General features: G+C 55.4%; 55 protein-coding genes and 5 pseudogenes (1 of these 60 only partly in view). 41 read left to right on the top strand and 19 right to left on the bottom strand.

The window, feature by feature from the left end; genetic code table 11:
* From CC94_RS21020 to CC94_RS0100260, 4 genes and pseudogenes are all read left to right on the top strand, one after another.
* Positions 1-380: pseudogene (locus tag CC94_RS21020) on the top strand (ABC transporter ATP-binding protein) (it extends 1,419 nt beyond the left edge of the window).
* Between the two features lie 33 nt (positions 381-413).
* Positions 414-1,679, top strand: a complete 1,266-nt coding sequence (locus CC94_RS0100270) for an alginate export family protein (protein WP_031429431.1) — start codon at positions 414-416, stop codon at positions 1,677-1,679.
* A gap of 131 nt (positions 1,680-1,810) precedes the next feature.
* Positions 1,811-2,626 carry a bifunctional DNA-formamidopyrimidine glycosylase/DNA-(apurinic or apyrimidinic site) lyase gene (mutM, locus tag CC94_RS0100265; RefSeq protein WP_031429429.1) on the top strand — a complete coding sequence of 272 codons (816 nt, stop codon included), beginning with the start codon at positions 1,811-1,813 and terminating at the stop codon, positions 2,624-2,626.
* Between the two features lie 195 nt (positions 2,627-2,821).
* A complete protein-coding gene (locus tag CC94_RS0100260; RefSeq protein WP_031429428.1) occupies positions 2,822-3,832 on the top strand; it encodes a L,D-transpeptidase family protein in 1,011 nt (336 codons plus the stop codon).
* Positions 3,833-3,872: 40 nt separating this feature from the next.
* On the opposite strand, the gene CC94_RS0100255 is transcribed toward CC94_RS0100260, so the two are convergent.
* The 4 genes from CC94_RS0100255 to CC94_RS0100240 form a co-directional block, all read right to left on the bottom strand.
* On the bottom strand, positions 3,873-4,889 hold the full coding sequence (locus CC94_RS0100255) for an NAD(P)H-dependent glycerol-3-phosphate dehydrogenase (protein WP_031429426.1): 1,017 nt from the start codon (positions 4,887-4,889) through the stop codon (positions 3,873-3,875).
* A 3-nt stretch (positions 4,890-4,892) separates the two neighbouring features.
* Entirely contained in the window at positions 4,893-5,363 is a 471-nt protein-coding gene (gene secB / locus CC94_RS0100250; protein WP_005372997.1) for a protein-export chaperone SecB, read from the bottom strand.
* Between the two features lie 161 nt (positions 5,364-5,524).
* On the bottom strand, positions 5,525-5,974 hold the full coding sequence (locus tag CC94_RS0100245; protein WP_031429425.1) for a rhodanese-like domain-containing protein: 450 nt from the start codon (positions 5,972-5,974) through the stop codon (positions 5,525-5,527).
* 45 nt (positions 5,975-6,019) lie between these two features.
* Positions 6,020-6,334: an ArsR/SmtB family transcription factor gene (locus tag CC94_RS0100240; RefSeq protein ID WP_005372995.1), complete on the bottom strand. Its 315-nt coding sequence runs from the start codon at positions 6,332-6,334 to the stop codon at positions 6,020-6,022.
* Positions 6,335-6,616: 282 nt separating this feature from the next.
* On the opposite strand from CC94_RS0100240, the gene CC94_RS0100235 reads away from it, so the two are divergent.
* From CC94_RS0100235 to CC94_RS0100225, 3 genes are all read left to right on the top strand, one after another.
* Positions 6,617-7,090 (top strand): hypothetical protein, encoded by a 474-nt coding sequence (locus tag CC94_RS0100235; protein ID WP_157203335.1) that lies wholly within the window; start codon positions 6,617-6,619, stop codon positions 7,088-7,090.
* Positions 7,091-7,097: 7 nt separating this feature from the next.
* Complete coding sequence (locus CC94_RS0100230) at positions 7,098-8,294, top strand: murein hydrolase activator EnvC family protein (protein ID WP_031429422.1); 1,197 nt, start codon at positions 7,098-7,100, stop codon at positions 8,292-8,294.
* A gap of 70 nt (positions 8,295-8,364) precedes the next feature.
* Complete coding sequence (locus CC94_RS0100225; RefSeq protein WP_031429421.1) at positions 8,365-9,696, top strand: S41 family peptidase; 1,332 nt, start codon at positions 8,365-8,367, stop codon at positions 9,694-9,696.
* Positions 9,697-9,860: 164 nt separating this feature from the next.
* Here CC94_RS0100225 and CC94_RS0100220 read toward each other — a convergent pair whose 3' ends face one another.
* On the bottom strand, positions 9,861-10,313 hold the full coding sequence (locus CC94_RS0100220; protein ID WP_031429419.1) for a DUF934 domain-containing protein: 453 nt from the start codon (positions 10,311-10,313) through the stop codon (positions 9,861-9,863).
* Entirely contained in the window at positions 10,300-11,952 is a 1,653-nt protein-coding gene (locus CC94_RS0100215; RefSeq protein WP_031429418.1) for a nitrite/sulfite reductase, read from the bottom strand. Before CC94_RS0100215 ends, CC94_RS0100220 begins: the two co-directional genes overlap by 14 nt.
* Positions 11,953-12,164: 212 nt before the next feature.
* On the opposite strand from CC94_RS0100215, the gene nhaD reads away from it, so the two are divergent.
* From nhaD to rsfS, 18 genes are all read left to right on the top strand, one after another.
* Positions 12,165-13,472 (top strand): sodium:proton antiporter NhaD, encoded by a 1,308-nt coding sequence (nhaD, locus tag CC94_RS0100210; RefSeq protein ID WP_157203512.1) that lies wholly within the window; start codon positions 12,165-12,167, stop codon positions 13,470-13,472.
* Positions 13,473-13,531: 59 nt separating this feature from the next.
* The gene (locus CC94_RS0100205) at positions 13,532-14,884 is read left to right on the top strand and encodes an AmpG family muropeptide MFS transporter (RefSeq protein WP_031429416.1); all 1,353 of its coding nucleotides are present in this window, start codon (positions 13,532-13,534) and stop codon (positions 14,882-14,884) included.
* 91 nt (positions 14,885-14,975) lie between these two features.
* Entirely contained in the window at positions 14,976-15,176 is a 201-nt protein-coding gene (gene rpmE / locus CC94_RS22690; RefSeq protein WP_005372988.1) for a 50S ribosomal protein L31, read from the top strand.
* A gap of 947 nt (positions 15,177-16,123) precedes the next feature.
* Positions 16,124-17,185: a pilus assembly protein PilM gene (locus tag CC94_RS0100200; RefSeq protein ID WP_005372987.1), complete on the top strand. Its 1,062-nt coding sequence runs from the start codon at positions 16,124-16,126 to the stop codon at positions 17,183-17,185.
* Positions 17,185-17,748: a PilN domain-containing protein gene (locus tag CC94_RS0100195; RefSeq protein ID WP_031429415.1), complete on the top strand. Its 564-nt coding sequence runs from the start codon at positions 17,185-17,187 to the stop codon at positions 17,746-17,748. Before CC94_RS0100200 ends, CC94_RS0100195 begins: the two co-directional genes overlap by 1 nt.
* Positions 17,745-18,377, top strand: a complete 633-nt coding sequence (locus tag CC94_RS0100190; protein ID WP_005372985.1) for a type IV pilus inner membrane component PilO — start codon at positions 17,745-17,747, stop codon at positions 18,375-18,377. Before CC94_RS0100195 ends, CC94_RS0100190 begins: the two co-directional genes overlap by 4 nt.
* Before the next feature lie 41 nt (positions 18,378-18,418).
* Positions 18,419-18,934: a pilus assembly protein PilP gene (locus CC94_RS0100185; protein WP_031429413.1), complete on the top strand. Its 516-nt coding sequence runs from the start codon at positions 18,419-18,421 to the stop codon at positions 18,932-18,934.
* A gap of 17 nt (positions 18,935-18,951) precedes the next feature.
* A complete protein-coding gene (locus CC94_RS21015; RefSeq protein ID WP_245619680.1) occupies positions 18,952-20,766 on the top strand; it encodes a type IV pilus secretin PilQ in 1,815 nt (604 codons plus the stop codon).
* Complete coding sequence (locus tag CC94_RS24440; RefSeq protein ID WP_245619679.1) at positions 20,760-21,272, top strand: type IV pilus secretin PilQ; 513 nt, start codon at positions 20,760-20,762, stop codon at positions 21,270-21,272. The genes CC94_RS21015 and CC94_RS24440 overlap by 7 nt, the downstream gene beginning before the upstream one ends.
* A gap of 175 nt (positions 21,273-21,447) precedes the next feature.
* Complete coding sequence (gene aroK / locus CC94_RS0100175) at positions 21,448-21,978, top strand: shikimate kinase AroK (RefSeq protein ID WP_005372983.1); 531 nt, start codon at positions 21,448-21,450, stop codon at positions 21,976-21,978.
* Positions 21,975-23,057 carry a 3-dehydroquinate synthase gene (gene aroB, locus CC94_RS0100170; RefSeq protein WP_005372982.1) on the top strand — a complete coding sequence of 361 codons (1,083 nt, stop codon included), beginning with the start codon at positions 21,975-21,977 and terminating at the stop codon, positions 23,055-23,057. The genes aroK and aroB overlap by 4 nt, the downstream gene beginning before the upstream one ends.
* Positions 23,044-24,492 carry an SPOR domain-containing protein gene (locus CC94_RS0100165; RefSeq protein ID WP_005372975.1) on the top strand — a complete coding sequence of 483 codons (1,449 nt, stop codon included), beginning with the start codon at positions 23,044-23,046 and terminating at the stop codon, positions 24,490-24,492. Before aroB ends, CC94_RS0100165 begins: the two co-directional genes overlap by 14 nt.
* On the top strand, positions 24,489-25,556 hold the full coding sequence (gene hemE / locus CC94_RS0100160) for a uroporphyrinogen decarboxylase (protein WP_005372974.1): 1,068 nt from the start codon (positions 24,489-24,491) through the stop codon (positions 25,554-25,556). Before CC94_RS0100165 ends, hemE begins: the two co-directional genes overlap by 4 nt.
* Positions 25,557-25,586: 30 nt before the next feature.
* The gene (locus tag CC94_RS0100155) at positions 25,587-26,042 is read left to right on the top strand and encodes a DUF411 domain-containing protein (protein ID WP_005372969.1); all 456 of its coding nucleotides are present in this window, start codon (positions 25,587-25,589) and stop codon (positions 26,040-26,042) included.
* Between the two features lie 2 nt (positions 26,043-26,044).
* Positions 26,045-27,040 carry a glucokinase gene (glk, locus tag CC94_RS0100150; RefSeq protein ID WP_005372967.1) on the top strand — a complete coding sequence of 332 codons (996 nt, stop codon included), beginning with the start codon at positions 26,045-26,047 and terminating at the stop codon, positions 27,038-27,040.
* A 109-nt stretch (positions 27,041-27,149) separates the two neighbouring features.
* Positions 27,150-28,388 carry a glutamate-5-semialdehyde dehydrogenase gene (locus CC94_RS0100145; RefSeq protein WP_157203511.1) on the top strand — a complete coding sequence of 413 codons (1,239 nt, stop codon included), beginning with the start codon at positions 27,150-27,152 and terminating at the stop codon, positions 28,386-28,388.
* Entirely contained in the window at positions 28,389-29,012 is a 624-nt protein-coding gene (gene nadD, locus CC94_RS0100140; protein WP_005372964.1) for a nicotinate-nucleotide adenylyltransferase, read from the top strand.
* A 29-nt stretch (positions 29,013-29,041) separates the two neighbouring features.
* Complete coding sequence (gene rsfS, locus CC94_RS0100135) at positions 29,042-29,392, top strand: ribosome silencing factor (protein WP_005372962.1); 351 nt, start codon at positions 29,042-29,044, stop codon at positions 29,390-29,392.
* A 50-nt stretch (positions 29,393-29,442) separates the two neighbouring features.
* Here the strand turns inward: rsfS and CC94_RS0100130 are convergent, their stop codons facing one another.
* Both CC94_RS0100130 and CC94_RS0100125 read right to left on the bottom strand, forming a co-directional pair.
* Positions 29,443-29,952 (bottom strand): exosortase system-associated protein, TIGR04073 family, encoded by a 510-nt coding sequence (locus CC94_RS0100130; RefSeq protein WP_245619678.1) that lies wholly within the window; start codon positions 29,950-29,952, stop codon positions 29,443-29,445.
* A gap of 144 nt (positions 29,953-30,096) precedes the next feature.
* On the bottom strand, positions 30,097-32,379 hold the full coding sequence (locus CC94_RS0100125; RefSeq protein WP_005372958.1) for a Tex family protein: 2,283 nt from the start codon (positions 32,377-32,379) through the stop codon (positions 30,097-30,099).
* A gap of 333 nt (positions 32,380-32,712) precedes the next feature.
* On the opposite strand from CC94_RS0100125, the gene CC94_RS0100120 reads away from it, so the two are divergent.
* From CC94_RS0100120 to CC94_RS24430, 3 genes are all read left to right on the top strand, one after another.
* On the top strand, positions 32,713-35,796 hold the full coding sequence (locus CC94_RS0100120; RefSeq protein WP_005372956.1) for a transglycosylase domain-containing protein: 3,084 nt from the start codon (positions 32,713-32,715) through the stop codon (positions 35,794-35,796).
* A 65-nt stretch (positions 35,797-35,861) separates the two neighbouring features.
* Entirely contained in the window at positions 35,862-36,221 is a 360-nt protein-coding gene (locus CC94_RS24435; protein ID WP_245619677.1) for an alpha/beta fold hydrolase, read from the top strand.
* Positions 36,218-36,661, top strand: a complete 444-nt coding sequence (locus CC94_RS24430) for an alpha/beta hydrolase (RefSeq protein WP_245549364.1) — start codon at positions 36,218-36,220, stop codon at positions 36,659-36,661. Before CC94_RS24435 ends, CC94_RS24430 begins: the two co-directional genes overlap by 4 nt.
* Here CC94_RS24430 and CC94_RS0100110 read toward each other — a convergent pair.
* Both CC94_RS0100110 and CC94_RS0100105 read right to left on the bottom strand, forming a co-directional pair.
* Positions 36,655-37,713, bottom strand: coding sequence for an NAD(P)-dependent alcohol dehydrogenase (locus CC94_RS0100110; RefSeq protein ID WP_005372952.1), 1,059 nt, complete (start codon positions 37,711-37,713; stop codon positions 36,655-36,657). The two genes, CC94_RS24430 and CC94_RS0100110, sit on opposite strands and share 7 nt — an antisense overlap.
* A gap of 262 nt (positions 37,714-37,975) precedes the next feature.
* Positions 37,976-38,389, bottom strand: coding sequence for a Dabb family protein (locus CC94_RS0100105; RefSeq protein ID WP_005372951.1), 414 nt, complete (start codon positions 38,387-38,389; stop codon positions 37,976-37,978).
* 150 nt (positions 38,390-38,539) lie between these two features.
* On the opposite strand from CC94_RS0100105, the gene CC94_RS0100100 reads away from it, so the two are divergent.
* The 3 genes from CC94_RS0100100 to CC94_RS23470 all read left to right on the top strand — a co-directional run bounded on the left by CC94_RS0100100 (position 38,540) and on the right by CC94_RS23470 (position 40,838).
* Positions 38,540-40,003 carry a bifunctional ADP-dependent NAD(P)H-hydrate dehydratase/NAD(P)H-hydrate epimerase gene (locus CC94_RS0100100; protein WP_005372943.1) on the top strand — a complete coding sequence of 488 codons (1,464 nt, stop codon included), beginning with the start codon at positions 38,540-38,542 and terminating at the stop codon, positions 40,001-40,003.
* Positions 40,003-40,449, top strand: a complete 447-nt coding sequence (gene tsaE / locus CC94_RS0100095) for a tRNA (adenosine(37)-N6)-threonylcarbamoyltransferase complex ATPase subunit type 1 TsaE (RefSeq protein ID WP_005372942.1) — start codon at positions 40,003-40,005, stop codon at positions 40,447-40,449. The genes CC94_RS0100100 and tsaE overlap by 1 nt, the downstream gene beginning before the upstream one ends.
* Before the next feature lie 101 nt (positions 40,450-40,550).
* On the top strand, positions 40,551-40,838 hold the full coding sequence (locus tag CC94_RS23470; RefSeq protein ID WP_157203334.1) for a DUF6316 family protein: 288 nt from the start codon (positions 40,551-40,553) through the stop codon (positions 40,836-40,838).
* A gap of 106 nt (positions 40,839-40,944) precedes the next feature.
* Here the strand turns inward: CC94_RS23470 and CC94_RS23465 are convergent, their stop codons facing one another.
* The 3 genes from CC94_RS23465 to CC94_RS25365 all read right to left on the bottom strand — a co-directional run bounded on the left by CC94_RS23465 (position 40,945) and on the right by CC94_RS25365 (position 41,652).
* Positions 40,945-41,145: an EAL domain-containing protein gene (locus tag CC94_RS23465; protein WP_031429406.1), complete on the bottom strand. Its 201-nt coding sequence runs from the start codon at positions 41,143-41,145 to the stop codon at positions 40,945-40,947.
* 39 nt (positions 41,146-41,184) lie between these two features.
* A complete protein-coding gene (locus CC94_RS23460) occupies positions 41,185-41,391 on the bottom strand; it encodes a hypothetical protein (protein WP_031429403.1) in 207 nt (68 codons plus the stop codon).
* Positions 41,392-41,472: 81 nt separating this feature from the next.
* Positions 41,473-41,652: a PAS domain-containing protein gene (locus tag CC94_RS25365; protein WP_084675269.1), complete on the bottom strand. Its 180-nt coding sequence runs from the start codon at positions 41,650-41,652 to the stop codon at positions 41,473-41,475.
* Between the two features lie 1,172 nt (positions 41,653-42,824).
* Between CC94_RS25365 and CC94_RS0100080 the strand changes: the two genes are divergently transcribed.
* Together CC94_RS0100080 and CC94_RS23455 are read left to right on the top strand one after the other, a co-directional pair.
* Positions 42,825-44,402 carry a GGDEF domain-containing protein gene (locus CC94_RS0100080; RefSeq protein ID WP_005372940.1) on the top strand — a complete coding sequence of 526 codons (1,578 nt, stop codon included), beginning with the start codon at positions 42,825-42,827 and terminating at the stop codon, positions 44,400-44,402.
* 302 nt (positions 44,403-44,704) lie between these two features.
* Positions 44,705-44,863 (top strand): hypothetical protein, encoded by a 159-nt coding sequence (locus CC94_RS23455; protein ID WP_157203332.1) that lies wholly within the window; start codon positions 44,705-44,707, stop codon positions 44,861-44,863.
* A gap of 9 nt (positions 44,864-44,872) precedes the next feature.
* Here CC94_RS23455 and CC94_RS0100070 read toward each other — a convergent pair whose 3' ends face one another.
* The gene (locus tag CC94_RS0100070; protein WP_157203331.1) at positions 44,873-45,058 is read right to left on the bottom strand and encodes a hypothetical protein; all 186 of its coding nucleotides are present in this window, start codon (positions 45,056-45,058) and stop codon (positions 44,873-44,875) included.
* A gap of 35 nt (positions 45,059-45,093) precedes the next feature.
* Between CC94_RS0100070 and CC94_RS0100065 the strand changes: the two genes are divergently transcribed.
* From CC94_RS0100065 to truD, 4 genes are all read left to right on the top strand, one after another.
* Positions 45,094-45,324 (top strand): hypothetical protein, encoded by a 231-nt coding sequence (locus tag CC94_RS0100065; protein ID WP_031429399.1) that lies wholly within the window; start codon positions 45,094-45,096, stop codon positions 45,322-45,324.
* A 491-nt stretch (positions 45,325-45,815) separates the two neighbouring features.
* Complete coding sequence (locus CC94_RS0100060) at positions 45,816-46,448, top strand: response regulator (protein WP_005372938.1); 633 nt, start codon at positions 45,816-45,818, stop codon at positions 46,446-46,448.
* A gap of 96 nt (positions 46,449-46,544) precedes the next feature.
* Complete coding sequence (locus CC94_RS0100055; protein ID WP_005372937.1) at positions 46,545-48,854, top strand: TonB-dependent receptor; 2,310 nt, start codon at positions 46,545-46,547, stop codon at positions 48,852-48,854.
* Positions 48,855-49,015: 161 nt separating this feature from the next.
* Positions 49,016-50,041 (top strand): tRNA pseudouridine(13) synthase TruD, encoded by a 1,026-nt coding sequence (gene truD / locus CC94_RS0100050; RefSeq protein ID WP_005372936.1) that lies wholly within the window; start codon positions 49,016-49,018, stop codon positions 50,039-50,041.
* A 206-nt stretch (positions 50,042-50,247) separates the two neighbouring features.
* On the opposite strand, the gene CC94_RS0100045 is transcribed toward truD, so the two are convergent.
* Positions 50,248-50,817 carry a Smr/MutS family protein gene (locus tag CC94_RS0100045; RefSeq protein WP_005372935.1) on the bottom strand — a complete coding sequence of 190 codons (570 nt, stop codon included), beginning with the start codon at positions 50,815-50,817 and terminating at the stop codon, positions 50,248-50,250.
* A 76-nt stretch (positions 50,818-50,893) separates the two neighbouring features.
* Here CC94_RS0100045 and surE point away from each other — a divergent pair, with 76 nt between their 5' ends.
* Both surE and CC94_RS0100035 read left to right on the top strand, forming a co-directional pair.
* Entirely contained in the window at positions 50,894-51,652 is a 759-nt protein-coding gene (surE, locus tag CC94_RS0100040) for a 5'/3'-nucleotidase SurE (protein WP_005372934.1), read from the top strand.
* Positions 51,649-52,308, top strand: coding sequence for a protein-L-isoaspartate(D-aspartate) O-methyltransferase (locus CC94_RS0100035; RefSeq protein WP_005372930.1), 660 nt, complete (start codon positions 51,649-51,651; stop codon positions 52,306-52,308). The genes surE and CC94_RS0100035 overlap by 4 nt, the downstream gene beginning before the upstream one ends.
* Positions 52,309-52,346: 38 nt before the next feature.
* Here the strand turns inward: CC94_RS0100035 and CC94_RS0100030 are convergent, their stop codons facing one another.
* The 4 genes and pseudogenes from CC94_RS0100030 to CC94_RS0100015 form a co-directional block, all read right to left on the bottom strand.
* Entirely contained in the window at positions 52,347-52,679 is a 333-nt protein-coding gene (locus CC94_RS0100030) for a YnfA family protein (protein WP_005372929.1), read from the bottom strand.
* Positions 52,680-52,720: 41 nt separating this feature from the next.
* Positions 52,721-53,083: pseudogene (locus CC94_RS0100025) on the bottom strand (transporter associated domain-containing protein); the annotation flags it as partial.
* A gap of 158 nt (positions 53,084-53,241) precedes the next feature.
* Positions 53,242-54,198 (bottom strand): IS5 family transposase, encoded by a 957-nt coding sequence (locus CC94_RS0100020; protein ID WP_031429660.1) that lies wholly within the window; start codon positions 54,196-54,198, stop codon positions 53,242-53,244.
* Positions 54,199-54,267: 69 nt separating this feature from the next.
* Positions 54,268-55,158, bottom strand: a pseudogene (locus CC94_RS0100015) (HlyC/CorC family transporter); the annotation flags it as partial.
* 186 nt (positions 55,159-55,344) lie between these two features.
* On the opposite strand from CC94_RS0100015, the pseudogene adk reads away from it, so the two are divergent.
* Positions 55,345-55,980: pseudogene (gene adk / locus CC94_RS21005) on the top strand (adenylate kinase).
* Between the two features lie 56 nt (positions 55,981-56,036).
* Positions 56,037-56,343: pseudogene (locus tag CC94_RS21000) on the top strand (aconitase family protein); the annotation flags it as partial.

Raw genomic sequence — 56,343 nt, 5'->3', positions numbered from 1 at the left:
CCGCCGACATGTCGAACGGCATGCGCCAGCGGGTCGGCATCGCACGGGCGTTTGCGCTGTCGCCCAAATTGCTGCTGCTGGACGAGCCTTTCGGGATGCTGGACTCTTTAACGCGCTGGGAATTGCAGGAAGTATTGATGGAGGTGTGGGAGCGGACGCAGGTGACCGCGATCATCGTGACGCACGATGTCGATGAGGCGATCTTGCTGGCCGACCGGGTCGTGATGATGACCAACGGTCCGCACGCCAGAATCGGCAAAATTCAGGATATCGATCTGCCGAGGCCGCGCAGCCGCAAGGCGCTTCTGGCGCATCCCGATTATTACCGCTACCGGGAAAGCCTGCTGACCTTCCTCGCCGAATGCGACCATACCCACTAACGCCACGCCAATCACAGAATTTAAGGAATCGCCATGACACATTACACTTCTAAAGTTACTTTCCTGTCGCTGTCCTTATTGAGCAGTGCGGCAGTGGCCGACGTGACTCAGGAAATCGAGGATGCGCTGAACTTTTACCATTACGGCAACAAGGGCGCGATCAAAGCCGATATCAATTACCGGTGGGAGAATGTCGACCAGGACAAGGGCACGGCCAAAACCGCGAATGCAAATACCGCCAGATTCCGGTTGGGCGCCCAATCGCCGAAGTTTTACGGCTTTCAGGGCTATGCCGAATTCGAGGGGCTCTGGGCGATGCAGGAGGACTACAACAGCACCCGGAACAAAAACACAACCTATTCTACGATTGCCGATCCCGAGAAAACCGAGCTGAACCAGTTATGGATCAGTTATTCGGGCATTCCGGACACGATCATCAAAGGCGGGCGGCAGCGCATCAAACTGGACGACGACCGCTATATCGGCAACGTCGGCTGGCGGCAACTCGAAACCACCTACGATGCGATCCTGCTGACGCACGCCAACCAGCAGATTTTCGGGCTGACCATCAATGCCGGTTATATCGGCAACGTGCAGACGTTTACTTCGACGACGGAAAATATCGAAGCGCCGATCTTGAACATCAACTACAAGGTCGGCGATTACGGCAATCTGGTGGCCTACGGTTACTGGCTGGACTATCAGGATGTGAATCCGGGGCCGGCGGCGGGCAGAAACCTGTTTCTGGAAAAATCCAATCAAACCTACGGCATCCGTTTCAACGGTTCGTCGCCGAAACTCTTCGATACGATCAATCTGCTTTATACGGCCGAATGGGCCGACCAGAAGGATTACGGCCACGGCACGACCAAGTACGAAGCCGACCGTTTCAATTTCATGGGCGGCGTCAAGGCTTTCAACGTCAGCGTGATGGGGGCCTGGGAGCAGTTGAACGGCTATGGGGTCAACAAAACCTTCGATACCCCGCTCGGCACGAACCATGCCTTCCAAGGCTGGGCCGATCTATTTCTGACCACACCGGCGAACGGGATCCGCGATCTGTTCGGCACGGTGATGGTCGAATTTCCGCGCTACCAAACCACCGTAACCGGTGTGTATCACGATTTCAGCGACGATACCGGGCAAATGGCTTACGGCAAAGAATGGGATTTCCAGGTCGTCAAGAAATTCGGCAAGCATTATTCGGTGCTGGCCAAATACGCCAACTTTAACGCGGATACCGGTTTTGCGGCGACCGATACGCAAAAAATCTGGTTTCAAGCGAACGTCAGTTTCTAAAACTTAAAAATCGGCGGCATCCGGCCGGCCCTTCCGCGGAAGGGTCGGCCGCCGAAAGGGCAGGCATCGATTTTATGTTACACTGGGCCGTTTCAGTAACATGTAATCCAACCGATTCTTCCGAAGAACCGATGCCCGAACTCCCCGAAGTCGAAACCACCCGCCGCGGCATTGCGCCAGCTATTCAAGGCCGTTTTATCCGGCAAGTCATCGTGCGGCAGCCGAGGCTGCGCTGGCCCGTGCCCGAGTCGCTCTCCGAAACGGTAACGGGGCAAATCATCCAATCGGTTGAACGGCGCGCCAAATATCTTCTCCTGCGCACGGAGCGGGGGACGTTGATCATGCATCTCGGCATGTCGGGCAGTTTGAGGATTCTGACGGAGGGACAGCCTTACGGCAAGCACGATCATGTCGATCTGATTTTTAGCGACCGGACGCTGCTCCGGTTCAACGACCCCCGCCGTTTCGGCGCCGTATTGTGGACCGCCGGGCCGGTTGCCGATCATCCGTTGTTGAAAGACTTGGGCCCCGAGCCGTTGACGGGCGATTTCGACGGAGCGCACCTCCATGCGTTGGCGCAAAACCGCAAGATTCCCGTCAAGTCCTTCATTATGGACAGCCATATCGTGGTCGGCGTCGGCAATATTTACGCGAACGAAGCGCTGTTCAGGGCCGGCATTCTGCCGACCCGGCACGCGGGCAAGATTTCGCTCGCGCGCTACCGGTGTCTTGCCGAGTGCATAACTCTCGTGTTAGAAAATGCGATCCGGCAAGGCGGTACGACCCTGCGCGATTTTGTGAATGAGGCCGGCAGGCCCGGTTATTTCAAGCAGCAGCTTCAGGTTTACGGCCGCGCGGGTCTGCCTTGTCCGCTGTGCGGCGAGTCTTTGACCGAAATTCGCGTGTCGGGACGCTCGACCGTTTTCTGCAAACAGTGCCAGCGATAGTTTGAACCGTACGGCTCCGGCTGTCTGACAGTTTTCATCGATGTGATACAATACCATCGAATTGTGAACCTTCTCTCGGGATTTCCCTGCTAAAATCTGATAGCCTAGGATATCCTGAACTATTTATTTTTCTGTAAGCTCTCATTTTTTAAGTCATAAAATCTGCGAATTTTTTACTATCCCCGAATCAAAGTGATGAAAATCCGAACGCTTGATATTGTATTGCCTCTCTGCTTGCTGACGGCCGGTCCGGCGTTCGCAACCACTTATGACCTACCGCCCAATGGCGATTCGGTCGTCATGGAGTACGCCCAGCCGACCGCCTTTACCAAGGCGGAAGAAGACGAAACGCTATTGGACGTGGCGCGGCAGTATCGACTGGGGCAAACGGAAATCGTGCGCCTGAACCAGAAAGTCGATCGCTGGCATGTCAAAAAAGGCGAACCGGTGCGCCTGGCCAACCGGCGTATTCTGCCGGATACGCCGCATGAGGGCATTACGCTGAACCTGTCCGAATACCGGATGTATTATTACCCGCCCGGAGGAAAGCAGGTGATGTCGTTCGCGCACGGCATCGGCCGGCAGGACTGGAAGACGCCGCTCGGAAAAACGAAAGTCATCAAAAAAGTGAAGGATCCCAGCTGGCATCCGCCCGAGTCGATCCGGCGCGAGCATGCGGCAATGGGAGACCCGCTGCCTGAAGTCGTGCCGCCCGGGCCGCACAATCCTCTGGGAGCTTATGCGCTGTATTTGAATCTGCCCGGCGACTATCGGATTCACGGCACCGACATCGACAAGATTTACGGAATCGGGATGCAGATTACGCACGGCTGCGTCCGGATGTATCCGGAAGACATCGAGGCGTTATACCAGCATGCGCCGGTCGGCACGTCCGTCTATATCGTGAAGCAGCCGATCAAGGTCGGCTGGCTCGACAATACCCTCTATATCGAGGCTCATCCCGATCTGGAAGGCGAGGAGATGAGCCAGGACGAACGCTATGCGCTCGCGCTCGATCTGATCCGGAAGGCAACGCACGAGGAAATGCCGGATTTCGATCAGAAAATATTGAATCAGGTTTTGCACGACCTCGACGGTGAGCCGGCCGCAATCTATGAAAGGCTGCCGCCGCTGGAACGGGAACAGCCCCAAGGAATCACCCGAGAGGCCGGCGCGGCTTCCCCCGGTTACTACAGAGGGTCTTGACTCTCCGAAGCGCCGGCTGTTACGCCGGCCGGCGCTTCAATCATTCCTGGAGCACACCCGACTCGCACTTGAGTTCCCGTGAGAGCAGGTTTTGTACCGCAGCGGCCGGGGACAAGTTTTCATACAGCACTTTAAACACCTGCTCGGTAATCGGCATTTCGATCGAATGTTTTCGGGCGAGCAGGTAAGTTTCTTTCGCCGCGAAGATGCCTTCGATTTCCTGGCCTATCTCCCGGATCGCAGCTTCCAAGGCTTGGCCCCGCCCGAGTGCGATGCCCAGGCGGCGGTTCCTGGACTGGTTGTCGGTACAGGTCAGCACCAGATCGCCAAGTCCCGCAAGTCCCATGAAGGTTTCCTGGTGGCCGCGAAGGCGAAGGCCGAGCCGGATGATCTCGGTCAAGCCCCGGGTAATCAGTGCCGCCCGGGTATTCGCGCCGAAGCCCAGTCCGTCCGCGATGCCGGCCGCGATTGCCATCACGTTCTTCACCGCGCCTCCGACTTCGACGCCGATGATGTCGGTGCTGGTATAAGTCCGGAAACGACTGCTGTGGAAAAATTGTGCCAGCCGGCTCGAAAATTCGATCTGCGGCGAGGCGACCGTAATCGCGGTCGGTAATTCGGCCGCGACTTCCTGCGCAAAGGTCGGTCCGGACAGTGCCGCAACCGGCGTCCGCTCGGAAAACAGGGAGGTCACCAGTTCGTGCAGCAACGAGCCGTCATCCGGATTGAAGCCTTTGGTGGCCCAGGCGATTTGGAGCGTGTCCGGCGCAAACGGTTTCAATCGCTCCAGCGTCGTTTTAAAAGCGTGACTCGGCACCGCGATCAACAGCAGATCGGTAAAGCGGCAGACTTCCCGAAGGTCGGCAGTCACTGCCAAGTTTGCCGGAAAAGCGGCGCCGGGCAAGTAGTGCTTGTTTTCTCGGTCGGCCGAAAGCGCCCCGATATGATCCGGATGATGCCCCCAGAGCAGGACGTCGCAGCCGGTTCGCGCCGCCTGGATCGCCAACGCGGTTCCCCAGGAGCCGGCGCCCAGGATGCCGATTCTTCTTGGGGTCATCGCTCAGTTCAGGTTTTCCTTCGCAGGTGCTTGATTTTGTGCGTTTTGCAAATGTTGGGCGTACAATGCATCGAAATTCACCGGCGCCAGTAACAGTTGCGGAAAGCCGCCTTTGGCGACCAGGTCGGACACCGCTTCGCGGGCATAAGGAAATAGAATGTTCGGACAGAAACTGCCGACCATCGGCCCGAGTTCCTGGTCGGCGAAGCCTGCCATCGTAAAGATGCCGGCCTGGTTCACTTCGACAAGATAAGCCGTGGAGCTCGCGACTTTGACCGTGATCGTTACGGTCAGCACGATCTCGTACAGGTTTTTATCGATCGTCTCGGCGCGGGTGCTCAGGTTGAAATCGACAACCGGCTCCCACTTTTCCATGAAGATTTTCGGCGAGTTCGGCGTTTCGAAAGAGAGGTCTTTGGTATAGATTTTTTGAATTGCGAATTGTTTTTCGACGTTTTGTTGTTCTTCTGCCATGATAGCCTTTCAGTTAAAGAGTGAATGTTTTCGGATCATCCGTCATTCGAATGATCGCAAGGTTACAAAAGAACCCATTTAAAAAAGCGGGTTACAGGTCATGCCTGTAATCCGCTTTTTTATGGGGTTGGGTAAGCCGATCGACGGCCGGGGCGGTAAGGTCAGGTGTTCGCTTTTTGCTTGCGGCGGCTGGCGACCGGCAGTTTGTAGTCTTCCGTCCAGGCATCCATCCCGCCGGTAATCACGAATATCTGCTCGAAGCCGGCTTTGGCCAATTTCTTGGCGGCGGTCAGGGAACGGGTGCCGTTCTGGCAAACGACCAGCAGCGGGGCTTTTTTGTCGCTGGCAAGTTTGGGCAGTTGCTCGTCCAGCTTGCTGAGCGGCGCATTGATTGCGTTTTCGATATGGCTGTCCGAGAAATCGGGCGCCTCGCGCACGTCGAGGATCTCGATGCCGCCTTCGTTCATCTTCGCAACGGCGAGCATCGGCGTGATGTGATTGAATTTTTTGAATGCCACATCAAAAAATTCCTGAATCAATAAATAAGTGACGACCGCCAGCGCGAGCGAATAAACGTAGTGGTTGAAAATGAATTCGAAAAGACGTTGCATGGATTGGTTGGTTGAAACGGATGAAGAATAAGGAATTAAATCACATCAAAGCCGCGAACAAAAGACATCGCGCATCATATTGATCAACTGCAGCATTCGGTTGTCGTCGATGTAGTAATAGACCCGGTTCGCTTCTTTTTTGGATCCCAGAATGTTTTTTTCGCGGAGGATGGCGAGATGTTGGGAAATGTTGCTTTGCGAGGTGCCCACCTGTTCGACGATGTCCTGTACACTGACCGAATTGGTGCCCAAAACGCACAATATCTTTAGCCGTAAAGGATGCGACATCGCCTTGATACACCGCGCGGCCCGGTTGATGTCGTTATCGTCGTATATCGTGGGTTTATTGAGGGTGTCCATAAATTCGACCTTCAGAACGGTTTTTTGTTATTGTTTTTAGAAATAAAGCAGCCGCAATGAATTATTTTTACACAAGAATTGCCGCGTGTATTAATATAGTGGGCAGTAAGTAGCCCTGTCTTGCGTATACCTACGTACGAAAGCCTAGTAAACGGCACTATGATACATTAGTTTTATCTCTAGGGGGTAGGAGAATTGAAACAATAATTCATGGGTGAAGAGTAAGGGTTCGAAGGCGGCGCGGCTGTTGATTTTGTGTTTGTGACTGGAGAAATTGTAAAGATGTCGGACCGGCCAAAGCCCTCAGTTTTGTTGATTCTCGATGGAGGCGGGTACGCGCCGGAGAAAGAATGCAATGCTATCGTGGAGCTGACCGAATACCGTGAAGCGTTCGAGCACTCGGTTGCATACCTGCCGGCTCATATTGAGAACGGATTGGGCAAAGTGTTGTCCAACTTCAATATGAAACAGCCCAGTCTGGGCGAGACCGAAAAATATGCCCATGTCACTTACTTCCTGAACGGCGGCAAGATGCGGCTAATCGCCGATCACGGCAACATCCATCCGACATATGATGAAGAAACCGGGCGCCCCCACGCTGTCCATATGAGGAATCAGGTGCCTCAGGCGCCTGTTTGCGGCGAAGAACCGCGAATGACGGGTCGCACATCCTGCCCGGCGCTGACCATGCCGGATGTTTTAAGGATTCCGCCGTTCGCCGGAAGGACGGACGGATCGCTGCTGGCCGCCCATTAAGCGAGCTATGCGGGCAAGGATCGTAACCTGCATCGTGCTGGGGTTGCTGGCGCGGGAATGCGGTGCCGAAGAGATCATGCTTGAGAACGACCTGGGCGTGGTCCAGTCCGGTATCGCGTCGGTCAAGAAAAAAATACGGGAAATGCTGCTCAGGAAGGAGGCGATAACCGATCAGCTGGCCGATATCGAGCAACGCTATGGCGAAAGCGCGGCCGCATTGAAAAGGCTTCAGGATCAGATCGCGCAGAATCGCCGCCAGATGAAGCTGATCCATCAGGACATTGCGCTGCAGAGAGATGAGATTGCGTTGCATCACAAAGCGCTGGCGGCGCAATTGCGCGCCGATTTTGTGATGGGGCGGTCCGGGAAATTGAAGCTGATCCTGAATCACCAGGATCTCGCGAAGGCGAGCAGAATGGTGGTCTATCACGATTATTTGCGCAGGCAGCGCCTGAAGAAACTGGCTGTCGTGCAAAAGTCGGTTTCCGGGCTTGCCGAGCTGGAAAGCCGGCAGCGGGAGGAAGCGTTGCAGATGGAACACGATGTGGAGCAACACCGTATTGAACAAAGCGCGCTTGAACTGTTGCGGAATGAGAGGAGCAAATTGCTCACCGAGGTCGAGCAGGATTATCTGTCCGGCGAGCAACAGCTGGCGAGGTTGAAAGAAAGCGAAGACGAATTGAAGACGCTGATCGTCGAACAAGTCAAGTGGCAAAGTCAGGTCGTGGAGGCTCAGGAGCCGCAAACTGCGGCAGCTAATGGGCAGATGCAGAACCCGGACGAGTCTGCGTCCGGCGCAGTCCGGAAGCCGGCCGGAGTTCCTGTCGATTTCGAGCGGCTCAAGGGGCATTTGCCTTGGCCGATTTCGGGGCAGTCGGTTGCCGAAGGAATGCAGAGCCTTTGGGACGGCATCCTGATCGCTGCCACGGAAGGGGCGGAGGTTCGTGCGGTGACCCGAGGCAAGGTTGTCTATTCGCAGTGGCTGACGGGTTATGGTCTGCTGATGATCCTCGATCACGGCAACGGCTTCATGACGCTTTACGGTTTCAATCAGAGTCTCTATAAGCGGGTCGATGACTGGGTTGAGGCGGGAGAGGTGATTGCCGGCGCGGGCCAAAGCGGTGGGCGCTCGCAGTCGGGTTTGTATTTTGGCATCCGCAAGAACGGCAAGCCGGTTGATCCGTTGGCATGGTATCCGGGTTAGCGATGCAGAATCGGTTGGCCATCATGGAATAACATAGTTTAGGAATCGAGTATTTGGGGTAGCAAGAGGCATGCAGAAAAACAAGACATTTTTTATTTTGTCCCTGGGGGTCATGTTGGGCGTGTTCATCAGCATCGGCGGCAGTGTTCTTGCCGAGCTGAACAAGCCAGCCGCGGAAAGCGAGCCGGAGGCTCTGCCCTTCGAGGAACTCAGGACGTTCACCGAAATTTTCGGGCGCATCAAGCGCGATTACGTAGAGCCCGTATCGGACAAAAAGCTCCTGGAAGATGCGGTGCGCGGTATGTTGAGCGGCCTGGACCCGCATTCCGCCTATCTGGTGCCCGAAGAATATCAGGAGTTGAAAGAAGGCACTACCGGCCAGTTCGGCGGTTTGGGCATCGAAGTCACGATGGAGAACGGTTTTATCAAGGTTGTTTCGCCGATCGACGATACGCCGGCGCAACGGGCCGGTCTGAAAACCGGGGATCTGATCATCCGGCTGGACGACAAGCCGGTCAAGGGGATGAGCCTGGTCGAGGCCGTCAAGACGATGCGCGGCGAACCGGGCAGCAAAATCGATCTGACGGTAGTTCGGGAAGGCGAAGAAGCCCCCCTGAAGTTCACCTTGACCCGCGACGTGATCAAAGTCAAAAGCGTGAAGAGCAAATTGCTCGAGAAGGGTTACGGCTATGTGCGGATCAGCAGCTTTCAATCCGGCACCGGCGAAAGCCTGCTGGAAAGCCTGGCGCAGTTGAAAAAAGAAAATGCGGGGGCGATGAAGGGCCTGGTGCTCGATCTTCGGAACAATCCCGGCGGCGTACTGAATGCCGCGGTCGAAGTCAGCGATGCATTTTTGAAAAGCGGTTTGATTGTTTACACGAAAGGCCGGATCGAAAATTCGGAAATGCGTTTTACCGCGGCGGGAGACGATTTATTGAACGGTGCGCCGATGGTGGTGTTGATCAATGCCGGCTCCGCATCGGCTTCCGAAATTGTTGCCGGAGCCCTGCAGGATCAGAAGCGCGCGATAATCATGGGCGAAAAATCGTTCGGCAAAGGTTCCGTGCAGACGATTTTGCCGACCAGCAGCGGCGCGGCGGTCAAATTGACGACGGCGCGTTACTATACCCCTTCGGGCAGATCGATCCAGGCGGAAGGCATCGAACCTGATATTGCGCTCGCTTCGGTCAAGCTGGCGTCGCTCGAAAAGCCGGAGTTTGTGCCGGTCAAGGAAGCCGATTTGTCGCACCATCTGGAAAACGGCAAGAAAAAAGGGGAAAAAACCGAAACGCCTAAAACACCGGATGAGAAGGCGAAGGCGGAAGAATCACTGGAAATCAACGATTATCCGATATTCGAGGCGTTATCTTTATTGAAAGGTTTGGCGATCATGAAGCATTGATTCCGGCCGAATCGCAGTGCTCCGCGGTAGGTATTTTGTAATACTGTGGGGCGGCAGGGATCAGCGGAATTACTTTGATCGCTTCATCACGGATTTTCAATCACACATAAAAAAGCCTTGTCCTGGCGATGCCGGACAAGGCTTTTTGTTTTGGTGCCGATGGATTAATGAATCGAAGGCTGGTATTTGACCGAAAAATCGTTCAGATTCGCAAGAATGGTATTCAGGTGCTCCGTTTTTGCGGGTTGAAACGCATTCACGCCAACGCGGGATAGATAAAAAGTCTGGTCCGTCAAATAGTGACCGGCCGCCCGGATTTCGCCTTGGTAATGGTAGCGGCCCCGCAGCAGCCAGGCCTGCGAAAACAGGCGTCCGTCCGCGAACTCGGCAAAGTCAAGTTCGATCAGATCAATATGCTTCAGATCGCCGGCAAGGTCCGAAACGCTGTCGCTCGCCCGGATGCGCACGCCAACTTTGCCCGGACGGGCGAGCAGGGCTTCCCGGTCGTTTTTCCATCTCGCCAGCGAGACGGAGATGTCGCCGCCGGCCAACGGGGCATCGTCGGCAAGCGGCGTAAAAGTGTCGTCGATAATGGCTTTGTCTTTAATGATCTGCATAGACTCGTTCTTTGAAAGGGGTGATGCCAACACGTTTTACCATGTCCAAAAATGATTCTTCTTGCTGCCGCTGGTTGACATACACCTCCAGGATCGTGGTGATCGCTTGGGTGACTTCGTCGCGGGCCACCGCAGGCCCCAAGCGTTCGCCGATGGCGGCTTCGTTCTCGGAAGAACCGCCGAGGGTGATCTGATACCATTCGGCGCCTTTCTTGTCGACGCCGAGGATGCCGATGTGGCCGACGCTTTGATGCGCGCAGCCGTTCATGCAGCCCGACATGTTGATCTTGACGTCGCCGATGTCGTGTACGTAGTCCATGTCTTCGAGCGCTTCGTTGATCTCTTTGGCGACCCCGATCGATCCGGCATTCGCCAGCGAGCAGAAATCCAGGCCGGGGCAGCAGATGATGTCGGTCACCGTGCCGATATTCGGTGTGGCCAGGTTGAGTTCGCTCAATGTCTGCCACAGAGCGAACAGGTTGGTCCGTCTGACGTCGGCCAGAATCAAATTTTGCCGGTGTGTACTGCGGATTTCGCCAAAGCTGTAGCGGTCGGCCAGATCGGCGACCGCATCCAGTTGTGTATCGGTCATGTCGCCGGGCGGCGAATCCGGGGCTTTCAGCGAAATGAACGCGGCGCGGTAACCCGGCACGCGGTGCTCGGCGGTATTGTATCGGTACCAGGTGGCGAATGCAGGATGGGCCGCTAAATGCGCAGACAGGCTTTCATCCTGCGCCGCTTCCGTATCATAAGCCGGAGGTGTGAAATGTGCTTTGATCGCCGCTATCCGTTCATCGCCAAGTTCCATGCCGTCCCTGATTTGCCGCCATTCTGCTTCGACCATCCCGGTAAATTTTTCCAAACCGGTTTCTTTGACCAGGATCTTGATGCGCGCTTTGTATTTGTTATCCCGGCGTCCGAACAAGTTGTAAATCCGCAAAATCGCTTCCAGGTACGAAAGCAGGTGTTTCTTTTCCAGGAACGGGCGGATTACCTGGCCGATGATCGGCGTACGACCGAGGCCGCCGCCGACCAGGATTCGGAAACCGGTTTCTCCGGCCTCGTTCTTGACCAGATGGACGCCGATGTCGTGCAATTGCGTGGCGGCGCGGTCGTGGCGGGCGCCGCTGACCGCGATCTTGAACTTGCGCGGCAGATAATCGAATTCGGGATGCAGCGTGGTCCATTGGCGAATGATTTCGCAGTATGGGCGCGGGTCTTCGATTTCGTCGACCGCGACCCCGGCCAAATGGTCGGAGGTGGTGTTGCGCATGCAGTTGCCGCTGGTCTGGATCGAATGCATCTGTACGCTGGCCAGTTCGTCGAGGATGTCGGGCACGCGTTCGAGTTCCGGCCAGTTGAATTGGACGTTTTGCCGGGTCGTGAAGTGACAGTAGCCTTTGTCGTATTCGCGGGCGATATGCGCCAGCTTGCGCAACTGCCTGGAGTTCAGCAGGCCATAGGGTACGGCGATCCGGAGCATCGGGGCATGGGTCTGGATATACAGACCGTTGCGCAACCGCAAGGCCCGGAACTGATCCTCGCTCAGTTCGCCTTTCAGGAAATCTTCGGTCTGCCGCCGGTATTGCGCGGCCCTTTCTTCGACAAGGGTTTGGTCTTGTTCGTTGTACTGATACATAGATGGTTTATCGTTGCTCGTTAAGCGCATAATAGCAACCGCTAATCATATACGCTGCGTCATAAAATGACAAAAGTTATTCCGAAGTGATAGTATATCCGGTTGAAGACCGCTTTAATCATTTAATTTTTCGATATAAAAATCATCAATAGGGGGAGTTTGTGAGGTTTCTTTTTGTTTTGTTGATGACGCTGCTGGTGCCGGAGTTCGCAATGGCCGGCGGTATTGAAAGTCTTGGGCTGACCGGGACCGAGCGCGGGATCTATTGCGTACTGATCTTTATGATCGCGTACGGCTTTGTGATGGCGGAAGAATTTACGCATCTGCGTAAATCGAAACCAGTCATTTTGGCGGCTGCGATCATTTGGTCGCATGCGGCCATCCTGGCTTCGCAGGCCGGTATTTCGGTCGAGGCGATGCATGAAGCGTTCGAATACAACTTGAAAGAATATGCCGAGTTGATGTTGTTCCTGCTGGTCGCGATGACTTATATCAACGCGATGGCCGAGCGCAACGTGTTCGAAGCGCTGCGTTCCTGGCTGGTCAGACGGCAGTTCGGTTACCGCAAGCTGTTCCTGATCACCGGCGTCATCACTTTCTTTCTGTCTTCGGTGGCCGATAATTTGACCGCGGCGCTGCTGGTGGGGGCCGTAGTCATGGCAGTCGGTGCGGACAATCCCAAATTCGTCAGCATCGGATTCGTCAATCTGGTTGTCGCCGCTAATGCGGGCGGCGCCTTCTGTCCGTTCGGCGATATTACCACGCTGATGGTCTGGCAGGCCGGCTACGCCGAGTTCTTCGACTTCTTCAAATTGTTCATTCCGTCGGCGGTCAACTACGGCGTTCCCGCCGCAGTGATGTATTTTGCGGTACCGGACGAGCAGCCCAATGCTTCCGAAGAGGAAGCGGTGGTACTGAAACCGGGCGCGATCCAGATCTGCGTAATGTTTTTGTTGACCATTGCGACCGCGGTCAGCTTCAAGCAGATTTTGCATCTGCCGCCGTTCATGGGCATGATGGCCGGCCTGTCGATTCTGATGCTTTACGGTTACCATCTGAAAACCAAATATACTGTGGAAGGCGACGAGGCATTCGATATCTTCAACAAAGTGCGCCATGCCGAATGGGATACGCTGCTGTTTTTCTTCGGCGTCGTGTTTGCGGTAGGCGGCCTGGGCTATATCGGTTACCTGGAGCTGCTGTCGGGCGCCATGTATGACGGTTTGGGTCAAACGACCGCAAATATTCTGGTCGGTTTGATTTCGGCTGTTGTCGACAACATTCCGGTGATGTTCGCGGTGTTGAATATGAATCTGGATATGAGCCTCTATCAATGGCTGCTGGTTACCCTGACAGCCGGCGTCGGCGGTTCGCTGCTGTCGGTCGGTTCTGCGGCGGGCGTCGCGCTGATGGGCCAGTCCAATCATAAATACACGTTCTTCAGTCATCTGAAATGGACGCCGGCGATTGCTGCCGGTTATGTCGGCAGTATCGTCATGCATTATCTGTTGAATGCCTAGTTACTTTCTGTTTCCGCGCCGCGTTTTCCGTGCGGCGCGCCTGTTTCAGGTAAAGCCCGATGGCTGCCGATAAAAGCTGGAAAACGGCTTTCGCGATCTATTTGCAACCGCGCGTTGTCAATATGGTCTTTCTCGGTTTTTCCGCGGGTTTGCCTTTCCTGCTGGTGTTTTCCACCTTATCGGCCTGGCTTCGGGATGAAGGAATCGAGCGCACCGTCATCGGTTTCTTCAGTTGGGTCGGCGTGATCTATTCGATCAAGGTTTTTTGGGCGCCGGTGATCGACCGGTTGCCGATACCTCTGCTGACCCGCCTTCTGGGCAAGCGGCGGAGCTGGATGCTGCTTGCGCAAGTAGGGATCGCTCTAGGGCTGTCTGGAATGGCGAGTCTGGATTCTCATACGCAATTGCGGCTCTGTGCGCTGTTTGCGGTGGGCGTGGCGTTTTGTTCGGCGACCCAGGATGTGGTGATCGATGCGTTCCGGATCGAAACGGCCGATGCGCGTTACCAGGGTGCGATGGCGGCGGCTTATGTGCTGGGTTACCGTATCGCTCTGCTGATGGCTGGGGCGGGCGCGTTTTATATCGCCGAGTATTCGAGCTGGAATTCGGCCTATTCGGTGATGGCGGCCACCATGTCGGTCGGAATATTCACGACGCTGACGTTGCGCGAACCCGAGCATCGGCGGGTCGAGTCGGCGCGCAAGGTCGAAAGCCGGCTGGAATCCGCGTTGGGCGTTTCCGGGCGCGCTTCTTTTGGGCAAAGAATGGCTGCCGGTTTCACCGATGCGGTATTGAGTCCTTTCGTCGAGTTTTTCAGCCGCAACGGCCGAACCGGACTCATCATTCTGTTGCTGATCGCGGTTTATAAGATGAGCGACATCACGATGGGCGTGATGGCCAATCCGTTCTATCTCGATCTGGGTTTCAGCAAAAAAGACATTGCCGAAATCAGCAAGGTTTTCGGTTTTTTCATGACGATCGCAGGCGCCGCCTTGGGTGGCGCGTTAGTGGTCAGGTACGGCGTCATGAGGCCGTTGCTGCTGGGCTCCGTGATGGTGGTGGCGACCAATTTGCTGTTTGCGGTGCTGGCGTTGAGCGAGCCCAGCAAACTTCTGCTGGCGGCGGTGATCAGCGCGGATAATTTGAGCGGCGGGCTCGCCACTTCGGTTTTTATCGCCTATCTTTCCGGTTTGACCAGCACCGCTTACACTGCCACCCAATACGCCTTGTTCAGTTCCCTGATGACGCTGCCTGCGCAGTTCTTGGGCGGGTTTGCCGGGCTGGTCGTCGACCATTACGGCTATTACATCTTTTTCATTTACGCTTCCGCGGTAGGATTGCCGGCGATCTCGCTGGTTTTACTCTTGATCGGCCGTGAGCGGCGCGCCAAGATGCTTGCGCAAAGGCCGTAAAGCAAAATCTGGTTGATAAAATAGAATGGAAGCCTTATCATAGGGGGCTTTTTAAACGGTATGTGGCCCTCACGGGTTAATGTGAAGCGTTATGAAACCAGAAATTCATCCAAATTATAAACAAATTACAGTGACTTGCGGCTGCGGCAATACTTTTGTAACAGGGTCGGTTCTTTCCAAAGACCTGTTGATCGAAGTGTGTTCCTCATGCCATCCCTTCTACACCGGCAAGCAACGCGTCGTCGATACAGCAGGCCGAGTCGACAAGTTCCGTAGAAAATACGGCAAATAAGTTCGGGCGGGCGGTTCGTGCAATTGACGCAATAAAGAAATTGCCGGGGTCTCTGAACTCCGCTCGGCGCCTATTTGGCCGAGCCGCCATCGCTCTCTTCGCAGGTTGATCCCGGCCTGCTGCATTTTAGCCGGCCGTATCCGCAGAAAAAACCGTCGCCAAGCGCGGATGAGGTTTCTTCTGGCCCGTTCCGGAAACATCTTCTCTTTCTCTCCCATTTTTTTCGTCAAATGGCGCGGGCGGGCGTGCGGGGACGCTCAGGCGTTTTCGGCCGGGCGGCGTAAGTCTTCCTGAAGTTCGATCGAGACTCTGCCGTTCGATATGCTCGAAAAGTCCGATCCAAGAAACTCTTCCTTACTCCCAATCTGCCAGGGACCGGCGCTACAGGCCTATTTACCTTAAAGCCGCTATCGAAGTCGATACGGGTTCTTCCACGCGATCCGATTGAGGCTGCGGTACTCGGTGGCCTGTTTTTGATTTTCCATCATTCAGGCTTTGGCCGGTTCAGCTGTAGCTGCGAAAATACGGTATCAGGAGTTGAAGTATGGATGATAGCTACAGCAGCCGTACGGTTTTCCAGATTGAACATCATCGTGCGCTCCCCCGCTCCCGATCTATCGAAGGCTTCGATTCGTCCCCTGTCGCTCGTTTTTTCGGAAGAATAAAAATTCGCTTAAACTATTATTCTGTTTTATTAAGTATGTGATGCATCTACCAGAAAAATAAGCTAATCTACATAAAAATATCAGCATTTCCGGAGCTGTGAAGCGTTCGGTCCAGGTGCGCGATAAATTGTATTTTCCCCGGCCAATTTAAAAATCGCTACTATACTTCGTTAGGCCGCTTCAGGTTGAGGGCCGGTCATTTCCTCACGGTTGTTAGTATCTGTAAATACAGGCACTTCGAGATATGAATGGTGTTAATGTTCAAATTTTTTGGGATCTATCATGAGCTTGTTCGATCAGAAGCAGAATGCGGTTCTTGGCATTGATATCAGTACGGCATCGATCAAATTGCTGGAACTGAGCAAGTCCGGATCGCGCTATCGGGTTGAGAGTTATGCTGTGACCCCTTTGCCCAAAGATGCAGTAATCGATAAGAATATTACAAACGTCGATATTATTTCCGGTGCGGTCAAAGCCGCACTCAAACAGTCCGGCACCAAGCTGAGGCAGGCGGCCGTAGCGGTCTCGGGTTCTTCGGTGATGACCAAAATCATTACGATGCCGGCCTCTCTGTCCGATGAGGAAATGGAAGAGCAGATCCTGATGGAAGCCGACCAGTATGTTCCGTACTCGCTGGATGAGGTCAATTTCGATTTTGAAATACAAAGGATTAACGAACATAACCCGGAAATGGTGGATGTTTTGCTGGTGGCCTCGAGGAAAGAGAATGTCAATGATCGGGCTACGGCTTTGCAGAAGGCGGGAGTGAAAGCGAAGATCGTCGATGTTGAAGCGTTCGCGATGGAAAATGCGTTTATTTTACTTGCCGATCAGTTTGAAGATTCGGTAAAAGGTAAAACGGTCGCGATTGCCGATATCGGTGCCTCGGTCGTGGCGCTGAACGTCCTCCATGACGGGCGTACGGTTTACACCCGCGAACAAGGTTTTGGCGGCAAGCAGTTGACCGAAGAAATTCAACGCCGTTACGGGCTTTCTTATGAAGAAGCAGGAGTGGCGAAAAGGCAGGGAGGATTGCCCGACAATTATATTGTCGATGTGTTGGAGCCTTTCAAAAAGGCGATGGTACAGCAAATCGCGAGGTCCCTGCAGTTTTTCGTCTCATCCAGCGCCAATCGCGGCATCGATAGCCTCATTCTGGCCGGAGGGTGTGCTTCGATCGCCGGCGTGGACAAATTAGTGGAGCAAAGCCTGGGCGTGCCGGCGTATATTGCCAATCCGTTTGTGAATATGTCGTTATCGAATCGAGTCAGGCCGCAAGGTTTGAGTAACGATGCCCCGGCGATGATGATCGCTTGTGGTTTGGCTTTGAGGAGTTTTGACTGATGGCGAAAATTAATTTACTCCCGTGGCGCGAGGAACTGCGCAAGCAAAAACTAAAAGATTTTATTGCGGCGATAGGCGCGTCGGTGTTGCTGACCATCGGTCTGCTGGTGGCCGTGCATATTTACATCGAAGGGCTGAAAGAATATCAGAGCCAGCGGAACCGGCTTCTGGAGACGGAGATCCGGCTTTTGGATGTGCAAATCGCGAAGATTCGCGACATCGAGGAAACCAAGAAAAAATTGTTGGCCAAGATCAATGTGATCCAGAAGCTGCAGGAAAGCCGGCCCGAGGTTGTGCATCTTTTTGATGAAATCCCCAAAGTTACTCCGGACGGCATCTATCTGACCCAGTTGACGCAAGCCGGTTCTGCGCTGACTTTCGAGGGCAAAACCCAATCCAATGCCCGTGTCTCGGCGTTCATGCGGGCGATCGAAGCCTCCAAATGGATGAATTCTCCCAAAGTCGTTGTGATCCAGTCTCCGGATAAAAAAGAAGAGGAGCATGCGAGCGATTTTACGATGATCGCTAACCAGGGCGCCAAAAGTGCGGAGAAACCGTTATGAACCTTTCCGAAATCAATTGGGACTTCGAAGCCTCGGGAACTTGGCCACCGCCTATCAAAGCCGGCTTTATTCTGATCTTGTGCCTTTTGGTCATGGGCGGCGGCTATTATTACGATACGATGGATCAACTGGATCAGCTTGATAGTCTGGAGTTAAAGGAAAACGAGCTGAAGGCAACCTTTGCGAGCAAACAGAAGAAAGCGGTCAATCTTCCCGAATATGTGAAACAGCTGGAGCAAATCCAGGACGCTCTCGGAGAAATGATCAAGCAAATGCCTACCGAGGAAGAAGTTGCCAGCCTGCTGGTCGATATTTCGCAGACCGGCTTGGCGAGCGGCCTGGAGTTTCGTTTGTTCAAGCCTGCCCCGCCGGTCAGGAAAGAGTTTTATTCCGAATTGCCGATCGATATTCAAGTCGTCGGCCATTACGATGAACTGGGGTTGTTCGTCAGCGGTCTGGCCTCGCTGCCAAGAATCGTGACAGTCCATAATGTGGCGATTTTACCTATGGAGAAATCCAGCGCGCAATTAATGGTCATGGATGCGGTCATCAAAACTTATAAGGAAGACACCGATACACAGTCCGCCGACACTACCGACAAGAAGAAACGAAAGGGGGCTAAAAAATGAAATCCCATAGGCTACCTTTATTGGCGCACAGGCGTGCGTGGATGCCTGTCTGCTGCTTGTTCGGCGCCGCATTGCTTTCGGGTTGTGCCAGCGAAGATTTATCCGATTTGCAAGCCTTTATCGCGGCCGAAAAAGCCAAGCCGAAAGGCTCGATCGAGCCGCTGCCGGAAATCAAAGTGGTAGAGCCCTTTATTTTCAATCCCGATGGCCTTCGCGATCCGTTTATCCCGCTGGAACAAGCGGTCGGGCAGGCAGATGCGGTGGCGGTAGCCGGTTCCGGCATCAGGCCCGACCTGTCGCGTCCCAAGGAGGAATTGGAGGCCTTTTCGCTCGACAGTTTGAGAATGGTCGGCACGGTTAGCATGAAGGTCGGCTTATGGGGACTGATCAAGGCCGGCGATAGCACGGTTTATCGCGTCAGAGTCGGGAATCATATGGGCAAGAATTACGGAAAAATCATTCGTATTCTCGGCGATAGAATAGAAGTGATGGAATTGATTTCCGATAAGCCGGGAGTATGGCGCGAACAGCAAGCCTCATTGGCTTTGACAGAATGATTTTCGAGGACAAAAAGATGATTAATCAACAAAATGGCCTTTTGATGAGAATAATAAGGACCTTTGGTGCCGGCCTGGTTTTATTTATCGCGCAGAACGTACCCATAAAAGCCGCCGAACTGGCAATTACTCGGGTGGACGTAGCGACGCAGGCAAGAGACAAACTGCAGATCCAGTTGGAAATGAACGGCCCGGCAGTCGCCCCGAGAGTATTCAAAACCGATAATCCTGCCCGGATTGCGCTGGATTTTTCGGGCGTCAAGAACGGTCTGCCGAAAAAAACCTATCCGATCAACCAGGGTGTGGTCAACAGCCTGTATGTCGCGGAAGCGGCCGACCGGGTGCGTGTCGTGCTGAATTTAACGGAATCCGCTCCATTCGATACCAAAACGGACGGGCGGAGAGTCTTGCTGACGCTGACCAATGCAAAATCCGTTCCCGTGGCATCTTCCGTGAGTCCGCTGCCGGCTACGCCAAGCGCTGCCATTACCAGCCAATTGATTCCCCAGCAGTCGATTACCGGCTTCGATTTCAAACGGGGGGATAAGGGCGAAGGGCGAATTCTGGTTTCGTTGGCGAATCCCAATACGGTGGTGAACACGCGGGAAGAAAGCGGTAATGTGGTGATAAGTTTCATGAATACGCAGTTGCCGGGCCGTTTGAGTAAGCGTATGGATGTGTCCGAGTTTGCGACGCCGGTCAAGTATATCGATGCCGCTTCGACGGCCAAGGAAACGACGGTCACCGTGGTGCCGCAAAGTCCGTTATACGATTATTCGTTATTTCAGTCCGAAGGCTTGTTGACAGTCGAGTTTCGCCCGTTGACGCCTGCCGAAAAAGAGGCGATCCAGAGCCAGCGCGACAAATACACCGGCGATAGATTGTCGCTGAATTTTCAGGATATCGATATCCGCAGTGTGATCGCGGTATTGTCCGAATTTACCGGCCAGAATGTGGTGGCTGGCGACGATGTGACGGGGACGGTAACGGTAAAACTGGACGATGTCCCGTGGGATGAAGCGCTGGACTTCATCATGATGACCAAAGGATTGGAAAAATACGAAACCGGTAACGTGACGCTGGTCGCTCCGGTCGGCAAAATCAAGGATTACAAGGAAAAACAGCGAGAGAAAGAGGTCGTCATCGAGCAGCTCGATCCGTTGGTGACCGAGTATCTGAAGATCAACTATGCCAAGGCGGAAAATTTCAAAAATCTGCTCTATGGAGAAGATAGCGGAGGGAATACGGTGTGCGGACTTGCAAAAGGCTCGAATACCATCTCGAAAGCTTTGACGAGTGCCTCGGCCGCTTCCAGTGTCGCTAGCCAGGCTCAGAATCAGAAAACACAACAGCAAATGGCGAGCAGAGGCGGCATGTCTCCGGGACCGGGAATGACGTCGGAAGGGGGTTATGGACAAAACCCAAGCGAGAAACTGAATATGTTGACGGAACGCGGCACCGTCATGGTCGATTCGCGAACCAATACGCTGATCGTCAGAGAAACGGCCAAGCGGCTGGATGAAATTAAAAAACTGATCCGTAAGCTGGATATTCCGGTCAGACAGGTGATGATCGAGTCCCGGGTGGTGATCGCGTCTAGCGTATTTGCCCGCGAGTTGGGCGTCAGATTCGGCGTGGCCAAAATGGCGCAGGTCGGTTCGGGCAAAAATTTTGCGCTCGGCGGGGCCGGAACCCATGCTTACAGTAATGCACAACCCGATGCAGACGGTAACATCGGGGAAATACAGGATACGATTGTCGATCTCGCAACGGAATCCAATCCTTACGGCGCTTTGGGCATGACCCTGGCGAGGGGGCCGATTATGTGCTGAATCTCGAATTATCGGCATTGCAGGATCAAAACAAGGCGCAGATTCTGTCCAATCCGCGGGTTATGACCACGGACCGCTGTCAGGCAACGATTACTTCGGGCCAGTCGATCCCTTACGAAACCCAAAGCGGCAATGGCGGCACCAACGTACAATTCATCGACGCCTTGCTTTCGCTCGACGTTACGCCTCAGATTACGCCGAGCGGCAGTATCAATATGGATCTGGTCATTACGCGCGACGAACCGACGACCGAATTGGTTTTGGGCCGCCCGAAAATAGATATCAATTCCGTTAAAACCAACGTGCTGGTAAACGATGGGGAAACGATCGTTTTAGGCGGCATCTATAGAGGCGAGACGGCCAACGAATTGAATAAGGTGCCTTTTTTCGCGGATTTGCCCGGCATCGGCTTTTTGTTCAAGAGAACTGTCAATTCGGAGGATAAACGCGAACTTCTGGTGTTTGTCACGCCAAAAATCGTCAAGGATATATTGGCCAATAATTAGCGGCTTTCAGAATCAGGTAGAAAAGGGGCGTGAAGTCCCCTTTTTTATTTTCAGGCCGTTTTCCTTGAAGATCAGGCTTGCGAACAAATTTTGTTCCGACAATTGATCTTGTTTAAAAGAAACAGGCATAATGGCGTATTTTTAACCGGTAGAACGGGCACCGCAGCGATACGCCATGCGATCTGAAAATATCTATTTAATCGGCCTGATGGGCGCGGGCAAAACCACGATCGGACGGCAATTGGCAAAAACGCTGAAATTGCCTTTCTACGACAGCGACAAGGCGATCGAGGAAGCGACCGGCGTCAATATTCCGACCATTTTCGAATTCGAAGGCGAGGCGGGGTTTCGGGACCGCGAGCAGAAAATGATCAGGCATCTTACCCAGATGCACGGGATTGTCCTGGCAACCGGCGGCGGCGCCATTCTGCGCGAAGAAAACCGGCATTTGCTTAAAGAAAACGGTTTCGTCGTTTATCTGAAATGTTCGGTTGGCCGGATACTCGAACGGACCCGTAAAGACACGCAGCGCCCTCTGTTGAGAACCGATAATCCCCGTGCCCGTCTGGAAAGCCTTTATGCCGAACGCGAACCCCTTTACCTTGCCTGCGCTGACTTTAAAGTCGATACCGGTGTGATGCAAAGCAGGGCCGTCGTCAATCGCATTCTAGAGCACTACAGAAAACTCAATTCCAATTCAGAATGATACATCTCCATGTCGAACTGGGTAACCGGAGTTATCCTATTTATATCGGCTCGCAGCTTTTGAGCCGGCCGGACTTGTATGCGGCGCACATCAAGTCCAAACAAGTCCTGATCGTGACCAATGAAACGGTGGCGCCGCTTTATCTCGATCGGGTAAGGCAAAACTTAACCTCTTATCAGGTTGAAACGGTGGTTTTGCCTGACGGCGAGCAGTATAAAACGCTGGAAATGTTGAACCGCGTTTTCGATGCTCTGCTGTCAGCCAGATTCAGTCGCAACGCAACCTTGATCGCGCTCGGCGGCGGCGTGATCGGCGACATGGGCGGCTTCGCCGCAGCCTGTTATCAACGCGGGATCGCATTTCTGCAAATTCCGACTACCTTATTGGCGCAGGTCGATTCTTCGGTCGGCGGCAAAACCGGGGTGAACCACCCGCTCGGTAAAAATATGATCGGCGCGTTTTATCAGCCGCAATGCGTATTGGCGGATACCGACGCGCTGGATACGCTGGATGACCGTCAACTGGCGGCGGGTCTTGCCGAGGTGATCAAATACGGGCTGATCCGGGATGCCGATTTTTTTGTCTGGCTTGAGCACAATATCGAGGCGCTTTGCGCGCGCGATAAAAATACATTGGCCTATGCGATCGAGCGTTCGTGCCGGAACAAGGCCGAGATTGTCGCCGAGGACGAAACTGAAAGCGGCGTCAGGGCCACGTTGAATTTGGGGCATACGTTCGGCCATGCGATCGAAACCGGTACGGGGTACGGCGCCTATCTGCACGGCGAGGCGGTGGCGATCGGCATTTGTCAGGCGGCCGATCTGTCGATGCGCAAAGGCTGGCTGACCGGGCAGGACGTGCAAAGGATCGCCGCTTTGCTTCTCCGCGCGGGTTTGCCCGTGATTCCTCCTGCCGGACTCGATGCCGAACGCTTTCTTGAACTGATGGCGGTCGATAAAAAGAATCTGGACGGTCGAATCCGCCTGATCCTGCTGGAGAAAATCGGCAGAACCACGCTGCCGGTTTATGTGGACCGTACCCTGCTGGAATCGACATTGAACGGCTATGGTCGAAATTGATAGTGAGACCTATCAAGTCAAATCAATGCGGGGAGACGATCGGGCGGCTCCTCCCCGCTTTCTGATTACACAGGGGAGGAGTCAAAATCTCGAATTGCTTCGGCATTTGATTGCGAATACCCGGCAGGCCGTCGTGCTGTGCGGGCCGGAAGGCGTCGGCAAAACCGGCTTGCTGGAGGTTTTGCAGCAGCGTCTGCAGGATGAATTGCGCTGGTGCTCGGTGAAAGGGCATGGCGGCCTGACTTTCGAGGAGATTCAAGAACGCACAGGGCCTTTGCTAAGGCATCAGCGGGCCGAATCGGCAATCAAAAAGGACTCGCCGGCTTTTTCCAGCGCTGCCGTTCTGGCTGTCGATGATGCCGGCGACATCTCGCCGGGCCTGGTCGGCCGATTGATCCAATATGCCGAAACGCATCCGGAGTTGCGTTTGCTTTTCGTTCTGACGCACGATCAGTGGCATATCAAGCATTATACCGATCCTGCGATCGAGAACTGCTATCTGGTGGAAGCCAAGCCTTTTCTTCAAAAGGAATGCCGTGATTTCATCCAGCACATTGCCTCACTCACGAACTCGCTACGGATCGGAAAAGAAGGGGCGGACGATATCACCGAGGCGGTTTACCGGGACTCGCACGGCATTCCAGCCAGAATGCTCACCCATTTTCCGGAACTGAACAAGCCCAAAGAAAGCATGGATCCTTTGACCGTTCTGGTTATTGCCGTCGTGTGCCTGGTGTCGCTCGCGCTTTCTACCCAATGGTTCACGGCCTCAAGACCAATCGGCGAAAAGAAGGGGGCCACGGCTCAAACTGGCGGGCGAGCGGCGCATTTCGATTTCGAACGGCCTGTTGTCAGTCTGCCCGTCGGCAATTTACTGAAATATGCTGCAAGTTCCGATTCGGCAGAGCCTCGGAAAATCGATCCGCCCGCGAATGATCGAAAAGCCGGCCAGATTGCCGGAGATTCCGGGCCGGAACCGACGGCGGCTTTTGAGGCGGATGGTCCTTCGGGAACAGCGAAACGGCAGGACGTCCTCTCCGAAAATGCGCAGGACGCGATTCCGGAGCCGGCTGTTCGTGTGCCTGTCGGGGATGGCGGCGTCTGGCTGGCTGCGCAGCCCGAGAACGACTATTCGCTGCAGCTGACGGTGTTATCGAAAGCCTCCTCCATGCGGGCTACCGTCGCCCGCCATGCCGGATTGCAGCCGGACTTGCGCATTGTGCGCTTTTTATCGAAAGGAAAAGAAAAATTCGTGCTGCTGTACGGCCGTTTTGCGGATGCCGAATCGGCAAAAAATGCCAAAAGCGCGTTGCCGGCCGAGTTCAGAGCCGCCATCGCCCGGAAATTCGGCGCGATTCGGAAAGATTTTCCATCCGCCAAACCCTCAACTCAGCGGGTGCGACAATCCATTAATCCAGGAATGCATAGCGAATGACAGAACTAAAGAACGATAGCTTTCTCAGAGCCTTGTTAAGGCAGCCCGTCGAACGGACGCCGGTGTGGATGATGCGCCAGGCGGGCCGGTATTTGCCCGAATACCGCAAGGTCAGGGAAGAGGCGGGCAGTTTCATCAAATTATGCACGAATCCCGAGCTGGCCTGCGAAGTGACGCTGCAGCCGCTTCGGCGTTTTGCGTTCGATGCGGCGATTCTGTTTTCGGACATTCTCACGGTGCCCGATGCGATGGGACTGGGGTTGAGTTTTTCCGAAGGGGAGGGACCGCAGTTCGCCAGACCGGTCGCTTCGGCCGCCGATATTCATCGGCTCGGCATTCCGGACCCGGAAACCGACCTGCGCTATGTGATGGACGCGGTACGCCTGATCCGGCGCGAATTGAACGGACGCGTGCCGTTGATCGGTTTCTCCGGCAGCCCTTGGACATTGGCAACCTATATGGTCGAAGGGGGCGGCAGCAAGACATTCCGCAAAGTCAAAGCCTTGATGTACGATGAGCCGGCCTTGATGCATCGGCTGCTCGAAAAACTGGCGGAGGCGGTTGCCGCCTATCTGAATGCGCAGATTGCCGCCGGTGCGCAGGCGGTGATGGTGTTCGATACCTGGGGCGGCATGCTGACGACCGAAGATTATCAGGCGTTTTCGCTTCATTACGCGAGCCGCGTGGCCGAATTATTGAAAACCGATGCAGAAGGCCGGAAGGTTCCGAAGATTCTGTTCACCAAAGGCGGCGGGCTCTGGCTCGAAGCGATGACCGAAGCGGGCTTCGATGCGCTCGGACTGGACTGGCAGACCGATATCGGCCGCGCGCGCGCGTGCGTCGGCGACAAAGTGGCCCTGCAGGGCAATATGGATCCGGTTGCGCTGTACGCCAAGCCGGAGGTGATTACCGAAAAAGTCAGAACGATCCTGGAACAATACGGTTCCGGGCCGGGTCATGTATTCAATCTCGGCCACGGGATTCTGCCGGACATCGATCCGGAGCATGTCGGAGCGATGGTCGATGCGGTGCATCGTTTCAGCCCGGCTTATCATCAGTCATAAAATCCGATTTCACACCAGTGAGGTGATTACATGAGAGCAATTCAGATCGTTTTGGGGATTTTTATCGCGGCGTTTTCGTTTGCCGCCGCCTATGCGGAAGATAAACCGGTCGAGGTGACCGTTTACCGCAGTCCGACCTGCGGCTGTTGCGGAAAATGGATCGACCATTTGAAGCAAAACCACTTCAGCGTCAAAGACAACATTACCGACGACATGGAGGCGATCAAGGCCCGCTACGGAGTACCGAAGGAGATGGCCTCGTGTCATACCGCCATTGTCGACGGTTATGTGGTCGAAGGGCACGTACCGGCCGCCGATATCATGAAATTGCTGAAAACCAAACCCAAGTTGACCGGCCTTGCCGTTCCGGGGATGGTCACCGGCAGTCCGGGCATGGAGATGGGCGGGCGCGTCGATCCCTATGACGTCGTGAGTTTCGACAAGGAAAAACATTTCGAAGTCTTCAACCACTATTCCGGCAAATAACCATGATACTGGCTGGCGATGTCGGCGGTACCAAGACGATTCTGGCGCTTTTCGAGTCGGAAGGAAAAGGCTGGCGCTGCGTCAAAAAAATACGCTATGCGAGCCTGGATCATTCCACTTTTACCGGCCTGTTGCAGCATTTTTTAGCGGATTGCGACGGACGGACGATCGGTTCGGCGTGCCTGGGCGTGGCCGGCCCGATCGTCGATGGCGACTGTGTAGCGACCAATCTGCCCTGGGTTCTGCTCCGGCGTGAAATCGGCGCCCTGGCCGGGACGCCGAACGTACGGCTGTTGAACGATCTCGAAGCGACCGCCTGGGGCATCCTGGACTTGCCGGCAGCGGATTTCGTGACGCTAAATGCGGGCGGCGATGCGCCGCCGCACGGCAATCGTGCGGTGCTTGCGGCGGGCACGGGGCTCGGCGAAGCGATCATCGCCTGGAACGGAGAAGCCTATCAGGTACTGGCCAGCGAAGGCGGACATACCGATTTTGCGCCCGGAAGCGAGCAGGAAATCGCCTTGCTGCGGTATCTGTGGGAAAACTATCCCGGCCATGTCAGCTATGAAAGATTGCTGTCCGGCGAAGGGCTGGTCAATATCTACCAGTTCTTGAAGAAAACCGGTCATGCTCCGGTTCAATCCGGGTTCGAGGAGCGGATGACCGAATCCGATCCTGCGGCCGTGATCGGCGAAGCCGGCGTGGCCGGCACCGATCAACTGAGCGCCGCAGCCTTGTCGCTGTTCTGCCGGATTTACGGCGCCGAGGCGGGCAATCTGGCGCTCAAGTGCCTGCCCTATGCGGGCATTTATCTTGCCGGCGGAATTGCGCCCAAGATCCTGCCGCTGTTGACCCGCGGCGATTTCATGGAAGGCTATCTGGAAAAAGGCCGTTACCGTACCGCCTTGAAGCAGATTCCGGTCAAAGTCTGCATCAACCAGGAAATCGGCCTGTTAGGCGCATTGAGTTTCGCCGCTCGGGCGTCTGTAGGCTCCTGAGCATACTCTTCCCATTTTTAATATTGTTGCCCGGATCGGGGAACCGAATATAATGGCCGGTTTATTCGGAAAAAATCAGTAGGCATCGGTTTTGAATATCAAAGAATACATGCAGAGCCTTGGGATCAAGGCCAGGCAAGCCGGAATGGAAATCAGCCGCGCCGAGACGGGCCGGAAGAATCTGGCGTTATCGAAAATCGCCGAGGCGCTCGGCAGCCGCCGCGATCTGTTGACTGCGGAAAACGCCAAGGATCTCGACGCCGGCCGGGCGAACGGCCTGGACGCCGCGTCGCTGGATCGGCTGACGCTGTCGCCGAAGGCAATTCAGACGATGATCGACGGTTTACGGCAGGTGGCGGCATTGCCGGATCCGGTCGGTGAAATCACCGGCCTGAACTACCGCCCTAGCGGCATTCAGGTCGGGCAGATGCGCGTGCCGCTCGGGGTAATCGGAATCATTTACGAGTCGCGCCCGAACGTGACCGTCGATGCGGCCGCCTTGTGCCTGAAAGCGGGCAATGCCTGTATCCTGCGCGGCGGTTCGGAGTCGATTCATTCGAACCGCGCGATTGCTGGCTGCATCGCCGAAGGGTTGGAGGCGGCCGGCTTGCCGCGCGAAGCGGTTCAGGTCGTGGAAACGACGGACCGCGAAGCGGTCGGCGAGCTGATTACGATGGACTGTTATGTCGATGTGATCGTGCCGCGCGGCGGCAAAAGCCTGATCGAACGGATTTCAAACCAGGCGACGATCCCGGTGATCAAGCATCTGGACGGAATTTGCCATGTCTATATCGACGATTCGGCCGATATCGACAAGGCGGTCAGGATTTCGGTCAATGCGAAAACCCACCGTTACGGCGTCTGCAACGCGATGGAAACGCTGTTGGTTGCGGAAGCGATTGCAGGCCGGGTCTTGCCTGTGCTGGCCGAGCAGTACCGGGAAAAAGGCGTGGAATTGCGCGGCTGCCCGAAAACAGGTTCGCTGGTTCCGTTCGCTCGACGTGCGACCGAAGAGGACTGGGGCGCCGAATACCTGGCACCGATCCTGTCGATCAAGGTCGTGGCCGGCATCGACGAGGCGATTGCCCATATCAACCGCTACGGCTCCCAGCATACCGACGCGATCGTCACCGAAAATTACACCTTGGCGCGGCAGTTTTTGCGCGAAGTCGATTCGAGTTCGGTAATGGTGAACGCCTCGACCCGTTTTGCGGACGGTTTCGAGTACGGCCTGGGCGCCGAAATCGGGATCAGCACCGACAAGCTACATGCGCGAGGGCCGGTTGGTCTGGCGGGTTTGACGACTCTGAAATTCATCGTGCTTGGCGACGGCCATATCCGTCAATAAATGATCGGCATTTTCGGAGGCACCTTCGATCCGGTGCACTACGGCCATTTGCGCGCCGTTATCGAGGTCGGCGAAATCTTCGGCCTGGAACAAGTGCGATTGATTCCGAACAAGACGCCGCCGCACCGGCTCGAACCTTCCGCTTCCGCGTCGATGCGGCTTGAAATGCTGCAACTTGCAGCCTGTACATTGTCCAATGTGGTGATCGATACCCGCGAACTGGACAGGGAAGGGCCGTCCTACATGGTCGATACGCTAAGCTCGCTGCGGGGCGATTTTCCGGAGCGGCCGCTCCTGCTGTTTGTCGGGAGCGATGCCTTCAACGGGCTGACGACCTGGCACCGTTGGCGCGAATTGTTCGACCATGCGCATATCGTCGTAATGACCCGGCCCGGTAGCTCGGCGCGACCGGAGAACGATTTTTGGGACGTCCTGCAGGTCTTCGAAGCCGGGGACTTGGCCCGGTACAAAGCCGGCAAGCTGTTTTTTCAGCCGATCACCCAACTGGACATCTCGGCCAGCGCGATACGGAAAATGATCGCCGAAAAACGCGACCCCCGTTTTTTATTGCCCGATGCCGTATTAGACTATATTCATAGTCATCATCTTTATCAAAACGCCTGATCCCCGGATCGGCGAATTTAGGAAAACGAATGCAAGCAGAAGAAATATTGAATGTCGTCCGGACCGTGCTGGACGATAAGAAAGGCAAATACATCACTACGCTCGACGTCCGCGGCAAGACCAGCTTTACCGATTACATGGTGCTGGTAACCGGGACTTCCGACCGTCATTTGAAGGCGTTGTGCGATTATGTGGTCGAAAAACTCGCGGAGTCCGGCGTCAAGCCGCTCGGTATCGAGGGCGATTTGGGTTCGGACTGGGTTCTGCTCGATCTGGGCGATGTGATCGTGCATGCGATGACCGCGCAGTCGCGCGAGTTTTACCAGCTCGAAAAACTCTGGTCGGTGGATCAGCCCAAAGAAGCCGGGAAGGCGGTTTAAGGTTTCCGCTCCCTGACTGCATAGATGCAGGCAGGGAGGAAAGCGGCGCGTTATTTCATCATCTCTTTGTTGAAAATCGCATCGATCTTGCGGTTGGTGTCGGCCGGATATTGAACCGGGGGCACGGATTCGGGAGCCGGCGCGGTGGCCGGAACAGGCGGGGCGGCCTGTGGAACGGGCGGAAGCGCGGTGTCCTGCGTTCTTCTTGGCGGTTCGTGCAGCCGCATCACGTCGCCGTAATTGGTATCGACATCGAAATCCTCCCAGATATACAGCGGATAGATCATCGGTTTGGTGGCGAGCGGCAGAGTGATCAAATCCGCGATGCCGACGCCCATCCGTCCGGCGGTATGAATCATCCCTTTCGCCAGGCCACCGGTAAAACCGTAGATGATATTGCTTTGGTTGGTGGTGTTGATCACGTTCTTGGGCATTTCGAGCCAACCGGTCGCCAGGTTCGCGAAACTGCTCACCGCCTTCTCGCCGATGCGTTCGCCGTAACTCTGCGGCTTGGTCGGGATTTTGGGCGAAGGCGCATCGATATCCCACGCCTGAGCCATCGGATCCGCCTTCGTAGGAGGCGCGTAGCCGATTGCTAGGCAAACGACTGACAGGGATGCAAAAGAACGTAAAAAAGTCATCATATCTGGTCCTGCTGCTAGGTATTAATCGATATCCAGCAAGTATAGCAGAGCATTTTTTCTTTACTTCTTTAATGCGTTCGCCAGCGCATTCGCCATGGCGCCCCGTATCGGCGGCGCGGGCGGAGCGGATTTTCCCTGAGATTTGCGGGTGGCGGTTTCGCGTTTCGGCGTACGGCTGACTTCCGCATCCGACTTCATCGACAGAGCGATCCGTTGGCGTTCCACATCCACTTCGACCACCTTGACTTCGACGATGTCGCCGGCCTTTACGACTTCGCGCGGATCCTTGACGAAATTGTCCGCGAGATGAGAAATGTGCACCAAACCGTCCTGATGCACGCCGATATCGACAAAAGCGCCGAAATTGGCGACGTTGGTTACCACGCCGTTCAAGCGCATGCCGGGTTCGAGATCGGTGATCTTTTCGACCCCGGCCTTGAACTGCACGCTTTTGAATTCGGGACGCGGATCGCGTCCGGGTTTTTCGAGTTCGCGCACAATGTCGGTCACGGTCGGCACGCCGAACCGGTCGTCGGTGTAGCGAGCCGGGTCGAGACGTCTTAGAATTTGCGACTGGCCGATCAGATCGCGGATCGATTTGCCTGTGTCCTTAATGATCGCTTCGACGACCGGATAGGCTTCCGGGTGCACCGCGGAGGCATCGAGCGGGTTGTCGCCGTTCGTGATGCGCAGGAAGCCGGCCGCCTGCTCGTAGGCCTTCTCGCCGAGGCGGGGCACTTTTTTCAACTGCGCGCGGTTCGCGAACGGCCCGTGCTCGTCCCGGTAGGCGACGATGTTTTCGCTGACGCTTTGCGACAGGCCGGAAACCTGCTTCAGCAGCGGGGCGGAGGCGGTGTTCACGTCGACGCCGACCGCGTTCACGCAGTCCTCGACGACCGCATCCAGGCCGCGCGCCAGCTGTACCTGGTTCACGTCGTGCTGGTATTGGCCGACGCCGATCGATTTCGGCTCGATCTTGACCAGTTCGGCCAGCGGGTCCTGCAAGCGCCGCGCGATCGAAACCGCGCCGCGCAGGGAAACGTCGAGGCCGGGGAATTCTTTCGCGGCCAGCTCGGAGGCCGAGTAAACCGACGCCCCCGCTTCGGAGACGACGATCTTGCTGAATCTCAGTTCCGGGTGCTGTTTCTGCAGGTCGGCGACCAACTGGTCGGTTTCGCGCGAGCCGGTGCCGTTGCCGATGCTGACCAGTTGCACCTGATGTTTTGCGACCAATCGGGCGAGGGTCGCGATCGATTCATGCCAGGCATTCCGCGGCGGGTGAGGGTAGATCGTGTCGGTGGCGAGCAGTTTGCCGGTCGCGTCGACGACCGCGACCTTGACGCCGGTGCGGATGCCGGGGTCCAGGCCCATCGTGGCTTTATGGCCGGCCGGCGCGGCCAGCAGCAGATCGCGCAGGTTGCTCGAAAATACCCGGATCGCCTCCTGTTCGGCGGCTTCCCGGACCCGCATTTTCAAGTCCAGGTCGATGCGGGTGAACAGTTTGATTTTCCAGGCGAGACGTGCCGTTTCGGCCAGCCAGGCATCGGCCGGTTTGTCGGTGCCGGTTACGCCGAGCCGCCGGGCGGTAAACTGCGCGCAGAGATCGTGTTCCTGCTGTTCCTCCTGGGCCGGCTTCAGGGTCAGCGTCAGCAAATCCTCGTTGCGTCCGCGCAACAACGCCAACGCCCGATGCGAGGGGGTTTTGTTGATCGCCTCCTGATAATCGAAGTAATCGCGGAATTTGCTCGCCTCCCGCTCTTTGCCGGGCGTCACGGTCGCATGCAGGATGCCTTTTCCCCAGGTTCGCTCGCGCAGTTCGGCCAGCAGCTCGGCATCTTCCGACAGGCGTTCCATGAGGATCTGGCGGGCGCCTTCCAGCGCGGCGGCATGGTCCGCAACGCCTTTTTCGGGATCGATGAAGCCGGCGGCAAATTGTTCGGGGATCAGGCTGCGATCGGCCAAGAGGGCATCGGCTAGCGGTTCGAGCCCCGCTTCGCGCGCAATTTGGGCTTTCGTGCGGCGGCGGGGCTTGTAGGGCAGGTACAAGTCTTCGAGCAGGGTTTTGGTATCAGCTTCGTTGATGGCCAGTTCCAGTTCCGGCGTCAGTTTGTCCTGGCCGCGAATGCTGTCGAGAATCGTCGCGCGCCGGTCGTTCAGTTCGCGCAAATAGAATAAACGCTCTTCGAGGGTTCGAAGCTGCGTGTCGTCGAGGCCGCCGGTGGCTTCCTTGCGGTAGCGGGCGATGAACGGCACGGTCGCGCCCTCATCGAGCAGGGCCACGGCGGCATTGACTTGGCGGATATTGACGGCGAGTTCTTCGGCGATGCGTTGATTAACGTCCATTTCGAATGCTGTTTGGTTGAAAGCGGCAGATTTTATCAGTAAGCGCGGGCCAGCGGTTGAGGAAATTTTTCTGAAACCGCATTTGGGGCTTCGGGCTCTCGGATAGCGTAAGTGTTGTTCATTTGCAACAGCCAGGCGTTCCTAATTCGGCATTGAGATTTTAATTTGCTATAATTCCGTCGTAAACAGAGCGAGCAGCCAGCCGCGTTAGGAAGACCGAAACATTCCGAACCTATAGCTCCGCTGCTTGTCCAATTTGCAAAAATGCAGGAAGCCTTGGATGGTTGTCGAACATTACGACGCTTCAGATCAATAATAACCAGAGGTGACATCGTGCCTTGGGCGCGACCGGCGATGCAGAACAAAAGACGAATTTTACCCAAAATAGTGCTGTTAGGCCTATTGGCAGGTTTGCTGATAGTCGGTATTGCCGTCGTTAAATTTGTACGCGAAGAAGTCGAAACTTCGCGGTATCAGGCGCACTATCTCTCCAATATCGGCAAGCGGATCAGCTTCAAACTTGAAAAAGGCCCGAGCGCGTCGATACGGTATCCCGAATACGGACCTTACGATCAGCGCATGGGCTATACCTTATTGCCCGAAGCGGTCGAGCGGATGACCCAGGCCGGTTTTTCGGTATCCGCCCAGGCGGTTTCCTCGCCGATGCTGACTCAATTGATCGACGATGGCTTCTTTGCGATCTATCACGAAAAGACCCAGGCCGGCCTCAAGATCTACGATCAGACCCACCAGCTGATATTCGGTAATACTTACCCCAATCACGGCTATCCCAATTTCGAGTCGATACCGCCGCTGGTACTTTATACGTTGCTGTTCATCGAAAACCGCGAGTTGCTGAATGAAGCGAAGGTGACTTTGAATCCGGCCGTCGAATGGGACCGCCTGGGTTATGCCAGCCTGCAGATGGTCGCCAACAAGCTGGGCGTAAACAAGAATGTGCCCGGTGGCAGCACCTTGGCGACCCAGATCGAAAAATACCGGCATTCCCCCAATGGTTACACCAATTCCGTCATCGACAAATTCCGTCAGATGGGCTCGGCCTCGATCCGCGCCTATCTGTGGGGGGCCGATACCCGCGAGATGCGCCGCCAGATCGCGCTGGCCTACCTCAATTCGATGCCGCTGTCGGCCGCGCCGAAAGTCGGCGAAGTGCATGGACTGGGCGATGGTCTGGCGGCCTGGTTCGGCGCCGATTTCGACGAGGTGAACAACCTGCTGCGTGCGGCCATGCAAAATTCCGGGGAAAGCGTTACCGACCGGCAGGCGGTCGCTTTCCGCCAGGTGCTTTGCATTCTTCTGTCGCAAAGACGGCCTTCCTATTTTCTGGGGACGGGATTTAACGCCCTGCAGACGCTGGCGAACAGCTATCTTCGGCTGATGGCCGATGCCGGCATGATTTCCGCGGCGCTGCGCGACCGGGCCTTGAAGGCCGAGACGCTCAAGCCGCTGCCGGCGGATTCGCTGCCTACGCAATTCGTACCGGAAAAAAAGACGCAAGCCGTATTGCGTACCCGGCTGGCGCAAGCGTTGAATGTCAAAACGATTTACGACCTCGATCGGCTGGATTTAACCGCCAGAACCACGATCGATTACAATACCCAGCAAGCGGTGGCGACCGCCCTGCGCAAGCTCGGCAATCCCGAAGAAGCGCGCGCGGCCGGCGCTTTCGGCGAGCGGCGGCTGAATGGAAACGTCGATCTGTCACGCGTCGTCTACAGTTTGATGTTGTTCGAAAAAACGCCGAAAGGCAACTTTTTGCGGGTGCAGACCGATAACCTGGACCAGCCGCTCGACATCAACGAGGGAATTCGCCTGGATTTGGGCTCTACTTCCAAACTGCGCACGATGGTGCTTTACCTGCAGTTGGTCGCGGAGCTTTATCGGCAGTACCACGGCCAGCCGGTAGAAGAACTGAATAAAGTGGCGCTGCATCCCCGGGATTATCTGAGCGCCTGGGTCATTACCCAATTGAAGGGGCAGCCCGGAATCGACCTGCAGACGCTATTGGATCAGGCGCTGGATCGTAAATATTCGGCCAGTTCGGGAGAATATTTCTTTACCGGCGGCGGGCTTCATCACTTCAATAATTTCCAGAAGAGCGACGACTATCAGATCATGTCGGTGCGGAATGCGCTCCGTGATTCGGTCAATCTGGTGTTCATTCGCCTGATGCGCGACATCGTTTACCATTATCAATACAGGCCCGATGGCGTGGCTCGCTGGCTCGACGATCCGGAAAGCCCGAAGCGCCAGGAATATCTCGAACGGTTCGCCGACCGGGAAGCACAGGTTTACCTTGGCCGTTTTTTCGCCAAGATGCAGGGAAAAAGCGAAGCCGAACGTCTCGGCATGCTCGCCAAGCGGGTATGGCTGAAGTCCTCGCGGCTGACGATGCTGTATCGGGCGATTTATCCCGATCATGACGTGGAGCAGCTGAACAGATTCTTGCGCAACTATCTTCCGAAACAGATCCTGGACAAGGAAGACATCTACGCCCTTTACGATAAATATTCGGCGGATAAATTCGATCTGCAGGATCAGGGCTACATTACCAAGATTCATCCGCTCGAATTATGGCTGGCCGGTTATTTGGCCGAACACCCGCAGGCTACCCGCGAGGAAGTGATTGCGGCCAGCGCCAAGCAGCGCCTGGAAGTCTACCGCTGGCTGTTGAAGAGCAAAAGGAAGAAAGCCGGGCAGCAGCACCGCATCATGAGCATGCTCGAAGCGGAGGCCTTCCAGAAAATTCATGCCGCCTGGAAGCAGGTCGGTTATCCGTTCGGCAGGCTGACCCCGTCCTATGCGACCTCGATCGGCGCCTCGGGCGATCGGCCGGCGGCGCTGGCCGAGCTGGTCGGCGTCATCTTGAACGACGGGGTCAGAATGCCCACTGTCCGCTTCGAAAATCTGCACTTCGCGGAAGGAACGCCTTACGAGACGGTTTTGGATAAATCGCCGAACGGAGGAAAGCGCGTATTCCCGGCCGAGGTGGCCCGGGCGGCCAGAAGCGCAATGATCGGGGTCGTCGAAGGCGGCACGGCCGCTCGCCTGAAAGGGGTCTATACGGACAATCAGGGCCGGGTGATCCCGATAGGCGGAAAAACCGGAACAGGCGACCACCGTAAGGAAATGTTCAATGCCCGCGGCCAAATGATCGGCTCGCAATTCATCAGCCGTGCGGCTGTGTTTACCTTTTTCATGGGCGACCGGTTTTTCGGCGTGATAACCGCCTATGTCGCAGGCAAAGACGCCGGAAACTATCAGTTCACCAGCTCGCTGCCGGTGCAGATCGTCCGCTTTTTGAAGCCGACGTTGACGCCTTTGTTGAATCGGCCGGTGGACGGCGGCGGAAACGCTCTCCCCGAGCCGAAAATGGCGATGGTTGCGGGGCAATAAATTGTGCGGCGGGCCGGGCGGACTGCAAGTCAGGAAGTCTGTCCGCAATTCCCGACGGTGGCCCTATGAACCGTTCCCGCCTTATGTCCTTGTTGCTGATCTATTTGCTGATCCTGATGATGGCGTTTCTGTTGCAGCGCAAGATGATGTACTTCCCGTCCCGCTTTACCGAGGTGCAGCAGGACCAATTAATGAAGGAACTGAACCTGCGATCCTGGCCATCGGTGGGCGAAAGGCGGGCGATCACCTGCCGGATTCCGGTCGAAAATCCGAAGGGTACGGTGCTGGTTTTTCACGGCAATGCCGGCGCGGCGCTGCACCGGGCATATTATATCGAGGCCCTGCAGCGTTTGGGTTATCGGGTTCTGTCGCCGAATATCCGGGATACGGCGCACGGGAGGGCGCGCCTTCCGAAGCGGCATTGATCGAAGACGGCATTGCGACGGCGAAACAGATCCTGCAAGCGTACAAGGAGCCTTTGTTCCTGTGCGGCGAGTCGCTCGGCAGCGGGGTTGCGGCGGGGATAGCCGCATCGCGCCAAGTGCCGATTCGGGGATTGTTGCTGATTACGCCGTTCGATACGATGGCGAATGTTGCGCAGCGTCACTATTGGTTTTTGCTCGCGCGTTGGCTGGTCAGGGATAAATTCGACAATGTCGCGAGATTGCGCGATTTCAACGGCCCCATTGCAGTAGTCCTGGCCGGGCGTGACGAAGTGATTCCGAACCGGAACACGCTCGCCTTGTTCGAGGCGCTGCCCGCGAAGAAAAAACTCTGGCGTTTCGAAAATGCCGGCCACAACAGCCTGCCCTTCGAACCCTGGCGCCCTTGGTGGCAGGACGCGATGCAGTTTATCGCTCAGTGACCGGGCAATTGCCTTAAACTCGCCATGTCGATCACGAAACGGTAGCGCACGTCGCTTTTTAGCGTGCGCTCATATGCCTCGTTGATGTTCTGTATCGGAATCATCTCCACATCGGCCGTAACGCCATGCTCTCCGCAAAAATCCAGCATTTCCTGCGTTTCGCGAATCCCGCCGATCATGGAGCCGGCCAGGCGCCGGCGCCCCGTGACCAGCGGCCAGGCGGCCAATGGGGTAGGGTCGGGCAGGCCGACCAGCACCATGGTGCCGTCGAGGCCGAGCAGGTTCAAGTAAGCATTGTAGTCATGCGTTGCCGAGACCGTATCGAGAATGAAACTGAAACGGCCGGCGTTCCGGGTAAAGGCTTCCGCCTCGCTCGTTACGATGAAATCGTCCGCGCCGAGTTTGAGCGCATCGTCGCGTTTGCCCGGCGAATGGCTCAAAACGGTCACATGTGCGCCGAATGCCTTGCCGAGCTTGACTCCCATATGCCCGAGGCCGCCGAGTCCGACGATGGCGATCTTGTCGCCGGGACGAACACCGAAACGGCGCAGCGGCGAATAGGTGGTAATGCCCGCGCAGAGCAGCGGTGCGGCGCGTTCCGGCGGAATGCCTTCGGGGATGCCGACGACATACGCTTCGTCGATGGTGATTTGCGTCGAATAACCGCCGTAGGTCGGCGTTTGGCCGTCCTGTTCCCGCGAATTGTAAGTAAAGCTCGCGCCGCGCCGGCAATACTGCTCTTCGCCTGCTTCGCAGGCTTCGCATTGCCTGCACGAATCGACAAAACAGCCGATGCCGACCGTATCGCCGATCTTCCAGCGGCTGACCTCACTGCCGGTTTGCGCCACGACCCCGATAATCTCATGACCCGGCACCATCGGAAAAATCGCTCCTCCCCACTCGTCGCGCGCCTGGTGAATGTCGGAATGGCAGACGCCGCAGTACAGAATATCGATCAATACGTCATGCGCGCCGGGTTCTCGGCGATCGATCGTGAACGGAGCCAGGGGGGATGTAGGAGTGGCGGCGGCGTAGGCGGGTGTTTTGATCATGGCAATTTCCTATCAATGGTTTATGCGGATTCTAAAATTCGACAGGTGCAGGGATCGGATATATCCCAGGTTGGGGAAAGTGCGTTTTCTTTATCGCATAGAAGGTGCGCACAGGAACGCCAAAGGCTTCTCGGCAATTTTCGGGATTGGGTTGAGCAAAGTGTAGGGTACGCTGTGCGTACCTTTTGGAGTGCTTCCGGCAAATCGGACACCTGAAAAGGTACGCACAGCGTACCCTACACACGGAATTCAAAACCCGCCGTCAATCCGCGAAATCGTAGACCTTGTAATGGCTGACCAACGGTTTCAAGACTTCCTGAATCACCGTCTGGTGTTCCGGATGCTTCGAATAATTTTCCAGCGCTTCCTTGCTTTCGAACGTGGCGGAAACCGCGACGTCGAAACTGTCGTCGACCGATGGGCTCGGATGTTCGCGCTTGATGCCTGCGACAGGCCCGATGTCGTAACTCACTACGCCCGGCAGTTTCGACAGCCGCTTACTGCCCTCGATATATTTCCGCCGTGCTTCCGGATCGCCATGCTGTTTCAGCCAGATGATCACGAGATGATGCACCTTGCCGTCGATGTCGGTCGACGGCCGCTCGGCATGCGCGGCATTGCCGAGGCCGAGGGCGGCTAAAAGAATGACCAGGCGTTTGAAATGGACTGTTTTCATGAACTAACCTCCTGTAATTAATAAAGAGTGTGAAGGGTTGCAAGTGTACCAGAAATTATACGGTTCTATTGGAATCAGTCGGGGTGAGATTGCCAATAAAACCGGCTATGATAATAACCCGTAAAAGTGATCTTGAGGATATTCGACGGGATGCAAAAATTGCCAGAAATACTGTACCGCGCCGCCCAAGTCAGAGAACTTGACCGGATCGCAATCGAAGAATTCAACATTCCCGGCTGCGCGCTGATGCGCAGGGCAGGCGGAGCCGTATTCGAATGCCTGACCGGAAAATGGCCAACAGTGCGGTCGCTGGCGGTATTTTGCGGCAGCGGCAATAATGCGGGAGACGGTTATGTGGCCGCGCGTCTGGCAAGAGAAGCCGGATTGGACGCACTGGCGGTTTGTGTCGGTGATCCCGAAAAGCTGAAAGGCGATGCGCTGACGGCTTATCGGGATTATGTTCAGGCGGGAGGTTCGGTAAAGACATTTGAAACGGAGCATGCGATCGAGGCCGATCTCGTGGTCGATGCGTTGCTCGGCACGGGCCTGGACCGGTCGGTAACCGGGCTTTACGCGGAGGCGATTGCGGCAATCAACCGGTCCGGTTTGCCTGTCGTGGCGGTCGATATTCCTTCCGGCCTGAATGCGGATACCGGCAATCCGCTGGGCTGCGCCGTGAAGGCAGACTGCACGGCGACTTTTATTGGACTGAAACAGGGCCTCTTTACCGGCCAGGCGGCCGAATACGCGGGTGAGATTGTTTATGACGGGCTGGCGGTGCCGGACGCTGTTTTTGATCGAGTAAACCCCGACGTTTTCCTCGTCGGCCAAAAACCGCTGATGCCGCGCCACCGCTGCGCGCACAAAGGCAATATGGGGCATGTGCTGGTTGTCGGCGGCGACCTGGGTTTTTCGGGCGCGGCGCGGATGGCCGGCGAGGCGGCGTTGCGGGTCGGCGCCGGCCTGGTCAGCATCGCGACGCGGAGCGAGCATGCCGGCTTGATGAATTTGAACCGGCCGGAGCTGATGTGCCGCGGCGTCGAAAGCGAGGCGGATTTGCTCCCATTGCTGGATAAGGCCAATGTCGTGGCGCTGGGGCCGGGGCTAGGGCAGAAAGAGTGGGGCAGAACCCTGTTCGGCGCCGTGCTGCGGTCCGAAAAACCGATGGTAGTCGATGCGGACGGCTTGAATCTGTTGGCTTCCGCTCCGATGGGCAAATCCTGTTGGATATTGACCCCGCATCCCGGCGAAGCCGGGCGCTTGCTGCATAGTTCCGCGCAATCCGTCGAGCGGGACAGGTTCTCTGCGGTGTCGGCGATCCGGGCGGCTTATGGCGGCATCGCGGTATTGAAAGGCGCGGGCACCCTGATTGCGAGCGACTCGCGGATCGCGGTGTCGACGACCGGCAATCCGGGTATGGCCTCGGGCGGAATGGGGGATGTACTGTCCGGCGTGATCGCGGGATTGATCGCGCAGGGCCTTGATGTGCAGGAAGCGGCGGAGCAAGGCGTGTTCCTGCACGGACGCGCCGCCGATCTGGCGGCCGCGAGAGACGGCGAACGCGGCTTATTGGCGACCGATTTATTGCCTTTTTTGAAACAGTTGGTGAATTGATGCAGCGTTATTTGCAATCGGCGGAAGCCACCGAACAGTTCGGCGCGGCGTTATGGCGCCTGTTGCCGCCGAAATGCCTGGTGTTTCTGCACGGCGACCTGGGGGCGGGAAAGACGACGCTGGTGCGCGGCTTTCTGCAGGCGGCGGGTCATGCCGGCGCGGTAAAGAGCCCGACTTACACGCTGGTCGAAGAGTACCGGATCGGCGATCGGAAAATCTATCATTTCGATTTATACCGCCTGGCCGATCCGGAGGAACTGGAATGGATCGGGATTCGCGATTACCTGGACGAGGAATCCGTCTGCATCGTCGAGTGGCCCGAGATGGGAGAGGGTATGCTGCCTGCGGCAGATGTATCGATCCGTTTGAGTGTGCAGGATGCGGACAGGTTAATCGATATGGAAGTTTTTTCGGACGAGTTAAAGCTTCTTTGTACCCGTCTATAATGCCGGACCGCCCTATCAAATCAACAATGCGATTGGCAGAGAGGCTTTTTAGTCCGCAACGGCGATCAAATCCGTAAAAGTTCGGATGCTTCTACTGGGTTTTGCTATTATTAAGCCGATATCGTCTTTATTTAGGCAATGGGATCAACGTGTTTCGAGCAGAAAGAATTTACAGCCAGAGTAATCCTAAAACGGGAACGACGGAATGGTTTTTTTCCGCGCGGGAAGGCAATTTCGGACCTTTTGACAGTAAAGAAAGAGCGACCAAAGAGCTTCGAGCCTTTGTTGGTCTTTGTATCAAAAACGGCGACGACGGCGGACGCGGCAAAAAGTCTACGAAATTAAGTCTTGAGCCGGTGCGCGACTTTGTTTTCAAGCGACGGGAGTAAAAAAGAATTTATCGTGGCGGTTCGTTTTGTCAATACGTTTTTTCGTTTCGGCGATTGCCTAATTGCCACAGGAATAATTCAGCGGGTAACAGTCTTCGACGCCATCTTATCCGATAGTCAATAAGTTCTTCATCAGCAGTTCTTCAAAATCTTTCGAGGAAAGCGGTTTTGAGTAGAGGTAGTCCTGTACAAAATCGCATTCCGCCGCAACGAGCAGGTCGCGTTGCTCTTTGGTTTCCACTCCCTCTGCTATGACTTTTAACCCCAGTTTATGGGCCATTACAATGATGGCTTCCGAAATGGCCATTTCCGACGAGCCGTTTCGAAGATTTCTGATAACGGAGATCTACGATGGGTTGATAGAACAGCAAAACTGCTTTTTGTCCAGCGCACGCCGCAGGTCGGATGGCAGCTTAAGCCTTGCCTGCGCCTTTTCCTGCATTTCGTTGGTAAAGTAACTGAAGCGATTGCGTCCCCCATTCTTGGGGACATACATGGCTTGATCGGCGTTTTTGAGCACTTCGTCCGAAGTTTTCGCATCGTTGGGGTACAACGTTATGCCGATGCTTCCCTAATCTCATCAACAACTACAATCTTCGTATTATACCTGATAAGGAGTCGCCTTGTGACGACACTATGTAGGAAGCATCGATAATGATGCGTTCGAACAGTTCTTCAAAACCGCCTGAATATAGGGCTGGTTCAGCCTGTAAAGCTCCTCGCCGAGGACTTCGCGAATATGCTTGCCCCGCAATTGTTCCGGAGGAATCCCAAACCCTTCCTGGTAGGCCTGATTGCCGAATGTATTGGTCAGATCGCGGTTTCAGTACCCAATGATGGCCGGCATGTGATTAAGCACCGATTGAAGAATCATTTGTCCCTCTAAAAGTGGCGATGTGCATCCCGATCGGGGCATTTTCCGGGACTTACTGAATAACGATCGAGCTTTGCTTCCGCTAAATTTCGCAAGTATTAATTTCCAGACGATAACCGATACCACTATGTCGTTCAGAGTAAAAATACTTAAACCTATCCAGTCCAGCGAATCATTGACAAATTGTTGTTCATCAAGCTAACGCCATAAAATGACGAACAGGCCGGACAGCAGGGCGGCTAAAAGCCCTCTCCGCAATCCGCTGATTAAAACTGCGGGAAAAAAAGTAACATAAGTAAGGCGTGTAACCCCAGGTCACTTGACAGTTTCGTACGCAAAAATGCAGAGAATGCCACTAACAGGAATGAAATGACGAGCGACGAAACCCCAGGAAACTTAATTTGATTCTTTAACACTAACCGCACGCTTACAGGGGTTTCTTTAAATACCAAGGGGAAAAACATTCATTTATCGGACAACTTATCGATATGAAACACGTTGAAAACCGTCAAATTAAAATTCATGCGGTTAAGGAAGCTCCAACAAAAAATAAACCGGGATTCTCTCATTCAATAACGGCAAAAAATAATTATCGAATGAACAGGATGCTGTGTTTTCCGGAAGCGTCGCTCCGGTTCTGTGTTGGAAGGGCTTTATCCTCGAACTGAATTGCCAACCGGGGCCGTCAATCACAGGGAGCTAAACCGCTGCTATAATATAATTCTAAGTATACGCATTTTTCTTACAATGCGTAGGGTTTTGATGTGCGATAATTGGCTTGTTACAGACGATTTTTGCGGTTCCAAAGAATTGGAGAACAATCAAGCGGCTATTCTTTATGTTGGTCTTTTATAACCCATAAAACAATTGTTCACCCCGAATCTGTAAAAGATTTACGGTGAGCCTGGCAGTCAAGACGCTGATGCGGTTCTGATTGCCGAAAAAATTTCAGCAGCTGTGTTATCTGGCGTTACCAATAAGGGTTTAAAAAACTTTTCGTCAGCTCTAGTTCAAGCAGGCTTGAATCAGCGGAGTTATTGAAAAATGAAATGTTAATACGGATTTCGAATCGGGTACGGTAGGCATTTTATCAACGGCAGAAAGAGGACTAAATGAAGTTCTTCACAAGATCGGCAGACAAAAATAGTGACGTCGGAACGGATAAATGGAAAAACAAATATCTGGATCTGCTGGATGCGCATGAACGACTGGAAAAAGCTTATAAAGAAGAACATGAAACACTAATCAAAATTATCATTCGCCTTTCCATTGTGAGTTCCGAAGTTGACGCCCAACTCGAACCCTACCTGCAGCGTATCCGCGATCATTTAAAGAACGGCATAGACAATCGTCAACTTAAGGAGGATCTTGAAAGCCTTACAAAAATTATCTATCAGCTTAAAGATTTGTCCTCGAAAGGATCGATAAAGGCTGCTGATACGAACCTTTTGTTCGAGTTTTTATTGCAGCGTTATACCTCGAGCAGGCAGCAAAAAGAATTAACTCAACTGAAAGAAAGCGGTCAGCCTTTAGCGGAGCCTCGGCGATTATTTGCGGCTATTGCCAGGATTATCGAGAGCGATCCAGTGGATGCAGGAATTTCCCGGCAACACGGTGAAAATGAGTCTTCAGTTCGGCATTCTATCGATACTTCTTTTGTCAGTGCGCAATTACTGAAACTCCTGGAAAAAATAAAGGTTCCGGAAGCATTCGAACAAAAGGTGCAAAACGTAAAACAACAATTAAACGCTGGGGCAACATCTCATTCGCTCGAATCGATACTGGATAGCATTATTTCGCTTTTGATCGAAATCAATACCGACAATCAACCGAAGAAAGAGGAGATCGATAAATTCCTGGCGCAAATAACCGAACAACTTGCGGCGCTGAGTTCGGCTATTACCGATTCTAATAAGACATTCAAGAATGTGGGTTTAAATAGAAGCAAATTCGACCAGTCGGTTTCCGAGCAAATGAGCGATCTGCAATACCGATCACTGCAGGCGACTCAGCTGGAGTCTTTACAAAAAGCCATTTCTTCCCATATCGATAAAATTACCCGGGAAATTCAGGAAAATAAAAAAAAGGAAGCGATCGAACTCGAAAAGTTTCAACTTCACATGGAAAGGCTGAATCAAAAAATCCAAGCGATGGAAATGGAAACCGGTGAACTCAAATCCAAGCTAGTCGTTGCTAATTCACGAGCGTTTAGCGATGCTTTAACAGGGCTGCCGAATCGTTTAGCTTATGACAATCGTTTAAAGTACGAAATAGCCCATTGGCAACGTTATCACACGCCGCTGTGTCTGCTGATATGGGATATCGATTTTTTCAAAAAAATCAATGACAATTTCGGGCATCAATTAGGGGATGCCGTGTTGAAGCATGTGGGCCGGCTGTTTTCGGAAAATATCCGTAAAACGGATTTTGTGGCCCGGCTTGGAGGAGAAGAATTTGTCGTGTTGATGCCGAATACCAGGCAACTCTCGGCTTTTCAAAAGGCAGAAAATTTACGCGATATTATCGAAAAACATCAGCTGAATCTAAACGGTACGGTCCATTGCATTACCGTTTCTTGCGGAATTGCCCAGTTGATGAAAGGCGATACTTATGAACTGATTTTTGAGCGGGCTGATCGGGCCTTGTATCAAGCGAAAAAACGCGGGCGAAACCGTTGCTGTATGGGCTAGAGCATTTTCATATCGCGTGTAGGGAAGTCCTCACCTTCTGAAAGGTGCCATGCCGTTAAGTCCAGGCAGGGATTGCCGAGATCCAGATGACAGGGAGGTATGAAAGCCAACCCTCCTGGGTTTCTGGATTCGGCAACCGCTCCATGCGTTGCTACCGATGCCAGCGCTTCTTCAGGGTCCAGTTGTTTTAGAAGGACAACTCGCATTTCCTTCCTTGGCTATCGGGGGGAAATCCTTAAATTCTATATATTTGTTGTTAAGTGCTTATCGGTTAAAGTTTTATTTGGGGGCTTGGCTTGGGCTTGGCGGCGGCGTTTGCGGCCGGGGCGGAAAGCGGTTGGGTGACGGTGGCGAAATACAACGGCGCCATCCAGTGCGAGAGCGCAGGCATCGGCCTCAGGGCCATGAAAATGGAACTGGCGCAGGCGAAAACCCCGGTCGGACAGACGCTGCGGTACTGACGGACAGTTTTACACGGCGGTCTGCGGCGCCGAAACCGGCCGCCCGAATTCGTACGACATCCTGGCCAAAAACCTGAGCGATACGGCCGGCCGGGGCTTCCAGTCTCTCGACGGGTGGCCGGATGCGCAGGAAGCACCGTACGAGCGCGAGGTGCCGTTCGAAGGCAAGGCGGCCGAAATCCATATTGGCGGCATCGGGCCCGCCATGGACGAAGGGGGCTTTCCGCAGGGTGAGAAAAACGATCGGTAAGGCGGTTGCTGACGATGTGATTTTCCTGTTCGTCGTCTTCGGCTACGCCATCGAGGGCGGGTTTTCGGTTTGTGTGGAAGAAAGCGATTTCGCTCCACCCAACGCCTTCCGGGATTTCATCAGGAAACTGCGCACGATCCAGGCCGATCCGAATACCACGGCTTATTCGGTCACGGCGGTCGAAAATTGCACGGCGGATTTGCCCGAGTAATTGCTTTGCCGACTAGAGCATTTTTGCTTTGGGTATATGGCCTTCGTAAGGAAAGCACGTCATTCAGGGATTACCGGACGACTGCCCCGTAGGGTACGCCGTGCGTACCCTCCATGTCGAAAGGTACGCACAGCGTACCCTACGGGGCTGGACTTAACGGCTGGGCACCTTTCAGAAGGTGAGGACCGCTCTGCACGCGATATGAAAATGCGCTAGCCGGCGGCGGCTTGCTTGCCGCCGGCTCTCTTTCCATCCTGGGTGGATGGCTTATTGACGAATCCGCTTGGCGCATCTTCCAGAATTGCGAATATCCCGGATTTCCGTTGCAGAGTCGTCCGCTTTCCTTGCGCTCCTTTGACAGCAGGCGTTTGCCGTGTCATTAATTATCGTTATTTACGGATACGCGCATCGAGAACGGCGATATGGGCTCTGCTTGCGGCGGCCGGCGTGCTGTTTTTGCGGGTATTCAACATGTTTGGAATATAAGGGTGATGAAAATCAGAGTCTTGCTGGTCGATGACCATGCGGTGGTGCGCGCCGGTTTTCGGCTGCTCTTGGCGTCGGTCGAGGCGATCGAAGTCGTGGCCGAAGCGTCGCGTTGCGAGGAAGCCTGCAAACTGTACGACGACTTTCGGCCGGATGTCGTGGTGATGGATTTATCGATGCCGGGGATCGGGGGGCTGGAAGGCATCCGCCGGATTACCGCGCGCGATCCCGAAGCGAAGATTCTGGTGTTCAGCATCCATGACGAGAAAGTCTATGTCGAGCGGGCGCTCGCGGCGGGCGCGAAAGGCTATATTACGAAGAGCAGCGCGCCGGAAATGCTGATTACGGCCGTGCAGGCCATTGCCGGCGGCGAAGATTATATCGAAGCCGGATTGAAAGCCTCGGATGCGTTCCGGGCCGGACAGCCGGATTATCAGGCATTGCTGGCGGCGCTTTCACCGAAGGAGTTCGACGTGTTCCGCCTGCTCGCCAAGGGACTGACCACGCACGAAGCGGCCGACGAGCTGTGCCTGGGCGTCAAGACCGTGGCGAATTACAGCACGCAGATCAAAGCCAAGCTGAAAGTCAATACGGTTGCCGAACTGGCGCGGCTGGCGATCGATTTGAAAATCCTCTGAATCAAGGGTTCGGGAAATTTTCCTTTTTGTGGCTGACGGATGGTAGCGGAAAAATGATTTGGCTAAGATGGCCGGCATTTTATCCAGGGAAGAAACATGAACCGACTCGTCTCTATCTCCTTATGTTATCTGGCCGTGTTGTCGTCTGTACTGGCCGAGGAGGAACAGTCACAAGATCTCGACGTGGTCGAAGTGATCGATGTGGCGCCGCTGTCCGGCAGCGGCATCGACGCCAAGAAAGTAGCGGCGAACATCCAGACCGCAAATGCCGAACAGATGGAAAAGGCCCAAAGCATTTCCCTGGCCGAGTACATGAACCGTCACCTCGGCAGCGTGCATGTGAACGAGGCGCAAAATAATCCCCTGCAGCCCGATATTTATTACCGCGGCTTCGTCGCTTCGCCATTGCTGGGGTTGCCGCAGGGCCTGTCGACCTACGTGAACGGGGTCCGCTTCAACGAACCGTTCGGCGATACGGTCAACTGGGACCTGATTCCGCGCGGCGCGATCGACACAATGGACCTGTATCCGGGCTCCAATCCGCTGTATGGATTGAACAGCCTGGGCGGGGCGATTTCGCTGAAAACCAAGACCGGTTTTACCGCGCCGAAACACCAGTTCGAGGCGTACGGCGGTTCCTGGGACCGGCATTCGGAAGAGTTGACCAGCGGCTGGAACAACGGCACCTTCGGCTATTTCATCGACCTGCACCATTTCGACGAACAGGGCTGGCGCAATTTTTCGCCGACCGAGGCCAATCAGGTTTTCGGTACGCTGAGCTGGCGTAATGACCGGGCCAATCTCGATTTGACCCTGGGCGCGAACGACAACGACATGCGCGGCAACGGCGCGGTGCCGGTTCAACTGCAGCAGATCGACCGGAACGCGGTGTTCACCCATCCCGACCAGACCATTACCCGGATGTTTTTCTCCGAACTGGCCGGCAGCTATGCTTTGACCGACAAGATCGAGCTGAGCGCCAACGCCTATTACCGGCAGAACCGGATCCGAACCTTCAACGGCGATGACAGCGACTTTGACGAATGCGCGTTCGATGATGCGTTTTTGTGCAACGGGGACGGCCAAATCGCCCAAGATGTTTTGGGCAATCAAATTGCGGCCAGCGATAGTGTAGAGGGTGCGACTCAGAATACCAGCGAGACCTACAACCGTAGTCGCGGCGGCACTCTGCAGGCGATGTTCGACCACGATTGGTTCGGGCATAAAAACAATCTGCTCGTAGGCGGCAGCTACGATTACGCGGACGTGCACTTCGGTTCGGATACCGAGCTGGCGCAACTGACGCCCGATCGGGGCACGATCGGCAGCGGCATATTGGTGGAAGAAGCCAGGGTGCGCCTGAATACGGTCACCGAAACCTACGGCTTTTATCTGAGCGACAGTTTTTCGATCACCGACAAACTGACCGCGACGCTGGCGGGCCGCTATAACCATGTCAGCATCACGATGAAGAATCAATACATCGGCGCGGATGGCGAGGACAAGCTGAGCGGCAAGCATAGCTACGAGCGTTTCAATCCGTCCGCCGGCCTGACTTATCAGATTTTCGATCATCTGGGCGTGTACGGCAGCTACGGTGAATCGTCCCGGGTGCCGACGCCAATGGAGCTCAGCTGCGCCGATCCGAACGATCCGTGCCGCTTGCCGAATGCGTTCGTGTCCGATCCGCCGCTCGACCAAGTGGTCGCGAAGACGTGGGAAGGCGGTTTCCGCGGCGATTTCAACAAGCTGATCGGCAAGGGAGATACCCAATGGAACCTCGGCTATTTCAATACGACGAATCATGACGACATCATTTTCCATCGCAGCGGCGGCAGCATCAGCCAGGGGTTTTTCAGCAATGTGGGGCAGACCCGCCGCTACGGCGTCGAAGCGGGCGTGAATTCGTTTATTCCGGCTTTGTTTAGCTCGATCGATGACTGGAGTTTTGCGGCGAACTATACCTACCTGAATGCGCGTTACCTGGACAGCTTCATCATTCAGAATCCGCTGAACAACGACGTGGCGGCGCAGGTCCGGCGCGGCGACAAGATACCGGGCATACCGGAGCATATTTTCAAAGCATCGGTCGGCGTCGAGCTCTGGCGGCGCCTGTCGCTAGCCATCGACGGCCTGTACAGCAGCGACCAGTTTTTCCGTGGCGACGAGGCCAATCTGACAGGCCAACTGCAGGGCTACTGGCTATTCAACGCACGGGCCGAATACAAGTTCAACAAGCACTTCGCGTTGTTCGGCAAGCTCGACAACATTTTCGACAACCACTACAACTCGTTCGGGACTTTCGGGCAGGCGGACGAAGTGCTGGGCGATGCGTTCAACAATCCCCGCTTCGTATCGCCGGGCGCGCCCAGGGCAGGGTGGGTCGGTGTGCGGATCACTTTTTAAAGTGACAAAAATAACGCAGCATTCTTTGGGGAATGCTGCGTAAAGTCATTCATCCTAGCGCAAGCTTACCGGAAAGACCGGAGAACCTGCCGGATAGACCGTTTCGGATCGGCTACCTTTGTATACTTGGCGGAATGCGTGGTAAATTACGCCGATTTGAAATGTCTCCTTTTATCCTTCCTGCTTGGCCTTTTGCATACGGCGGCCCTTCGGGCTGGGGCACCATCCGTGCTTTTCCCGAAGACTTCATCGTCCAAGAAGTGCTGGCGTTCGAGCCGTCCGGAACGGGCGAGCATGCTTTCCTGCAGATTCGCAAGATCGGCGAGAATACCGACTATGTGGCACGGCAACTGGCCCGTTTTGCGGATGTCAGGCAGCGCGACATCGGCTTTGCGGGGCTCAAGGACCGCCACGCGGTCACCACCCAATGGTTCAGCGTCTGGCTGCCGGGCAAAGCCGATCCGGACTGGGCCGCGTTCGCCTCGGCTTCGATTGAAGTGCTGCAGGCGACCCGCCATGCACGCAAATTGCAGCGCGGCGCTTTATCCTGCAACCGTTTCGGTTTGACCGTCAGGGAGTGGCGGGGCGATCGGGATAAAGCCGAAGCGCAGCTGGATGCGCTCCAGGTTTCGGGTATCCCCAACTATTTCGGCGAGCAGCGTTTCGGACATCGGGGGCGCAATGTCGAACAGGCGCTGGCCCTGTTCCAGGGGAAGAAGGCCGGCCGCGAGCAGCGCAGCCTTTATTTGTCGGCGGCGCGTTCGTTCCTGTTCAATCAGGTGCTGGCGGGCCGCGTCGAGCAACGGACCTGGAATCGCCCGCTGCCGGGCGAAATCTGCATGCTGGACAAGTCGCACAGCCGTTTCAAAGCCGATACCCTGGATCAGGCGATAGCGGGACGCGTCGAGGCGGGAGAAATTCATCCGACCGGCGTCCTTTGGGGGCGAGGCGACAGCGGGGTCACGGAGGCGGTAGCGGCGCTCGAAGCCGAAGTGATCGGGCGCTTTCCCGAACTGGCGGAGGGGCTCCAGGACAGCGGCGTCGAAATCGAACGGCGGGCGCTGCGGGTCAACGTGCCGGATTTGGCATGGGAGTTCTTGGATGACCGGCTGCAGTTACGCTTTTCGCTGCCCGCCGGCAGTTATGCGACGGCGCTGCTGCGCGAGGTGATCGATTGGAATGATTGAGCCGTTGCATCGGTAAGCCGTTCTTCCTTTTATATTTTCTCACCTCTGTTTACATGGTTTTACGACGGGAGCGTAGCGGTGGGAAATTCCGTAGGGTACGCTGTGCGTACCATTTCACCCCCGATGGTACGCACAGCGTACCCTACAATGGAATATAGAATGTTTGGTGCGCTTCACTGCGTTCAGCACACCCTACGGGATCTCTCTTAAAATAGCAGCTCGTCTCTTTTGGCGAATTTTTCGGACAACCTGAGCAGGACCAGCACTGCGCCCGCTCCGCCATCCCGTGGTTTCGCCGAACAGAAGGCCAGCACATCCCGGTGCTGGCGCAGCCAGAGATTCAGGCTGTTTTTCAGAACCGGCAGATTGTCGGGCGAACGGTAGCCCTTGCCGTGAATGATCAGTACGCAACGGCAGCCATCGATCACCGCGCGTTGCAGGAATATCAAGAGCTGACGCTTCGCTTCCTCGCTGGTCAGGCCGTGCAGGTCGATTTCGGCGTCCAGCCCGAACTGGCCCTTGCGCATTTTGGCGGGCACGCTTTTCTGTACTCCCGGCGCAAGATAGCTGAGCCGGTCTTCGATGCTGACCGGATCCAGGTCGTAATCCTGTTGTTCGGCAAGGCGGCTTTCGGCTTCGGCGGGTCGATGTTTCGGGTACGGCTTCGGTTTTTCGCCGCTATCCAGCCGTACTTTGTCGTCCTTGATCGCACGCACCTGGCCGATGGCGAGATGGAACAGTCCGCTGTCTTCGGAATCGGGGATTTTTTTTGTCACGAAAGCTGATTTTATGGGGCATTGTTGCTAATATCTCGAGATTTTATAGTGGATTCCGCTTTTGGGCTAACCATAAATGCATATTTTGTTGAGTAACGACGACGGTTATCTGGCCGAAGGACTCGTCGCGCTGGCCGGCGCCTTGCGTCCCTATGCCGATATCTCGGTCGTGGCGCCCGATCGCAATCGCAGCGCGGCCAGCAATTCGCTGACCCTGGAAATGCCGCTCCGCGCGCACGTGGCCGACAACGGCTTCATCAAGGTCGACGGCACGCCGACCGATTGCGTGCACTTGGCCATCACGGGGCTCCTGGAGCCGGAACCGGACATGGTGTTCGCGGGAATCAACCACGGCGCGAATCTGGGCGACGATGTCCTGTATTCGGGCACGGTCGCCGCAGCCACCGAAGGGCGCTTTCTGGGCTTGCCGGCGGTGGCGATTTCGCTGGCCTGCAACGAAGAGCCGCAGCATTTCGAAACGGCGGCCGAGGTGGCGGTGGTGCTGTTGAAGCGCCTCGTCGACAGGCCGTTGCCGCGCGATACTCTGCTGAACGTGAACGTGCCGGACGTCGCGCCCGAAGATATTCAGGGCTACCGGGCGACCCGGCTGGGCCAGCGCCACAAGTCGGAACCGGTCATTAAACAGCGGGATCCGCGCGGACGGTCGATTTATTGGATAGGCCCGCCCGGCGCGGAGCAGGACGCGGGGCCGGGGACCGATTTTCACGCCGTCAGCATGGGATTTGTCTCGATCACGCCGCTGCAATTGGATTTGACTTGGTACGATAGAATCAATATGGTCAGAAACTGGCTTTCCGGGGAGGTTTGCGCATGAATTCCACCTTGCTAGGCATCGGCATGACTTCGCGGCGGACCCGTGAACGGATGGCCAAGCGCCTGCTCGAACAGGGCATCCGCAACAATAAAGTGCTGGATGTGATGAGCCGGACGCCGCGGCATATTTTTGTGGACGAAGCGTTGTCGAGCCGAGCTTATGAGGATACGGCGCTGCCGATCGGTTTCAACCAGACCATTTCGCAGCCTTATACCGTCGCCAAGATGACCGAATTGCTGCTCGAATTCGGGCGTCCCGGCAAGGTGCTGGAAATCGGGACCGGCTGCGGCTACCAGACCGCGATTCTGGCGCAGCTGGTCGATCATGTGTACACGGTCGAACGGATTCTGCCGCTGCATAAGAAGGCCAAGGACCACTTATGGAGCCTGAGGCTGAAAAATATCAGCTATCTGCACAGCGACGGCGGCTGGGGCTGGCCGGAGCACGCGCCGTATGACGGGATTCTGGTGGCGGCGGCGCCTTCCGAAATTCCCGAAATGCTGCTCGAACAAATGGCGGTCGGCGGCGTGATGATCATCCCGATCGGGCGCGGCGACAGACAGGAACTGCAGCGGGTGTTCAGGACCGAGAACGGCTATGAGATTGAAGAACTGGAACCGGTGACCTTCGTGCCGTTTCTGGCCGGCCGGGAGTGAAACCGGTTTTGCGCTTCGTCGTGGCGCCGCTTTATTTGTTACCCATGTTTTGGCGCAAACAGGATGACTGCCATGCCGCATAAGGCTATCAATGAACCAGTCAGGTCCCACACCGAAGGTTTGATTCCATCGACCACCCATAACCACATGACCGCGACAAAAATATAGATGCCGCCGTAGGCGGCATATACCCGGCCGGCCGCAGTCGGGTGCAACGACAGCAGCCAGGCAAACAGGGCGAGGCTGATCGCTGCCGGAACCAGCAACCACGGCGACTTGTTTTCCTTGAGCCAGAGATAAGGCAAATAGCAACCCAGGATCTCGGACAGGGCGGTGACAAAAAACAGGGCGACAGTCTTGATCTCAAACATATCGATGCTCAAACCGGTTTGGGTAAGGATGCGGTCGCTTTTTACCGTTCGATTAAGAATTTGACCAGCTTGACCGCGTTCTGGTCGCTTTGAATGATTTCCAGCGGATAGCCGTGCAATTTGATGCTGGTACCTTCTTCGGGGATTGTTTCCATGAATTCGATGATTAGGCCGTTCAACGTTTTAGGGCCTTCGGTCGGCAGTTCCCATTGCATCAGCCGGTTCAGTTCCCGGATCGTGATGCCGGCATCGACCAGATAGCTGCCGTCGGCCTGTTTCTTGACGGTCATTTCGTCGGTGACCAGTTCGCCGACGATTTCCTGCAGCAAGTCGTCGAGGGTTACAAGCCCCTGCACGTCGCCGTACTCGTCGACCACCAGGCCGATTCGTAGCTTTTCCATCTTAAGGAAACTCTGATTAAGTAGCTTTTATCGCTAGAACCGGTCAATCGGCGTGGGCGGCTGGCCGAAAAATCGTCCGATTTTCGACGAGAAGCGGCCTATGAGAGGCCGTTTTCGTCCTTCGCCCCCGGGGTTTCCAGGACGCAGGACGGACGTCTCCTCTAGGCCGGCATCAACGCCTGCCGGATGTGGTAAAGATTACCGAGGGCAAACAGCAAGTAGAGTTGCTGCGCGTTCTTGAAAAGTCCCCGGTAGCGCACTTTGGTATAACCGAATTGGCGCTTGACGATCCGGAACGGGTGTTCGACCGCGGACCGCAGCGAAGCCAACATGCGGTTGCAAAGGGCTTGCTCCGCCGGCAACTCTTCGCCCTTCCGGCGCTTGAACGGAAAAGCCCAGACTGGCTCGCCTTCCTGACGTTCCGCCGCCAGATTGCGATCCTTGCGCGTATAGGCCCGGTCGCCCAGCACGACCTGTTCATCGCCGTGCAGCAACGCATCGGTCATCACCCCGTCCGCCACTTTCGCAGTAGTGATCTCGACGGTGTGCACCAGCCCCGATGCGGCATCGACCCCAATGTGCGCTTTCATGCCAAAGTGATAGTTGTTGCCTTTCTTGGTGGAACTCATCTCGCCATCCCGTTTGCGATCGCGGTTCTTGGTCGAGGGCGGGGCGGCAATCAAGGTGGCATCCACGATCGTCCCTTGCCGCAGCAACAAGCCTTTGTCGGCTAACAATGCCGCCGTTTCATCGAACAGCGTTTGTGCCAACTGATGGCGTTCCAACAGGCGCCGAAACTTGAGGATCGTCGTCTCATCCGGCATCGCCTCTTCACCGGCATCGAGCCCGGCAAATTCGCGCAACAAGGGCATGTCGTGCAAGGCCTCCTCCATCGCCGGATCAGAATAGCCGAACCACTGCTGCATCAGGTGGATACGCAACATCGTCGCCAAAGCAAAGGGACGCCGGCCTCGGCCCGCCATCGGATAGTGCGGCGCAATCCGACGCGTCCACAACGCCCACGGTACCACCTGTTCCATCTCCTGGAGGAATTGTTGGCGTCGGGTCTGCTTCGGCTTCTTCACGAACAGCGGGGCACTGAGTCCGAGTTGTTTCATCTGCGGCGTCCTCTCGATAAGGGTGGCTGCGGATATTTTATCGCAGCAACAGAACTTATTCAGAGTTTCCTTAAAGTGCTGAATCTGGTTGTGGATCGGCGTGCTGTCCGGAATGAAGGCCGGTTTGATCAACGCATTCATCAGCATCTGTTTGTCGAAATTCTCCTGATTGATTTTTACCAGCACATTGCGCAGGTGTAAGAATCCGACGACCCGGTCGATGCTTTTCTTATATACCGGCAAGCGCGTATGCGGGCTGTTCCTGATCTGGTTGACGATGTCTTCGATCGGCAGCTCCAGGTCGATTCCGTAGATTTCGTTGCGCGGCGTCATGATGTCTTCGACCGTCGCCGATTCGAGATCGAGAATGCCCAGCAGCATTTTCTGGTAGCGCGAGGGAATCAGGCTTTCCGCTTCGGTGACGATGCTGCGCAGTTCTTCCTTGTTCAGGGTTTCGTGGCTGTTCTTGCTGACCTGGACGCCGACCATCCGAAGCAGCAGGTTCGCGGTCAGGTTGATGCTCAATACCAGCGGGTAAGCGGCTTTCAGGAGCGGGACGTAGATCCAGGCGGCCGGAAACGCCAGCGCTTCGGGCTTTACCGCGGCCAGGGTTTTCGGCGTCACTTCGGAAAAGATCAACACCACGATCGTCAGCAGAATCGCCGCAATCGTAATGACCGATTCGTCTTCGCCATAGAGCCGGATCGCAATCACCGTGGCGATCGAGGAGGCGGCGATATTCACGAAGACATTCCCGAGCAGGATCAGGCTGATCAAACGGTCGGGGCGCTGCAGCAGTCGGTGGGCCTTGGTGGCGCCTTTATGCTTCAATTTGACCAGATGCTTCAGCCGATACCGGTTCAGCATCATCAATGCGGTCTCGGAGCCGGAAAAAAATGAGGATAAGACGAGCATCAGGGCCAGCAAGGCCCAAAGTAAACCGAGAGGTAAGTCGTTCAAGTAAGAGAATCTCTTTTATTTGGAAGTGATTAGTCTCTACGAATTGAGAAATTTTTGTCAAGACATCCTTCAAATAAAGCCGACAAATTTTACAACAGTTTAAAACTGAACTGTTATAGAATATGCGGTCAAGCTTCTTAATTTGAAAGCATTTTTTAACGACGCAAAAAGATCGGGAGTTATTTCATGCGCATTATTCTTTTAGGGAGTCCGGGTCCGGCAAGGAACTCAGGCTCAATTCATCACTCAAAAATACGGCATTCCCCAGATTTCGACGGGCGATATGCTGCGTGCCGCGGTCAGAGCGGGAACGCCTTTGGGGATTGAAGCCAAAAAAGTGATGGATGCGGGCGGCTTGGTGTCGGACGACATCATCCTGGACTGGATCAAGGAGCGCATCGCCCAGGATGACTGCAACACGGGTTTCCTGCTGGACGGGTTTCCGCGCACGATCGCACAGGCCGAAGGTTTGAAGGCAATGGGCCATCGACGTTACCCATGTCGTCGAAATCGCCGTCGACGACGAGGAAATCGTCAAGCGGATGGCCGGCCGCGCGTGCATCCTGCCTCGGGACGCAGCTACCATGTGATTTCAATCCGCCGAAAGTCGATCATGTCGATGACGTGACCGGCGAGCCGCTGATCCAGCGCGACGACGATAAGGAAGAGACGGTCCGCAAGCGTCTCCAGGTTTATCACGAACAGACCAAGCCGCTGGTCGGGTATTATTCCGCCGAGGGTCAAACCGCCAAATTCACCACGATTGCCGGCATCGGCGATGTCGGAGAAATTACCGCCAAACTGTTTGCCGTCCTCGATTGAAGTTCATCGTTATTATTCATTCCGCCGTACCCATCGGCCAACTACACACAAGAGCTATGCCGGGTAAAACTTTATATGACAAAATTGGGAAGATCATGTCGTCCATACCGAGGAAGACGGGTCTTCATTGATTTATATCGACCGCCAGCTGGTGCATGAAGTCACCTCGCCGCAGGCTTTCGAAGGCCTGCGCCTGACCGGCCGCAAGCCGTGGCGCACCGACCGAAACCTGGCGGTCGCCGATCACAACGTGCCGACCACCGACCGCGACAAGGGCATTGCCGATCCGGTTTCCGTTTGCAGGTCGAAACCCTCGAAAAGAACTGCGCCGAATTCGGTATCACCGAGTTCGACATGGCCGAC

This window comes from Methylomicrobium agile (assembly GCF_000733855.1).
Lineage (GTDB): Bacteria > Pseudomonadota > Gammaproteobacteria > Methylococcales > Methylomonadaceae > Methylomicrobium > Methylomicrobium agile.
Note: the sequence above shows the minus strand (reverse complement) of the source record. Positions and strands in the feature narration are given on the sequence as shown.

Excerpts from the sequence above, each read along its gene's own strand:
- glk (WP_005372967.1), top strand. The coding sequence starts at position 26,045 with ATGATACTGGCTGGCGATGTCGGCGGTACCAAGACGATTCTGGCGCTT.
- CC94_RS23465 (WP_031429406.1), bottom strand. The coding sequence starts at position 41,145 with ATGGCCATTTCGGAAGCCATCATTGTAATGGCCCATAAACTGGGGTTA.
- tsaE (WP_005372942.1), top strand. The coding sequence starts at position 40,003 with ATGCAGCGTTATTTGCAATCGGCGGAAGCCACCGAACAGTTCGGCGCG.
- surE (WP_005372934.1), top strand. The coding sequence starts at position 50,894 with ATGCATATTTTGTTGAGTAACGACGACGGTTATCTGGCCGAAGGACTC.
- CC94_RS0100105 (WP_005372951.1), bottom strand. The coding sequence starts at position 38,389 with ATGAAAACAGTCCATTTCAAACGCCTGGTCATTCTTTTAGCCGCCCTC.
- CC94_RS0100185 (WP_031429413.1), top strand. The coding sequence starts at position 18,419 with ATGCCTGTCTGCTGCTTGTTCGGCGCCGCATTGCTTTCGGGTTGTGCC.
- CC94_RS0100200 (WP_005372987.1), top strand. The coding sequence starts at position 16,124 with ATGAGCTTGTTCGATCAGAAGCAGAATGCGGTTCTTGGCATTGATATC.
- CC94_RS0100255 (WP_031429426.1), bottom strand. The coding sequence starts at position 4,889 with ATGACCCCAAGAAGAATCGGCATCCTGGGCGCCGGCTCCTGGGGAACC.
- CC94_RS0100100 (WP_005372943.1), top strand. The coding sequence starts at position 38,540 with ATGCAAAAATTGCCAGAAATACTGTACCGCGCCGCCCAAGTCAGAGAA.
- CC94_RS0100260 (WP_031429428.1), top strand. The coding sequence starts at position 2,822 with ATGAAAATCCGAACGCTTGATATTGTATTGCCTCTCTGCTTGCTGACG.
- CC94_RS0100205 (WP_031429416.1), top strand. The coding sequence starts at position 13,532 with ATGGCTGCCGATAAAAGCTGGAAAACGGCTTTCGCGATCTATTTGCAA.
- CC94_RS0100215 (WP_031429418.1), bottom strand. The coding sequence starts at position 11,952 with ATGTATCAGTACAACGAACAAGACCAAACCCTTGTCGAAGAAAGGGCC.
- CC94_RS0100165 (WP_005372975.1), top strand. The coding sequence starts at position 23,044 with ATGGTCGAAATTGATAGTGAGACCTATCAAGTCAAATCAATGCGGGGA.
- CC94_RS0100240 (WP_005372995.1), bottom strand. The coding sequence starts at position 6,334 with ATGGACACCCTCAATAAACCCACGATATACGACGATAACGACATCAAC.
- CC94_RS0100130 (WP_245619678.1), bottom strand. The coding sequence starts at position 29,952 with ATGGCTCAGGCGTGGGATATCGATGCGCCTTCGCCCAAAATCCCGACC.
- CC94_RS0100060 (WP_005372938.1), top strand. The coding sequence starts at position 45,816 with ATGAAAATCAGAGTCTTGCTGGTCGATGACCATGCGGTGGTGCGCGCC.
- secB (WP_005372997.1), bottom strand. The coding sequence starts at position 5,363 with ATGGCAGAAGAACAACAAAACGTCGAAAAACAATTCGCAATTCAAAAA.
- hemE (WP_005372974.1), top strand. The coding sequence starts at position 24,489 with ATGACAGAACTAAAGAACGATAGCTTTCTCAGAGCCTTGTTAAGGCAG.
- CC94_RS24435 (WP_245619677.1), top strand. The coding sequence starts at position 35,862 with ATGAACCGTTCCCGCCTTATGTCCTTGTTGCTGATCTATTTGCTGATC.
- CC94_RS0100035 (WP_005372930.1), top strand. The coding sequence starts at position 51,649 with ATGAATTCCACCTTGCTAGGCATCGGCATGACTTCGCGGCGGACCCGT.
- CC94_RS0100235 (WP_157203335.1), top strand. The coding sequence starts at position 6,617 with ATGTCGGACCGGCCAAAGCCCTCAGTTTTGTTGATTCTCGATGGAGGC.
- CC94_RS0100070 (WP_157203331.1), bottom strand. The coding sequence starts at position 45,058 with ATGCCGCCAATATGGATTTCGGCCGCCTTGCCTTCGAACGGCACCTCG.
- CC94_RS0100055 (WP_005372937.1), top strand. The coding sequence starts at position 46,545 with ATGAACCGACTCGTCTCTATCTCCTTATGTTATCTGGCCGTGTTGTCG.
- CC94_RS0100020 (WP_031429660.1), bottom strand. The coding sequence starts at position 54,198 with ATGAAACAACTCGGACTCAGTGCCCCGCTGTTCGTGAAGAAGCCGAAG.
- CC94_RS0100225 (WP_031429421.1), top strand. The coding sequence starts at position 8,365 with ATGCAGAAAAACAAGACATTTTTTATTTTGTCCCTGGGGGTCATGTTG.
- aroK (WP_005372983.1), top strand. The coding sequence starts at position 21,448 with ATGCGATCTGAAAATATCTATTTAATCGGCCTGATGGGCGCGGGCAAA.
- CC94_RS0100270 (WP_031429431.1), top strand. The coding sequence starts at position 414 with ATGACACATTACACTTCTAAAGTTACTTTCCTGTCGCTGTCCTTATTG.
- truD (WP_005372936.1), top strand. The coding sequence starts at position 49,016 with ATGTCTCCTTTTATCCTTCCTGCTTGGCCTTTTGCATACGGCGGCCCT.
- nhaD (WP_157203512.1), top strand. The coding sequence starts at position 12,165 with ATGGCCGGCGGTATTGAAAGTCTTGGGCTGACCGGGACCGAGCGCGGG.
- aroB (WP_005372982.1), top strand. The coding sequence starts at position 21,975 with ATGATACATCTCCATGTCGAACTGGGTAACCGGAGTTATCCTATTTAT.
- CC94_RS0100220 (WP_031429419.1), bottom strand. The coding sequence starts at position 10,313 with ATGCAGATCATTAAAGACAAAGCCATTATCGACGACACTTTTACGCCG.
- CC94_RS0100195 (WP_031429415.1), top strand. The coding sequence starts at position 17,185 with ATGGCGAAAATTAATTTACTCCCGTGGCGCGAGGAACTGCGCAAGCAA.
- CC94_RS0100145 (WP_157203511.1), top strand. The coding sequence starts at position 27,150 with ATGCAGAGCCTTGGGATCAAGGCCAGGCAAGCCGGAATGGAAATCAGC.
- CC94_RS21015 (WP_245619680.1), top strand. The coding sequence starts at position 18,952 with ATGATTAATCAACAAAATGGCCTTTTGATGAGAATAATAAGGACCTTT.
- mutM (WP_031429429.1), top strand. The coding sequence starts at position 1,811 with ATGCCCGAACTCCCCGAAGTCGAAACCACCCGCCGCGGCATTGCGCCA.
- rpmE (WP_005372988.1), top strand. The coding sequence starts at position 14,976 with ATGAAACCAGAAATTCATCCAAATTATAAACAAATTACAGTGACTTGC.
- CC94_RS0100155 (WP_005372969.1), top strand. The coding sequence starts at position 25,587 with ATGAGAGCAATTCAGATCGTTTTGGGGATTTTTATCGCGGCGTTTTCG.
- CC94_RS0100230 (WP_031429422.1), top strand. The coding sequence starts at position 7,098 with ATGCGGGCAAGGATCGTAACCTGCATCGTGCTGGGGTTGCTGGCGCGG.
- CC94_RS0100190 (WP_005372985.1), top strand. The coding sequence starts at position 17,745 with ATGAACCTTTCCGAAATCAATTGGGACTTCGAAGCCTCGGGAACTTGG.
- CC94_RS0100245 (WP_031429425.1), bottom strand. The coding sequence starts at position 5,974 with ATGCAACGTCTTTTCGAATTCATTTTCAACCACTACGTTTATTCGCTC.
- CC94_RS0100030 (WP_005372929.1), bottom strand. The coding sequence starts at position 52,679 with ATGTTTGAGATCAAGACTGTCGCCCTGTTTTTTGTCACCGCCCTGTCC.
- nadD (WP_005372964.1), top strand. The coding sequence starts at position 28,389 with ATGATCGGCATTTTCGGAGGCACCTTCGATCCGGTGCACTACGGCCAT.
- CC94_RS0100110 (WP_005372952.1), bottom strand. The coding sequence starts at position 37,713 with ATGATCAAAACACCCGCCTACGCCGCCGCCACTCCTACATCCCCCCTG.
- CC94_RS0100080 (WP_005372940.1), top strand. The coding sequence starts at position 42,825 with ATGAAGTTCTTCACAAGATCGGCAGACAAAAATAGTGACGTCGGAACG.
- CC94_RS0100125 (WP_005372958.1), bottom strand. The coding sequence starts at position 32,379 with ATGGACGTTAATCAACGCATCGCCGAAGAACTCGCCGTCAATATCCGC.
- rsfS (WP_005372962.1), top strand. The coding sequence starts at position 29,042 with ATGCAAGCAGAAGAAATATTGAATGTCGTCCGGACCGTGCTGGACGAT.